Genomic DNA, 54,695 nt, shown 5'->3' with positions numbered 1-54,695 from the left:
ACCGAACGACGCGGTCTCCGACGTGAAACGGTCGCCCGTCAGCTGCATTCCATCGCCGGAATCGCCCGCGAACCGGATGATCACCCGGTCCCGGCGCCGGACGTTCTTGGCGGCTCCGGCGCTGTCCCCGGGATTCCCCTGGCTCGCCTGGTCGACCTCAGTGGTCACTGCTTAGCCCTCCTTGAGGCGGCTCGTGACAGCCATGGTACGCGGGCAAGGGGGGCCTACCTGCAGGTGATCACATGATGGACGGAGGCGTTCCGCTCCGTGTCGCGGGGGTTCCCCGCCGGTCGGAGCGGGTGCCGTACCGCTCAGGAATTCAGATAGCGCAGTACGGCGAGAACGCGCCGGTGATCCGTGTCACTCTGCGAGAGTCCGAGCTTCGAAAAGATGTTGCTCACATGCTTTTCCACCGCGCCATGGCTCACCACGAGCTGCCGGGCGATCGCCGAGTTCGTGCGCCCCTCGGCCATAAGACCTAGGACTTCCCTTTCCCTCGGTGTCAGACCGGTGATCGCGTCCTGTTTCCTGCTGCGGCCCAGGAGCTGCGCGACCACCTCGGGATCGAGCGCCGTGCCCCCCTGCGCCACGCGGTCCACGGCCTCGGTGAACTCCGCGACGTCCGCCACCCGGTCCTTCAGCAGGTACCCGACACCCCGGCTCGACCCGGCGATCAGCTCCGTCGCGTACTGCTCCTCGACGTACTGCGAGAGGACCAGGACCCCGAGACCGGGGAAGTCCCGCCGCAGCGCGACGGCCGCCCGCACCCCCTCGTCGGTGTGCGTCGGCGGCATCCGCACGTCCGCCACGACCACGTCCGGCGGCGTCCCGGCGGCGGCGAGCTCGCGGACCGCGGCGATCAGCGCCTCCCCGTCCCCCACACCGGCGGCCACCTCGTGCCCCCGGTCGTTCAGCAGACGCGTCAGGCCCGCCCGGAGCAGGACCGAGTCCTCCGCGATGACGACCCGCACGGTGCGCTCCCCCCGTTCGCTTCCCTCGATGTGCCGCCCGCCAGCATCTCATCCGCCGGCCGCCAGGACGCCGGTCCGCCGCTCACCCGGCGGACCGGTCGCGCCACGGCAGGGCGGCCGTCACCGTGGTGGGACCCCCGGCCGGCGACTCGACCGCCAGCATCCCGTCCACGGCCGCGAGACGCTCCGCGAGGCCCGCGAGCCCCGACCCGGCGGCCGGGTCGGCGCCGCCGCGCCCGTCGTCGATGACCTGGAGCATCAGCCGGTCGCCCGCCCGCCAGATCTCCACCGCAGCGCGCCGCGCCCCGCTGTGCTTGCTGACGTTCTGCAGCAGTTCGGAGACCGTGAAGTAGGCGATGCCCTCGATGGCCTCGGCCGGCCGCGCGCCCAGCTCGACCTCCACGCGCACCGGCACCGTGCAGCGCGCCGCGACCTGCGACAGGGACGGGCCGAGCCCCCGGTCGGTCAGGATCGCCGGGTGGATGCCCCGCGCGAGGTCCCGCAGCTCCTGGAGGGCGAGCTTCACCTCGCCGTGGGCCTCGTCCACCATGCGGGCGGCGGCCTCCGGGTCGGAGGTCAGCTTCTCCTTGGCGAGGCCGAGGTCCATGGCCAGCGCGACGAGCCGGGCCTGCGCCCCGTCGTGCAGGTCCCGCTCGATGCGCCGCAGGTCGGCGGCCGAGGTGTCGACGACGATCGCGCGGTCCGTCTCCAGCTGCCTGACCCGGGCGCCCTCGGCCGACGGGCCGAACAGCAGCGGCGCGAGGGCGCGTTCCACGGCGGCGACGCCCCGGATCACCTGCGCGCCGGCCAGCAGGACGAGCAGCCCGGCGACCACGGTCATCGCCAGCTCGAACGGGTCGTCCCAGACCCAGCCGCCGCCCTCGCCGTCGACATTGATGCCGGCGCCCGGCTCGCCGTTGGCCCGCAGGATCCAGAACGTGACCGGGTAGGTCAGGAGCCCGAGCCCCATCCCCCAGAACGCCACCGTCACCGTGAAGCTGAAGACCCCCCACGGCAGCCCGATCAGCGCGGACAGCACGGCCCGCCAGGACGCCGTGCTGCGGAGGACCGAGCCGAGCCACCGCAGCCCGCCCCGCCCGCCGGCGCGCGGCACCACCGGGTCCGGCTCGGCGATGTCGGCGCCGAGGAACACCCGTGCCCGCGCCCGTTCGAGATGGGAGAAGGTCCGCAGCAGGACCAGGACGCCGGCGAGCAGCGGCAGCCCGACGAACGTGATCACCAGCGCGCCGCTCACCGAAAGACCGACGACGGCGATGAGGAAACCGGCGATGCCCACGGGCAGGTTGAGCAGCAGGTGGGCGCCCTCCAGCAGCGCGCGCGGCCGGAACGGCGAGCCGAGCAGGGACACGATCCGGCCGCGCGCCGGGGCGCGTTCGCCGGCGTGCGGCGGAGCGGGGGGAGGGGCGGCGTTCATGGCGTGCATCCTTCGTGCGTCGGGACCTGGACCAAGCCTGTCCGACCCGGCAGCCCCGGACCATGGTGCACAGCGCAGAATCCGAGGTGGGGAAAACCCCACCATCCCGCACCCGTCCGCGCCCCGGCCGCCGTGGGTCACAACGGCGGCACGAGCGCCTAGACTCCCGTGCAGCCCCACCCCCACCGTCCCCAGCGGAGGCGCGCACGTGCCCGACTACTTCCACGGCTACACGGTCGTCGGTCTGGTCGCGGTGGCCGGTGTGCTGTTCGTCGCGGTCGCGTTCGGCGCCGGCGCGCTGCTGCGGCCGTCCGACCCGACACCCGAGAAGCTGCTGCCGTACGAGTGCGGCGTCGACCCGGTCGGCGAGGGCTGGGCGCACACCGAGATCAAGTACTACCTCTACGCGTTCCTGTACGTGATCTTCGCGGTGGACGCCGTGTTCCTCTTCCCGTGGGCGACGGTCTTCGCCGGCGACGGCTTCGGCGCGGCGACGCTCGTGGAGATGTTCGTCTTCCTCGGCTTCCTCGCCGTCGGGCTCCTCTACGCGTGGCGGAAAGGCGTACTGGAATGGACCTGACCCCCGTGCGCGCGCCCCGGCTCGGCCCGCTCGCGCGCCTCGCGCCCGAACCCCTGAAGATCATTCTCAACTGGGGCCGCCGCTACAGCCTGTGGGTCTTCAACTTCGGCCTCGCCTGCTGCGCCATCGAGTTCATCGCGGCGTCCATGGCGCGCCACGACTTCATCCGGCTCGGCGTCATCCCGTTCGCGCCCGGACCGCGGCAGGCCGACCTGATGATCGTCTCCGGCACCGTCACGGACAAGATGGCCCCGGCCGTGAAGCGCCTGTACGAGCAGATGCCCGAGCCCAAGTACGTCATCTCGTTCGGCGCCTGCGCGAACTGCGGCGGCCCCTACTGGGACAGCTACGCCGTCACCAAGGGCGTCGACCAGATCATCCCCGTCGACGTGTACGTGCCGGGCTGCCCGCCCCGCCCCGAGGCGCTGCTCCAGGGCATCCTGAAGCTCCAGGAACGCATCGCCGCCGAGTCCGTCGACGAGCGGATGGCCGCGCGCTTCGGCGCCGTGCCGGCGGCGTCCGCCGAGGCCCTGACGAGCCCGCTGGTGGCACCCCCCGGCCGCACCGGCACGGAGGGCGGCCGGTGACGGGGCACGGCGGGCTGCCCGGCGGGGCGGCCGAGTTGTTCGGTCCGGGCGCCGAGGCGTCCGAGGCGTACGGGGTCCTGACGGTGGACGTGCCTCCCGCCGCCTGGCCGGACGCGCTGCGGACCGCCCGTGACCGCCTCGGCTGCACGTTCTTCGACTGGCTGAGCGCCGTCGACGAACCGGACGGCTTCCGCGTGTGCGCCCACGTCGTTGCGCTGCCGGGGGAGGGGCGGCCGATGCTGCGGCTGCTGCTGCGCACGGCCGTCGCGCACGAGGACCCGTCGCTGCCGTCCGCCACGGACGTGTACGCGGGCGCGGCGTGGCACGAGCGCGAGACGCGGGAGATGTTCGGCATCGACTTCCCCGGCCACCCGGGGCCCGCGCCCCTCCTGCTGCCCGACGGCTTCGAGGGCCACCCGCTGCGGAAGGACTTCGTGCTGGCCGCGCGCGTCGCCAAGGCGTGGCCCGGTGCCAAGGAGCCGGGCGAGTCGGAGCACGGCGCGCCCCGGCGGCGCCAGGCGCTCCCGCCCGGTGTGCCCGACCCGAACGAGTGGGGTCCCCGCAAGGGGCAGCTCCCCGCCCGGAGCGGTGACGCCGCCGCCCGCCCCGCACGCCGTGCCCGTCCGGCCGCCGATGCCGCGCCGGAGGAGACGGCGGCGCGTCCGGCGCGGCGCATGCGGTCGGCCTCGGGGGGTTCGGCGAGTCAGCGCCCGGCGGGTGAGGGTGCGTCGGAGGAGACGGCGGCGCGTCCGGCGCGGCGCATGCGGTCGGCCTCGGGGGGTTCGGCCAGTCAGCGTCCGTCCGGCGACGACCCCGCGTCCGACCGGCCCGCCCGGCGCGGCCGGGCCGGCGACACCCCGTGGGCACAGCCGCGCGACGAGGACGGCGGCTCCCCCGACACGCCGGACGCTCCCGGGGACTCCGGCACCCCCGAGGACGGTGAGCGCTGATGGACGTCACCGATGTCCTGGTCCGGCTTGCCGCCGTCCTGGTCGCGTTCCTCGTCCTGCCGCTCCTCGTCGGCCAGGCCGAGCACAAGGTCATGGCCCACATGCAGGGCCGCCTCGGCCCGATGCACGCGGGCGGCTTCCACGGCTGGGCACAGCTCGTCGCCGACGGCGTGAAATTCGCCCAGAAGGAGGACACGGTGCCCGCCGGCGCGGACCGCCGGGTCTTCCAGCTCGCGCCGGCCGTCGCGCTCGTCCCGTACCTCGTCGTCCTCGTCGCCATCCCCATCGGCCCCGACGGGCTCGTCGGCCAGGCCGTGGACGCCGGGATCTTCTTCGTCCTCGCCGTCCTCGGCATCGGCGTCCTCGGCTCGCTCATGGCCGGCTGGGCGTCCGCCAACAAGTACGCGCTCCTCGGCGGCCTGCGCGCCGCCGCCCAGCTCATGGCGTACGAGCTGCCGCTGATCCTGACCGCCGCCTCCGTCGCCATGGCCGCCGGGACCCTCAGCCTCCCCGGCATCCTCGACGGCTTCTCCTGGTGGTGGGTGCCGTGGCAGCTCGTGGGCGGTGCCGTGTTCTTCACCGCCGGTCTCGCCGAACTGCAGCGTCCGCCGTTCGACGCGCCCGTCGCGCCCGAGGAGATCATCTTCGGCGCCTACACCGAGTACTCCGGCCTGCGGTTCGCGCTCTTCCTGCTCGCCGAGTACGCCGGCATCGTCGTCGTCTCCGCGCTGACGGCCGTCCTCTTCCTCGGCGGCTGGCACGGTCCGGCCGCCGACCGGCTCGGGCCGCTGTGGATGCTGCTGAAGACCGGCGCGCTCAGCTTCGCCGTCATCTGGGCGCGCGTCGCGTGGCCCCGGCTGCGGGCCGACCAGATCCAGAAGTTCGCGTGGACGGTGCTCGTCCCGCTCGCGCTGGCGCAGCTCGCGCTGACCGGCATCGTCAGGGTGGTGACCGCATGACTCCCGGTTCCGGCCTCGCCAAGGGGCTCGCCATCACGCTGCGCGCCATGACCCGGCGGGCCGTCACCCAGCAGTACCCGGAGACGCAGCCCGCGCTGCCGCCGCGCAGCCGGGGCGTCATCGCGCTGTTCGAGGAGAACTGCACGGTCTGCATGCTGTGCGCCCGCGAGTGCCCCGACTGGTGCATCTACATCGACTCCCACAAGGAGACGCTGCCGCCGGCCGCGCCCGGCGGGCGGGAGCGCAGCCGCAACGTCCTCGACCGGTTCGCCATCGACTTCGCGCTGTGCATGTACTGCGGGATCTGTGTCGAGGTCTGCCCGTTCGACGCCCTGTTCTGGTCGCCGGAGTTCGAGTACGCCGAGACGGACATCCGTGACCTGACCCACGAACGCGACCGGCTCCGCGCCTGGATGTGGACGGTCCCCGAACCGCCGCCGCTCGACCCGGCCGCCGAGGAGCCCAAGGAGCTGACCGCCGCCCGCCGTACGGCCGGGCGCGAGGAGCGCGACGGCGGCGCGGGGAGCGGCGCATGACCGGCCGCGACCTGCTGTCCCCCTCGGGCCAGGACATCGTCTTCCTGCTCGTCGGCGTCGTCGTCCTCGGGGCGGCCGTCGCCTGCGTCACGACCCGCAGGCTCGTCCGCGCCGCGCTGTGGCTCGTCGTCGCCCTCGGCGGGCTCGCCGTCGAGTACCTGCTGCTGACCGCCGAGTTCGTCGCGTGGGTGCAGGTCCTCCTGTACCTCGGTTCCGTCGTCGTCCTCCTGCTCTTCGGCCTGATGCTGACGAAGGCCCCCGTCGGCCCGTCGCCCGACGCCGACTCGGAGAACCGCCCGGCCGCCCTCGCCGTCGCCGGGGCGGCCGCCGCGCTGCTCGTGACGCTCGTCGTGGACGCGTTCCGTACCACATGGATCGACCTGGAGGAGCCGCACGGCACGAGCGAGCAGGTGGGGGAGAGCCTGTTCCGCTCGTGGGTGCTGCCGTTCGAGGCGCTGTCCGTCCTGCTGCTGGCCGCCCTCATCGGCGCCGTCGTCGTCTCCCGCGCCCGGAACAGCCGCCACGACCCGCCCGGCGGGGACGGCGACACCACCGGAGAGGAGCGCTGATGCACCTCGTCCACCCGGCCACCCTCGCCGTCCTCCTCTTCTGCGTCGGCCTGTACGGCGTCCTCGCGCGCCGCAACGCCGTCCTCGTCCTCATGTCCGTCGAGCTGATGCTCGCCGCCGTCAGCCTCAATCTGGTCGCGTTCGACGTGTGGCTCCGTGACACGGCGCACGCCGGCCAGGTCCTCACGCTCTTCCTGATCGCCCTGTCCGCCGCCGAGATCGGCATCGGCCTCGCCCTCGTGCTGCTCGTCCACCGCGCCCGCGGCACGACGGCGATCGACACGCTGCGTGCCCAGCGCGAGCCGCGCGGGCAGCGGCGGGAGACCGAGTGACCACCCCGTGAACACCACGACCGCCGCCGTCCTCGTACCGCTGCTGCCGTTCGCCGCCGCCGCGCTGATCCTCCTCACCGGCCGGCGCGCGCCCGGGTACGTGCGCCCCCTCGCGGTCCTGCCGACGCTCGCGTCCGCCGCGCTCGCCGTCCTCGTCGCGGTACGGCAGGGCGGCGACGCCCCCGTGACGGCCGCCACCCGGCTCGCCGACACCGGCGGGCCGCCCGTGCAGCTCGCGCTCCACCTCGACGGCTTCGCGGTCCTCGTCGCCGTCCTCGTCGCGGTCGTCGCGACCTGCGTCCAGCTCTACTCGACCGGCTACCTGGCCGGCGACCCGCGCTACGCCTCGTACGCGGCGCTCGTCTCGCTGTTCACGGCCGCCATGCTGCTGGTCGTCTACGCGGACGACCTGATCGTCCTGCTGGTCGGCTGGGAAGTGATGGGCATCTGCTCGTACTTCCTGATCGGCCACTTCTGGGAGGCGCCGGCCGCGCGCGCCGCGTCCCTGAAGGCGTTCCTCGTCACCAAGCTGGGCGACGTCCCGTTCCTCGTCGGCGTGATCGCGCTCGCCGCCGACACCGGCACGTTCCGCATCAGCGCCATCGTGACCCGGCTGACGTCCCCGCCGGCCGAGCAGCACCTCGCCCACCCCACCGTCATCGCGCTGCTGCTGCTCGCCGGGGTCGCGGGCAAGTCCGCGCAGTTCCCGCTGCACGCGTGGCTGCCCGACGCCATGGCCGGACCGACGCCCGTCTCCGCGCTGATCCACGCCGCCACCATGGTCGCCGCGGGCGCGTACTTCGTCGCCCGCCTGCTGCCCGTCTTCACCGCCTCCGCCGCCGCGCTCACCGTGCTGGCCGTCCTCGCCGCGCTGACCATGCTCGGGTCCGCGCTCGCCGCCCTCGCCCAGGACGACCTGAAGCGTGTCCTCGCCTGGTCCACCGTCGGCCAGCTCGGCTACATGACCGGCGCCCTCGCCGTCGCCGACCGCGACGCCGCCGTCTTCCACCTCCTGACGCACGGCGCGTTCAAGGCCCTCCTCTTCCTCGCCGCCGGCGCCGTCATCCACGCCGCCGGCACCGGCTCCCTGCGCGCGCTCGGCCGCCTCAGCGGGCTGCGGCAGCGCGTCCCCGACGCGTACTGGACCATGACGATCGGGCTGCTCGCGCTCGCCGCCGTGCCGCCGTTCTCCGGCTTCTTCTCCAAGGAGGCCGTCCTGACCGCCGCCGAGCACGCCGCCCTCGGCGACACCGAGGGCGTCCCGTCCGCCGCGGGCTGGCTGATCCTCGTCGGCGGACTGCTGACGGCCGTCGTCACCGCCGCGTACGCCGCCCGCCTGTGGCTGCTCACCTTCCACAGCCCCGCCGGCGACACCCCGTCCGAATCCCTGCCCACCGCCGCAGGCACCCGCCCCGTGATGAGCATCGTCCTGTGGGTCCTCGCTGTGCCCTCCCTGCTGCTCGGCCTCGCCTACGGATGGCTGGACGACTGGTGGCACGCCGACGGCCTCGCCCCCCACGCCGCCACTTCCGCGCTCGCCGTCGCCGCCACGCTGGCCGGTGTCCTCGCCGCCGCGGCCGCCCGCGGCCGTACGGGGCGCGACCCGGCCACCGTCCTGCTCGGCCCGCTGCGCCCGCACGCCGCCGCCGGATTCCACGCCGACGCCCTCTACACCGCCGTCGCCGTACGGCCCGCCCTCGCCGCCGCCCGCCTCGTCCGCTTCCTCGACCGGGCCGTCATCGAGACCTACGTACGCGGCGGCGCCGCCACGCCGGGCCGCCTCGGCGCCCTGACCCGCCGCGCCCAGACCGGCAACGTGCAGACCTACCTCAGCGTCATCGGCGCCGGCGCGCTGCTGCTCGGGGTCGCCGCCGTCCTCGTCGCCGCCGGGAAGTGAGGACCGCCCCGTGATCGAGCTGAACGACACCGTGACGCGCGTCCTGCTGCTCGCCGCCGTGGCCCTGCCGCTGCTCGGCGCTGCCGCCGCCCTCCTGCCCGCGCCGCCCGGACTGCGTGGCCCCGGCGGACCCGAACGCGACGTGCTGCGCCACGGCGTCACCGTCTCCGGCGCCGTCCTGCTGCTCACCCTCGTCCTGGCCGCCGCGTTCGACCACGACCGGCCCGGCACCGTCCAGGCCGAGACCGACGTGTCCTGGATCCCGGCCCTCGGCGTCCGCCTGCACCTCGGCGTGGACGGCGTCTCACTCCCCCTGCTCGTCCTCACCGCGCTGCTCACCTTCCTGTGCGCCCTGCACGGGTACGTCCGCCCGCCCGCCGGCGGGGACCCCCGCGCGTTCGTCGCGTTCGTCCTGCTGCTGGAGGGCGGCACGCTCGCGACGTTCGCCGTCCTCGACCTGCTGCTGTTCTTCCTCGCCTTCGAGACGGTCCTCGTGCCGATGTACTTCCTCATCGCCCGCTGGGGCGGCGAGGGGCGCGCGCGGGCCGCGTGGCGGTTCGTCCTCTACACGGTGCTCGGGTCGGTCGTGATGCTGCTCGGGCTGCTGCTGATCGGCCTGCGCGCCGGGACGTTCGACATGACGGCCCTCGCCGACGCCCACGGCGACGGCCTGTCCCGCACGACGCAGGTACTGGCCGTCCTCGCCATCGGCATCGGCCTCGCCGTGAAGACCCCGATGTGGCCGCTGCACAGCTGGCTCCCCGACGCCCACACCGCCGCCCCCACCGTGGGGTCGGTGCTGCTGGCGGGCGTGCTGCTGAAGATGGGCACCTACGGGCTCGTCCGGATCGCGCTGCCCATCGCGCCCGAGGGCATGCGGACGTTCGCGCCGTACCTCGGGGCGTTCGCCGTCGCCGGCATCGTCTACGCCTCCCTCGCCTGCCTCGCCCTCGTGCGGGAGGGCTCGGGCGGCGACCTCAAGCGGCTCGTCGCCTACTCGTCGGTCGGCCACATGGGCTTCGTCCTCCTCGGCATCGCCAGCCTCACCCCGGCCGGCGTGAACGGCGCGCTCTTCGCCAACATCGCGCACGGCCTCATCACCGGCCTGCTGTTCTTCCTCGTCGGCGGACTGAAGGACCGGACCGGCACCACCGACCTCGACCGGCTCGCCGGCACGGCCGGGGCCGCGCTGTACGGGCGGGCGCCGCGCTTCGGGGGACTGCTCGCGTTCGCGGCGGTCGCGTCGCTCGGCCTGCCAGGACTCGCCGGGTTCTGGGGCGAACTGCTCGCCATGGTCGGCGCCTACGAGCCGGCCGCCGGGCTCAGCCGCCCCGCGTTCATCACCTACACGGTCATCGCTGCGTTCGGCACACTGCTCACCGCCGCCTACCTGCTCCAAGTGGTCCGCCGCGTCTGCATGGGCGACCTACCGCCCACGGACCCCGGCGGCCCACCGGGCGGCGGCTCCCTCGCCGGGCTGTCCGACCTGCGGCGCCACGAGATCGCCGCCTTCGCGCCCCTGGCCGCGCTGACCGTGCTCGCCGGGCTGTGGCCGGCCGTCCTCCTCGACCTCACCGACCCTGCCGTACGCCTGCTGCTCCCGGGGGCCGCCGGATGACCGCCGCGATCCAGAGCGTGGACTGGGCGGTCGTCGCGCCGCCCGTCATCGCCGCCGCCACCGCCCTCGCCGTCCTCGTGACGGACCTCTTCCTGCCCGCCGCGCGCAAGCGGCTCCTCGGGCCGCTCGCCGCCGCCGGGCTCCTCCTGGCCGCACTGGCCCTGCTGCCGCTGCGCCACGGGGACCGCGTCACCTTCTGCGCGGCGGACGGCGGCTGCTCGTACGCCGCCGACCGCTTCGCCGTCACCGTCCAGCTGATCGTCCTGGGCGGCGCGCTGCTGGCCGTGCTCCTGTCCCTGCCCGAGACCGACCCGCGACGGCACGCGGGGCGCGAGCTGCCCGGCGGCGAGTACTGGTTCCTGCTGCTGTCCTCCGTCACCGGCGCCCTGCTGCTGCCCGCCTCGCGTGACCTCGCCACCCTGGTCATCGCCCTTGAGGTCACCACGCTGCCCACCTACGCCCTGGTCGGCCTGCGCAGGAACGGCGACGCCGGGGAGGCCGCCCTCAAGTACTTCCTGTCCTCCGTGACCGCCACCGCGATCGGCCTGCTGGGCATCAGCTTCGTCTACGCCGGCACGGGCAGCCTGTCCTTCGCCGCCATCGCCGACGGACTCCCCGCCGCCGACCCCCGCCTCGCCACCCTCACCGAGGCGGGCGTCGCCCTCACCCTCGTCGGCTTCCTCTTCAAGACGGCGGCCGTCCCGTTCCACTTCTGGGTCCCCGAGACGTACCTCGGCGCGCCGCTGCCCGTCGCCGCGTACCTGTCGGTCGTCGCCAAGACGGCAGGGCTCGCCGGCCTGTCCGTCCTCACCACGCGCGCGTTCCCCGCAGAGGGCGACCTGTGGGGGCCGCTGCTCGCCGTCCTCGCCGGCCTCACCATGACGGCCGGCAACGCGGCGGCCGTCCGCACCGACCCGGCCGCGCCCGGCGGCGCCGTACGGCTGCTGGCCTGGTCCTCGGTCGCCCAGGCCGGCTACCTGCTCGTCCCCCTCGCGGCGGCGGCCCACGGCGACCCCGACGCGGCCACCGGCACCCTCATCGCCTACGCCCTCATGTACGCCGCCGTGAACCTCGGCGCCTTCGCCGTCGCCGCGTACATCGGCCGCTCCCGGCCCGCCCAGCGGCTCGCCGACTACCGCGGCCTGTGGACGCGCCGCCCGCTCGCCGCGCTGGCGCTCGCGTTCTTCCTGCTGTGCCTGGCGGGCCTGCCGCCCGGCGTCGCGGGGCTCTTCGCCAAGGTCGCCGTGCTCCGCTCGGCCGTCGACGGCGGCCTCGGCGTCCTCGCGGTCGTCACCGCCGTCAACGTGGCGGCCGGCCTGTACTACTACCTGCGGTGGACGGCGTACCTCTTCCGCCCCGAGCCCGACGGCGCGCCGGACACCGGCCGGCCCGGCGCCGCCCTCACCACGGCCGCCGGGCTCGCCGCGGCCGCCGCCCTGGCGTTCTCGGGCGCCCCGCAGCTCATCCTCGGATTCACCGCCGCGTCGTTCCTCTAGCGCGCGCAGGGGTACCCGGACGGGTGACGGCGTCCTCCGCGGGAACGGAACCCGCGGGCATGGCGTTGTTCAGTTCGGCAGACACCACCCCACGCAGCGCACCTGGAGGGCACCCCGTGCACCGCCGGCACAACGGACTGAGAACGGCCGCCCTGCTCGGCGGCATGTCCGCGCTGATCCTGCTCGTCGGCAGTTTCTTCGGCCGCGGCGGTCTGGTGGTCGCCCTCGTGCTCGCCCTCGGCACGAACGCCTACGCCTACTGGAACAGCGACCGCATCGCCCTGCGCGCCATGCGCGCCCGGCCGGTCGGGGAGTTCCAGGCCCCCGGTCTCCACCGCATCGTCCGCGAGCTGGCCGGCCAGGCCCGCCAGCCCATGCCGCGCCTCTACATCTCGCCCACCGAGGCGCCCAACGCCTTCGCCACCGGCCGCAACCCGCGCAACGCCGCCGTCTGCTGCACCGAGGGCATCCTCCGCCTCCTCGACGAGCGCGAACTGCGCGGCGTCATCGGCCACGAGCTCAGCCACGTCTACAACCGCGACATCCTCATATCCTCCGTCGCGGGCGCCATGGCCTCCGTGATCATGTTCCTGGTCAACTTCGCGTGGCTCATTCCCGTGGGCCGCGACGACGACGAGGGCGGCCCCGGCATCGTCGGGATGCTGCTGATCATGATCCTCGGACCGGTGGCCGCGTCCCTGATCCAGCTCGCCGTCAGCCGCTCGCGCGAGTTCGAGGCCGACGCGTCCGGCGCCCGGCTCACCGGCGACCCCCTCGCACTCGCCGGCGCCCTGCGCAAACTGGAGGCCGGCACCCAGCACCGCCCGCTGCGCCCCGAACCGCAGCTCGAGACGGCCAGCCACCTCATGATCGCCAACCCGTTCCGCCACGGCGAGGGCCTCGCCCGCATGTTCGCCACGCACCCGCCGATGGCCGAGCGCATCGATCGTCTCGAACGCATGGCGGACGGCCGCCGCTGACGTCATCCTGGGGGAGTGCGCACTCTCCTGAACGTCATCTGGCTGGTCCTGTCGGGCCTGTGGATAGCCCTCGGCTACGCGGTGGCCGGACTGATCTGCTGCGTCCTCATCATCACGATCCCCTTCGGGATCGCCTGCTTCCGCATCGCCGGATACGCGCTGTGGCCCTTCGGCTACCGCGTCACCGAGCGCCACGACGCCGGCGCCGCCTCCCTCGTGGGCAACATCGTCTGGCTGATCTTCGCCGGCATCTGGATCACCATCGGGCACATCATCGCCGGCGTCGGGTTCTGCGTGACCATCATCGGCATCCCGTTCGGCATCGCCCACTTCAAGATGGTGCCGATCTCCCTCATGCCGCTCGGCCGCCGCATCGTGCCCACGGACGACGCCCTCCCGCACTACCGGTGGTCATGAGTCCCCGGCGGTCGCCCTGCGGGCGATGATGCGGTGCCGCAGCCAGCGGACGCCCTCGTGCAGCCCCGTGAGCGCCAGCGCGAGCCCCAGGCCGAGCGCCACGCCCCGCAGCGGATTGTCCTCGAACGCCCGGCCGCCCACGTAGCCGATCCCCGCCGAGTACGCGGCCCAGCTCACCGCGGCCAGCGCGTCGTACCGCGAGAACAGCCGCAGCGGATACCCCGTTGCGCCGGTCGTGAGCGTCGCCGCCGTACGGCCGCCCGGGATGTACCGCGCGATCACCAGCATCAGCCCGCCGCGCCGCTCCAGCATCTTCCCCACCCGGTCGTAGGCCCGCTGGGTGCGGCTGCCCGGCTTCAGCCGGGCGTAGATCCGCGCGCCCGACGTGCGGCCTATGAAGTAGGAGATGTGATCCCCCGCGAACGCGCCGAGCGCCGCCACGAGGATGATCAGCGCCAGGTTCGGGTTCCCGTCCGCTGCCGCGAAGACGCCCAGCATGACCACCAGGGTCTCGCTGGGAACCACGGGGAAGAAGCCGTCGAGCTTCGCGACGACGAAGAGCGCCAGATACACCCAGGGGGTGGCGACGAACTCCTCGATCGCGTTCAGGATCGCGTTGTCCACCCGTTCAGCCTAGGCAATGCCCGTGCCCGTTCGGACCCGGCGTTCGGCCACGGTTCTGTCCGACTTCCGTATCGGTCGCTCACGGCCGTACCCGACTTTGGTCATAACCGCGCATCCGGTCACAGCCAGCCGTTGCGCCGGAACCCTCGGTGGATCAACAGGCACGCCACGAGGATCACGCCGACGACGAGCGGATAGCCGAACCGCCAGTGCAGCTCCGGCATGGTGTCGAAATTCATGCCGTACACGCCGCACACCATCGTCGGCACGGCCAGGATCGCCGCCCACGCCGTGATCTTGCGCATGTCCTCGTTCTGCGCGACGGTGACCTGCGCCAGATTGGCCTGCAGGATCGAGTCGATCAGCCCGTCGTAGCCGTTGATCTCGCTCGTCACCCGCGACAGATGGTCGGCGACGTCGCGGAAATAGCTGCGGATGTCCGCGTCGATCGTCGGCAGCGTCGCCTCCGAGAGCTGCTGCAACGGCCGGTCGAGCGGCGCCACGGCCCGCCGCAGTTCGAGCAGTTCGCGCTTTAGCTGGTAGATCTGCCCGGGATCACCGCTGCCGCGCCGCCGCACCGCGGCGAACACCGCCGTCTCGATCTCGTCGATGTCGTCCCGCACGGCGGCGGCCACGTCCAGGTACTGGTCCACGACCTGGTCGGCGATGGCGTGCAGCACGGCCGCCGGCCCCTTGGCGAGCTGCTCCGGGTCCCCCTCGAGGCGCTCCCGCAGCGGTCCGAGCGACCCGTGCCCCCCGTGCCGCACCGTGACCACGAAGTCGGCGCCGGTGAACACCATGATCTCGCCCGTGTCCACGACCTCGCTGCTCGCCGTGAGCTGCGCGTGCTCGACGTACCGCACGGTCTTCAGCACGGTGAACAGCGTGTCCCCGTACCGCTCCAGCTTCGGCCGCTGGTGCGCGTGCACGGCGTCCTCGACGGCCAGCGGATGCAGCTCGAACAGGCGGGCGATGTCGGCGAACTCGTCGGCGTCCGGCTCGTGCAGCCCGATCCACACGAACCGGTCGCGGCGGCCCCGTACGAGCTCGATCGCCTCCCGGTTCGCGATCCGCCCCGGCCGCCGCCGGCCCTCCTCGTACACGGCGCAGTTCACGACGGCCGTGCCGAGCGGGGAGCGCGCCGGATGGCTCAGGTCGACCTTCTCCTGCCCCTGCTGCCCGGACTCCCGCCCGAGCCCGACGGCCCGGCGGAGATGGCGGATCATCGACACGGGAACACCCTTCGGTGTGCTCAGCGGTAATTGACGAACTGTACGGCGAAGTCGAAGTCCTTCTCACGCACCAGCCGCTGCACTTCCTGCAGGGCGTCGCGGCTCTTGGAACTGACACGCAGCTCGTCGCCCTGCACCTGGGCCTTCACGCCCTTCGGCCCCTCGTCGCGGATCAGCTTGGCGACCTTCTTGGCGTCGTCCGTCGAGATCCCCTCCTTGATCCCGCACGCCAGCCGGTACTCCTTCCCCGACGCCTGCGGCTCGCCGGCGTCCAGGGCCTTGAGGGAGATCCCACGCTTCACGAGCTTGGTCTGAAAGATGTCCAGAACGGCCCGGGCACGCTCCTCGGCGTTGGCCCGGATCTCGATCTTCTCCCCGGACCAGGCGATCGACGCGTCCACACCGCGGAAGTCGTACCGCTGGGAGATCTCCTTCGCGGCCTGGTTGAGGGCATTGTCGACCTCCTGCCGGTCGACCTTCGAGACGATGTCGAAACTGGAGTCGGCCATGTGCTGTGGCTCCTCGGAACTGTCGGCGGCCAGGGTCGCCGGACAGCCTAGCCACCCCGTTCGACGGACTCCCCGCACACAACCGAGTGGCGGAGCACCCGGGTGCATCGGGTAAGGTTGGCGACGTTGCGAGGCGGTGTGCCCGAGCGGCCAAAGGGAGCAGACTGTAAATCTGCCGGCTCAGCCTTCCCAGGTTCGAATCCTGGCGCCGCCACTCCAACGATGTGGCCTCTGACCTGCGGAGACGCGGTCGGGGGCCACGTTTTTTCTCTTGCGCCCCATCCGGCGGAATGTCTGCCCTGTCCCGGTTTGTCTCGCCTGATTCCGCGTGCTGACCAGCGCGTGTGGGGCATGTGTGGGGCAGCGTGGGGCGTTCTTCGCGGGTCTCAGGTCACCGGTCCGGCGAGGCGTGCCGCGATCTTGGCGTTCTCGGCGTCGTCGGTGTCCTTGATGAACCGTGTGTACACCCGCAGCAGCACGGTGACGCTGTGGCCGGCGCGCTTGGCGGCGGTCTGCGGGGCCACACCGGCGCTGAGCCACGTCGATACGCAGGCATGGCGGAGGTCGTAGGGCCGCTTCGCCAGATCCGACTCGTACTCCTGCGGCGTCAGCACCGCTTCGCGTGCCCGTGCCCAGACCTCGCCGTAGCTGCTTTCGTGCAGCAGGCCGTTCCGCAGCGTCCGGAAGATCCGTCCGTCCGGGGCGGTGCCGTACGCCTCGATGTGCCAGCGGAGCAGGGCCACGAGCTGGGGAGGGATGGGCACGGTGCGTACGGCCTTGCGGGAACGCTTCTTGAGCCCCCGCTGGTCGTGCGTCTCGCCGCTGTCCGTCCAACCGCGCCCGGACCGCGGCCTCGTCTTCTGGAGCCTGATGCAGCCGAAGCCCCGGCGTGGGAGATGGCACTGGCTCGGTCGCAGTTCGAGCAGTTCGGCGGGACGGGCGGCTGCGTAGTAGATGCAGCCGAAGAACGCCACCAGTCTCCGGCCTCGCTTGCCCTGGTTGCCGACTGCTCGCAGCAGGGAGCGTGCCAGTTCGGGGTTGGGGACGCTCGCCGGGTCGATCTCCTCGTCCACGGGCTCGGGCAGCGACCAGCTGATCCGGGGGATCAGGTTCTCGCTGATCAGCCCGGCGTCCATGGCGAAGACGACCGCGTTGTGGAAGATGGCTCGCTTCCGGGTGATGGACGAGGCCGCGGTGTCGGGCCGGGCCTCGGGCACATCGAAGACCCGCAACGGAATCGTCGAGGCGATGCGCGCCCCTGCGCGTGGCCCGCAGCCCGGCCATCAAGGTTCGGACGCAGACCGACAACTGTCATGGACCGGCGCCCACAGCGATTACTCGCGCCTGTGCACCGCTGGACGCTCTCCATCGAGCCGACAGGCGGCACCACGCCCGTGCTGAGCCGCTCCGAGTAGCGGCGTTCGACTCGGCCAAGGCGCGTCCCTCAGCGAGCTGCCCGGTCACCCGTTCAAAGACACGTTCGGCGACGGTGAGTGGGTCCGGCTCGGCCCGCACTTCCCCATTCGAGTTCGTCCAGTACCGCGCGCAGCGCGGTGATCTGTTCCAGCGGCGCAGGATCCAGTGCATGGACAGGATCGTTGGAGGCTGCCGAACCGCAGCGAGCAAGAACCGGACACTTCAGCTGCCTGCTTCTGTTGCCGACCGCTTACTCAAGAACTCCTGCGCCGCCTCGACGGCTTCCCTGTTCAGCTCCTCCACGGAGACTCCCCAGCCCTCTCCCCACTCGGCCAGGTTGAAAGCGCACGAGACGAGGGACTGCAGTTCTTCGGGGTAGCCAAGGTCATAGGCGATGTCTGCCCAGATGATGTGGGTGCCAGCGGCGGGATCCATGGTGCCGTCGGCAATCTGACCAGCGATCCAGTAGGCCATCGCCCACTTCGCGTCGCGCGGGTCAGCGGGCGGCTGGAAGAGCAGTCCCAGCTCCTCGAGTACTTGGTCGAAAAGCTCTGGCGCTTCGGGCTCCTCGCTCCGGAGGAGGCCGGCCAGCATGGCGAGGGAGGGACTCTCAACCCCAGCAATGAGCGCGTCGAGCCCTGTCCGGATGAGCCGGTCGGACCCGATGTGCCTACCAAAAGCCCGCTCTCGCGCGATGTGGCGGAGCTGCTTGAGGGCCTCATCGTGGGTCATCAGAGTCATCGTGGAACTGCACTCCGTCGTAGTGGGCCATGCTGAGGTGGCGATGCTGGATGCTGGGTGGTGAGGGCGGTCAGGAGCCGGCTCAGGAGGTCTTCGGAGAACGAGGTGCCGCGATGGTCGATGTCGTCGCCGGGGGTCAGGCTCGACAGGTAGTCCGTCGCTGACGATGGCGGATGGGCCGACCGCCGGCGGCCTGCCGTTGCCGTCGCCGTGAGTCCACAGCAGGCGCGGCGATCCGCTCGTGTCGTCCGGTCGTCCGGTCGTGTGTCCAGTGGCCATTGGCGGCAGTTCGCAGCTGTCGGCGTCGGCGCGCCAGCCCTTGCGCTCGTAGGGTCGTCGTGCATCCACTTCCCCATGCAGGTCCCCTCCGCTCGACGTGAGTGGGAGCATGACGGTCCACCTACTGGTGAAGAGGCAGTGTCCCGACCCTGCGCTATTCGGCGTGCGTGGTCGATGCTAAGGCCGCTGGACTTCGGCATGGCTGTAGCCTGTCTGACAAACTGAAGTGCGTTGAGCAGCACCGTCCGTGCAAACTCCACGCATGGGTGCTGACATCGTCGTATCGCTTCAGGAGAAGGCTCTGCAGCATGTGGCTGTTTCCTGCGGAGGAGAGCCGCTCGCTGGAGACCTCCGGGTGACGATGCACTTTCATCCCGATCGTCCCGCAGGACATCGTCTGACTCTGGCCCAGATGGTGGAAGACGGTGTTTACCGATCGCAGTTCGTGACAGGTACGAGCAACGGTGGTCTCACTGCTCATCCTGGTGGAGACCGGTGGCGTTGGGAGAGTCGTATCTTTGGCGGTGCGTACGACGAAGCCCCGGCTGACCAGCGCCCCGTATACGGAGCGCTGAACTACCGCCAAGACCCGGTCGGTGGTGCACCGCGGTTCGGCTCTTCGTACTTCAGACTCAACATCGAGACCCTGAGACGCACCACGTTCTGCTACCCCGACAGTTCCACCGAGCCCTCCGACTTCGGCACAGCAGACCGTTGCTCACTCATCGAGTTGGCCGAGGCGGGCAAGTTGGATGCCCTGGACTGTCACATTGAGGCGCAGATTCACGGACGGGTCGGGTTCGACTGTGACGTCGAGGCACTGGTGTTGGACCCGAGCTATCGCGGGACAGAGGTTGAAGTAGCAGCTCATCGCCTCCCGTGCCCAATCGAATGGCACCCAGGTTTTCGGCTCAGCGTGGCTGAACTGCGACGTCATTCAAGCTACCGGGGGCAGGAATACGTTGACCTGGGTGTCGAGATCGCCGTTGACGGCCTGCTCAACCCCAAGGTCATCGGGGATGCGGCCCGCACTGGCCGGTACGGCCTTCAGGACCTCAAGAAGGTCTGGCACTGCCTGGCGCGCTTCGGAGTACGCACACCGCCTGCTGGGTAGCAGCGCCCCTCTGGACTGGCCGACCAGGCTCGTTGCTGCGGGATTACCTGATGCATGGGGCTGTCGGTGGCGGGCAGCCACCAGGGCCAGTCTTCCGGGCGCACGAGTTCCTGCGGAATGTCGAAAACGCGGGCGAGAACGCGTTGCAGTTCCTCGCCCGGATACCGTCCGCCGCGCCGCTCGGGGTGTTCGAAGTCGGCGATGCGCTGGCGGGTGATTCCGGACCGCAGCCCTTGCCGTACGAGTTCACGGCGGACGAGGCCGGCCAGGTCCTCGAGGGACAGGCCGTGGCGGTGTCGCAGGTAGGCGAGCGGGTGTCCTGCCGGGTGCTGTGTCGTCTGCACGGGCCGATTCCACCAGTCGCGCGACGGGTCGGTGGCCCGTTCGCCCGGATCCCGGCACATTGGCGAGTGGGGTACGGCCGGGGTACAGCCGGTTCCTTGTCCGCCTGCCGCGGCCGCTGGTTCAGTGGCTGGGCGAGGCCGCGCCGGCGGCCGTTCCGCCGGATCCGGCCGGACGGTAGTCGCGTGGCTACACTGCGCGCGTCAGTGTCCGCCTGGCCGTCGGACCGGGCCGTCCCACGCCTCGTCACGCCCTCTCCCGAGGGCTCCCCGGCCATGCAGTGAGTGAGCCTTCCGGAAGGAATCGAGCCTGTGAGCAACATGACCGAGGCCGCCACCGACGCGGACCGTCTGCGCGGGGAGATGGTCGATCAGCTCGTGGAGCGCGGGGACATCACCTCACCCGCGGACTGCGGCAGATCCTGGCCTACCACGCGCTCTTCACCTGGAACCGATCCGGCCTTCCTGCCCGCACTCAGACGATCCTCGCCCACGCGGCACACGAAGCCGTCGTGAAGACCGAGGGATAGCTTTCGCTGACCCCGTAGCCACCGAGGCGTCCGTTCCCGAACAGGACTACTCGATCGTCGCCACCCAGGTCGGTGCGTCCAGGAAGAGGTCCTCGCTGGTACGCCAGACCTCGATCACCAGGTCACGTCCGTTGGCGGCTGTGTCGATGCTGTAGGAGTCTCGCCACTCCTTGGTCTCTCCGGGGGCGAGGCGTCCTTCGAGGTGCTCCTGGTCCTCGATGTACACTGAGTCGACGGTCCCACCGTTGGTCGCGCCCTCGACCGACAGGTGGAAGTCGCCGAGGTCGATCGGTTGCTCGCTGTGGTTGGTGATCGTGATCTCCACCCAGAAGGGTGTGTGTCCCTCGGTGAGTGTGGAGAATTCGCCGAGGCTGTCGTCCGGAATCTCCGAGACTCCGGTGACCGTGGTCGTGGCGCCGTCGCTCCAGTCGTGACTCTTGCCCACGGGGAGATCCGTGGGGACGGTGTCGGCGGGGTCGTCGGCTTCCTGGTCGTCGGCCGCGTCTTCGTCGCAACTGTCGTCGCGCCACGCGCCGTCCTCCCAGATCCAGCGTGCGCCGTCCTGGTCGCCGGACTCGTCGATGGCTTCGATCCCGGTGGTGCCGCGGACGCGGGCGGTCGTCCCGTCGAACTCGATGATGTCGAGGTCTTCGAGGGAGACGTCACCGTAGAAGGCGTCGATGAGTTCGAGTGCCTGGGCGGTCTCCTCGGGGGTGGTCCGCTCGCGGCAGTTGGCGGACTGGCTGGCGAGCAGGGCATCGACGTCGCCGTCATTGATCGCGGCGAGGTTGTCCTCGACGGCTTGGCGGAGTTGCTCCCGGGAGCCGCCGGCGGCGGATGGACGGTTGCCATCGTCGCCGTCCGAACTGCATGCGGCGGCGGCCAGGGTAAGTGCGGCTGTCGTGAACGCGGCCACGATGCCGTGCCGCGCGCGGGTGAGTCTCATGACCAGGAGCTTGCCGTAAGTGACATGGGCATACCGGCAGAGTGATCGTTCCGTGACGGTACAACCAGAGGGGGGACGGAACACCCCCGCTCGGCGGAGATGAGAGCGCGCACCGTGGCGGAACACCCCCGCTCGCGCGGGGAGCACTAGCGGGTGCCGCGCTCGTTGTACTCCTCCCCCGGAACACCCCCGCTCGCGCGGGGAGCACAGCAGTCTCGGCAACCCGAAGTTTCGCGTCACCGGAACACCCCCGCTCGCGCGGGGAGGACCACCTCACGGACTCGCTCCTCGACTGGGACCCCGGAACACCCCCGCTCGCGCGGGGAGGACGCGCCGAGGCCGGCGAGGTAGAGGTAGCCGGGCGGAACACCCCCGCTCGCGCGGGGAGGACAGGCCGTTTTTAGACCGTAGTCCCGGCCGTTTCGGAACACCCCCGCTCGCGCGGGGAGCACTGTACGTCGATGGTGAGCTGCGCTGCCCGCACGGAACACCCCCGCTCGCGCGGGGAGCACGTCCATCCCGTTGGCCTGCCACACTCGCCACAGGGAACACCCCCGCTCGCGCGGGGAGCACGAAGGCGGCGGACGCCCTCGCCGACGCGGCCAGGGAACACCCCCGCTCGCGCGGGGAGCACGCCACCAATGCCGACCGCCTGTACGGTCGGGTCGGAACACCCCCGCTCGCGCGGGGAGCACGCCACGCCTGAGCTGATCGGTTCGGTGGTTCTCGGAACACCCCCGCTCGCGCGGGGAGCACGTGGACGGCTACCGGAAGCTGGCGGACGGCTACGGAACACCCCCGCTCGCGCGGGGAGCACCTTGTCAGCGCTGAGAGGTACTGTCGGCCCCACGGAACACCCCCGCTCGCGCGGGGAGCACCGCACCGTCGTCGCCGACCTCGACCACCGCCTCGGAACACCCCCGCTCGCGCGGGGAGCACTGCGATTGCGGCGGACACCGTCGAGGCGGTGACCGGAACACCCCCGCTCGCGCGGGGAGCACATCAGCACGGCGAGACCGCGGCGGAGGCGCTCCGGAACACCCCCGCTCGCGCGGGGAGCACCCTTTTTGACCTGCGGTGTTAGAGCGGCTTTGCCGTTTCTTGACTGGTGGCGTCTGTGGTCATGCGTTCATGGTCTCAGAGGTGCTGGTTCGGGGTTGGGTGGCGTGCGTAGGCGCTGAGTTCTGCTGCTGCTTTTCTGGTTGCCGTGATCACTGTGTCGGTGATGTGCGGCATGACGGTTGCCGGTTTGAGCAGCAGTGCCGAGCCCATGATCAGGTCGCCCCACATGATGGGGGCCGCGCAGCTGTTCCAGCCCGGTGAGCATTCCTCGAAGCCGGTGGCGTAGCCCTGTTCGCGGATCTGTTCCAGTGAGCGCAGCAGTGCGTCGTTGTCCTGGTAGGCGCCGGGGCCTGCTTCGGTGGGGACTGGTTCGGCCAGGACTCGTTGTTGGATGGCTCTCGGCAGGTGCGCGAGGATGGTTCGGCCGCTGGCTCCGGTGCGCAGTGAGCGGGTCACTGTGAGGACTTCGCGTGGTGTCATGCCGAGTTCGCCGAGGTCGGAGTCGCCGACGGCCATGTCGATGCACTGGCGTTGCGCGCCGCCGAAGGGTGCGAGGACGTAGAGCATGGCGAGGCCGCCGTCCGTCGTTTCGCGCAGTCGGTCCAGGACCGCGCGCGTTGTGGTGCCGGGTGCGTTTGCCAGTGCGTGGATGCCCATGGAGGCCGTGCGTGTACCGAGGCGGTACCGGCCGCGGCCGACGCGTTCGAAGACGCCGAGGTGTACGCCCGTCTGCAGGATGCGGTAGACGGCCGAGTCGTCCAGGCCGGACGCGCGGGCCAGCGCGCCGGGGCCGTGGATGTCGCCGCCGAGGTCCGCGAACGCCCGCTGCACGCGGAAGACGCGCTCCGCGTGCCCGGTGCCGCCCAGGCGGATCGCGGCGCCCTCCGTCCAGACGTCGTCCGTCATGTCGTCGGGTCGAGGGACAGCTTGCCGACGTGCTCGCGCGTCGCCAGCGTGGCGTGGGCCGTTGACGCGTCGCCCAGGGGGAGGACGCCGCCGTGCACGGGTTTGACGGCGCCCTTGCGGACGGCTTCGAAGAGCGCCGTCATGCTGGTGGGCAGGGCCTCACGGTCGCGGTAGAGGTTGGGCAGCCAGAAGCCGGAGACGGTGATGGACTTCTCCAAAAGCGCCCGGATGGGCAGGTCCGCCGGGCGACCGGAGGCGAAGCCGTACAGGGCGAGCCGCCCGTGCGGCGCGAGGGCGTCGAGGACGCGGGACAGCACGGGTTCGCCGGTCATCTCCAGTGCGACCTGGACGGGGCCGCCCGCCGCGTCGAGGATGCGGGCCGTCAGGTCGTCGGCCGTCGAGTCGATCGCGGCGTCCGCGCCGAGGTCGCGGGCGAGCCGGCGTTTGCGTTCGGTGCTGGCCAGAGCGATCACCGTGGCCCCGGCCTCCCGGGCGAGCTGGACGGCGAGGGAGCCGAGCCCGCCGCCTGCCGCCGGGACGACGACGGTCTCGCCCGCCGCGACGCGGGCCGTCGTGAACAGCAGGTGCCAGGCCGACTGCCCCTGGAGCGCGAGCGCCACGGCCTGGTCGTCGGTGATGTCGTCCGGCACGGCCCACGCGACCCGTCGGTGCAGCAGGGCCTGCTCCGCGTAGCCGCCGCCCTGTGTCAGCCCGACGAAGCGCCGCCCGTCCTCCGTGGTGCCGACGACCTCGTTGCCCGGGACGTACGGCAGCGTGACGGGGGAGAGGTACGTGTTGCCGCGGACGTGGACGTCGGCGAAGTTCACGCCGGCACGTGTCACCCGCAGCAGATGGTGCGCGGCGCGGGGCCGCGGTTCGGGGATTTCCCGCAGACGGAGCACCTCGGGACCGCCGAACTCCTCCATGCTGATGGCGCGCACTTCGCTCCTTCGGGATTCCGACTTCGCCCCCGGGGAGATTAGTGCACACCTCTGCCATCACGGAAATCGAGTTGCGCAGATACTTTCTCGCCTGCCGAGAAAAAGCCGCAGAAGCGTTTTTCCTTCTCGTCCCGCGAGAGGCGGGCGAGACGCAAACGACCTGGTGCGGCGCAGCGTTGACATACGCCGAGTGGTTGCGTAAGAAGTGCCCGAGCGGGTGGGTGTCACGTGAGGATGGGCAATGATTGATCGATCCGACGCGCTTTCCGGATTCTTTCTTCGGGCGCTGCGATGACTTCTGACGCGGCGTGTCGAGTGCGGTTCCGTCTGCCGGGCGGAACGGAGATCACGTTCGACCTGAAGGACGGGCACGAGACGGGCGTCCCCGGGCTCCTCCGTGACCGGACGACGCTGGCCGCTGCCCAGCTGCTGATGCCGCACCTGTCGCCGGTGCTCATCGTGGCGGCGCTCGGCCTCGACCCCCGCCTGCTGGACGAGGCCGGTACCGACGCGGCGTGACGTCCGCGGGGCGGGGCTACCCGGCGGGGCCTCGTTCGACGTCCTGCAGGTGTCCGATCAACGTCAGCACCGCCTGCCGGCTGCCGGGGGAGAGCCGGGCCGACTCCCGCGCGATGTCGCCGATCCGCTCCTCCGCCAACGCGTCGAGGAGAGCCGGCGTGCGCAGCACCCGGAGCGCCGATGCGGTCCGCTCGGCGGGGAGCGCGGCGGCCGTCTCGGTGAGTGCGCGGACGTGTTCGTCCCGGAGCGCGTCGAGTAGGGCGCTGCTGTCCAGGACGGCCCGCACGGTGTCCCTCCGGTCCGCGTCGAGGGCGTTCATGCGCAGCGCGACCTCCCGCGTCTCGTCGTCGGCGACGGCCTCCAGCCGGCGCAGCCTGTCGAGGAGGTTGTCGACGACGGGCGGTCCGGCCGGGACGTCCGCCCCGTCGACGGCGATCTCCCGCACGCCGCCTCGCTTGAGCGCGTGCAGCAGTTCCAGTTCCGATTCGGATAATGGCGCGTTGGACAATTTCTTGGACAGGCTCTGTGAGCGCTTCCAATGCCTGGATTCGCGTCGGTATATCAGAAGCCTTCGACCGCTCAAGCGCTCCCGCCACCCTGTCAGCCAGCTCCCATGTCTCTCCCTCGCTCGGGTTCACCCAAAGGCAAGCCATCGACGTGCTGGGTAACACCCTCAGGTGACCCGACAACGGCCCCTGGAGATCGGCCCATCGCCGGCCAGCCCCTGACACTGCCATCGGAATTGCCGACAACCGTCGCGGAAGCCCCCTCAAAGCACACCCTGACGAGGCTTCTGTTTTGCTCCTGCCACCCACTACTCACCAGCCACAGCATGGATGCAATGATCGAGCGGGGTTGGTGCGCGGTTGATGACCATGATTCATCCAGTCTTGCTTACCGTGAATCGACAGCATATGCGATGTCGCGTACGAGCGCGTTTGCTAGCGACACTGCCTGCTCTTTGAAGAATCCAATCCTGGTGAAGAATTCCTGCTCGGATGGAACTGTTGCGACGGTGGCGGTTAGCGCGGAGAAGAGGATATGCACCTCCTCAATCGAAAGGCCAATATCGCGGCCGGTCAGCTTCTCCTTTACTCGCCCCAAACTCGCTCGATCAACCCCGGCGCGAACCACAGAAGCGATATCCCCATCCTCGCGATCCCTCAAGAACGACAGCACCTCTCGAATCAAGTCGCGTTGCGGCTTTCCGAGGCCCAGTAAACAGAGATCACCTTCTAGCGTGACACGCAGGGTTGTTCTCATGGCATCACGCACCTCCCGCTATCCATGAAGGTGTCATAGTCATATCTGCAGCCGTGAATCATGTAGGGATTCTCCCAGAAGAGGATGCCGGTGTGCCACAGGTCATGCGGGCGTCGCGCGGGTGGCCCTGCGGAGCATGCAGATCCGCGATCAACGATGGCCGTTGAGTTGGGACGTCGGTGCCTGCTGGCCGTTGACCGCGGTGACGTGCAGTGAGGCCCTACTGGGTCAGGGTAGTTATGGAGGCCAGCAGGTCTCCGGCGTTTCGTAGGCTGGGCAGGACGAGGTTGGCGCCAGCTCGTCTGAGATCTGTGGCGGAGCTCTTGCCGCTTGCTATGCCGATCACCAGTGCGCCGCCTTCCAGCCCAGTGCGGACGTCTTCGAGCGAGTCGCCGACGATGACGGTGTTGGACTGGGTGAACTCGATGCCGTGCTTCTTCTCTGCGCGGTCCTGGGCGATGCCGACGAGGGCGGGACGGTGCTGGTCGTCGGAAGCGAAAGCCCCGATGTCAAGGTCGAGGTAGGGGGTCAGTGCGAAGGCGCGGAGTTTGATCTCGGCGTTCGGTTTCAGATTCCCCGTGACCACGGCCGGGAGAAGGGAAGGTGCCGTGTACACGGCTTGGAGCGATTCCATCGCGCCCGGCAGGAGTGTGCCGCTGTGCTTCATCTCTTCGACGTGTGTGGCTAGGCGTTGGGGCAGGCGTTGCACCATCCGGGACAGCAGTCGGGGGACGTCCCGCTCGGCCACGCCGTTGTCCAGGAGGAGCGTGCGAATAGCGAGCGGCATCGTCACTCCGGTGCCCCGTTCGGGGAGCTTCTCCGCGGGCCGGCCGACGACCTGGTGGAACGTCTCGCGGTAGACCTGTCGGTCCGTGTCGCCGACGTACAGGAGTGTGCGGTCGATGTCCCAAAGGACGAGTACGGCGTCGGACATGGTCAGGGCTCCGTCCGTAGCAGGCAGGCGTCCCGTTCGGTGACGTCCGCGGCGTGGGTGGTGTGGCCGTCCGCGGCGAGTTCGTCGGTGCACGCCTGCACGTGTTCGTTCAACCGGGCAGACTGGAGCCGTGCGGCTCGCGACAGGGCTTCGTGCGCCGTGGTGCAGGCTGCTTCGACGTCCCGCATGCGGAGGTGTGCGGTGGCTGCGCGGGTGAGGAACTGGGCTCGGGTCCGCAACTCGGCGGTGTTGATTGCTGCCTCGGCAGCGGCGAGGCTCTCCATGTCGTCCCCGATCAACAGCCCCAATGTCAAGAATCCGACCGCGCAGCTGTTCCGGTCGACATCGGCGGGAGCGGCTGCTGGTGCAGCCGCCGCGGCCCCCGGTCCGGGGCGGCCGTGGCCGCCGGTGCGGGAGACGCCGTCAGGAGCGCAGCTGGCAGCAGGAGCAGGGCTGCTGCACGCTTCACCGCCGGTCCCCTTCCCTGATGGCGATCCAGCCGGCGTCGATGAACCCCTGGGACCCGATGTCGCCGCCGACCTCGGGGGCGTCCGAGGCGATCTCGGGGGACACCGGGGTGTTCTTCCAGTCGCCGTCTTCCCAGACCACGTCGCCGGTGGCGGAGATCAGCTCTGTGTGGCGTTCCTCGCCCTCCCCGGCGGAGTAGGTGAGGCGGACGAGCGTGCTGACCCGCACGTGGTCGGCGGACAGTTCTTCCCACTGGACGCCGATGACCCATGAGTTCACTGTCGCCCCGGGCGGGATCGGCCCGGTCTCGGGGATGCCGACGTGGCTGCGCATGACCTGCGCCCCCTGGTCCGCCAGGGCCAGCAGCTCGTCCTTGTCGTCCTCGGTCGCGTAGACGCGGATGTTGCGGCGGATCTCCTCCGGGTCCCACGAAGAGGCGTAGCGGCTGCTGGAGACCAGCACGGCGATGGCGCCCTCGGGCGTGTGCGGAAACCCGGTCGGCAGGCCCTCCGTCTCGCCGCTGCCCACCGGCAACTGCACATACTGCTCCGGGGCGGTGTACCCGTCGGAGGGCGGCAGGGTTTCGACGGAACCGTCATCGTCGTCACCGTCCGGGCCGGCTGAGGAGGACGAGGCAGCGGGTGCTGCTCCGCTACCGCCGTCCTCGCCGGAGCCGCCGCCGAACAACAGAGCACCCAGCAGGCCGCTGGCGAGGAGGACGACCAGTCCGGCGAGAACGAGAATCGTCATGCGCATGCGGCGGTTGGCCGCGCGTTGGAGTTCGAGGATCATTGCCCCGCCCCTGTCAGGTGACGATCAGCGACACGACGCCGCTGGCGAGGCTGACCGCGGACAAACTGGCGATCCTGCGCATGGGGCTGTGGGCACCCTCCGCCGCGAGGCGGCTCCTTTTGCGCCGGCCGACCATCATCACGCCACGTGCGATCAGACCGGGCATCCTACGCAGGACCGGGAACCGCTTTACCCAGCCGATCCAGTCCGATTCCAGCCCTCTGAGCCCTACCGGTGTCTCGGCAGGGCAGTCCGACCCGCAGTCCTTGCCCAACAACACTGCTGATGTCGGCATCCCCGTGCAGACCAGGCCGAGCCGGGCCGTTCTCCCGGAAACGGTGGCCGTTTCAACCGTGAATTCCACCCCGGCGCCCCCTGAGGTTGTGTACATGCCGTCGGCCAGTGAGCGGTGTGACGCTACCATGCCGTTGTGTCACACCGGTATGCGTGATTACTGACCGTTACGGGCGTCGGGGTGCCTGACGGTGGGGGGATGTGTGGAGAACCGCGGCGACAGCAGACCTATGGCGGGAAGCACGCTGGGCGCGGCGCGCCGGGAGGGATGTCTCTCACGCGGACCAGGACAGGTCCTGGTCCGCCACGTGTCCTTTACTTGGAACCGATCCGGTCCGCCCCCCCCCGTATCCAGACGATCCTCGTTCACGCGGCACGGGTGGCTGTTCGCTCATGGTGCCTGAAGGCGCTGTGTGCGTGAACTGATCAGGCGCCGCCGGAAAGGGGCGGCGCCAGGGTTCAGCGGTGGTGTCGGCGTAGTCGGGCGGCGGTCAGGGCGAGCCGTGCTGCTCCGATGACGGGTGGCACGAGGGCGGTCTCGGCCGCGATCAGTGAGCCGGTGAGGGTGATCGTGCCCAGCAGGAGCCATACGAGGGGCAGTATCAGCGCCGGCGCGAAGATGAGTGTTGTCGCCAGCCGTTTCTCGCTCCGGGGCCATGGTGTGGAGCGCCACAGGCGGAACGTCGCGGCGGCCGCGCTCGCGAGGGCGAGCGGTATGCCCGCCACCGGGAGGTAGTAGAGAGGGACAGGCAGTACGGCGAGGGCGAGCGTCAGGTTCGTGCGCGACCTGCTCTCCGGCTGGTTGGTGGGCTCGTCCTCCAACGCGGCCTGTATGAGGTCCTGCGGGCTGCCGAGCTGTGGGTCCGCGAGGGTGTGACAGATGCGTCAGCAGTGGCGCTCGCCGGGGCTGTCGGCCGCAGCGTGGCGCTGCTCGAGCCGTCTGGGAGCACTCGCACCCGTGGGGGGAGCACGCGTCGAAGCAGTGTTTCGCGACCTCTGCTGCGGGACGTCGGGGCCGCGGAATAAGGGTGTAGGGCTGGGGGCGTGTTGCGGCTGTGGCGACTGCGCAGAAACAGCGATGTCCGGTTTCCGCCAGCATGGGCATTCCGTGTTGCTCATGCTGACGGCATGACGAAGTCAATCACCACGGAGTCGGTGACAGTTCTCACCGGCATGTATGCGGCTGAGGCGGAGTATCTGAATGAGGGAGGCTCCAGCGATGCCTTCTTCGAGCGGCTCGCCCCCTTCTTCGCGCCGGATGTCGAGCTGCGTCAGGCGGATGCGTTGCCCTATGGAGGTATCTGGCGCGGGCACAAGGGGATCACGCAGTTCTTCCTCAGGATGGGAGAGGTGTGGGAGTCGTTCGACATGCGGGAGCAGGAGTTTCTCGCCACCGGTGAGACTGCGGTCGTGCTCACGCAGGTTCGTGCTCGCGCGCGGGCGACCGGGCGTGAGCTCAGTTTCCCGCTTCTGCAAGCGATCACGGTGAAGGGCGGGCGGATCACCGAGGTCCGTCCGTTCTACTGGGACACGCAAGCTATCGCCGACGCCTGCGCGATGTAGAGACACGTCAACTCAAGCCACCGCAGGCAGCGACGCAACGGGAGCGGGCGAGGGCGCCGTCGGCGCGGTTGAAGGGCCGGGGCCGACAGGAGGTGGATGAGAAGCAGTTCAGGAGCGCGACCGCATTCTTTTTGATTTCCTTGCCAGCTTCGAGGAAGTCTTCCAGCATGCGGAGTGGATCATTGGTGGGAATGCGTGATGTACCGTCTTCCGGGACGATCGCGGGGAGAGGTGGATGACCAACGATCTCAGGTTCAGCTGGGAGCTGAGTGGCAGTGGGTCGGCAACATACTGCATCAAGGATCAGCACTCGGAGCGGAAGGACATAGTCAGCTATTGCACGGATGCTCTTGCTGACGTGCTTCATGGTGTGGCGGGTCTCTATGGCCCCGTGGCCGTTCAGCGCTTCTCCTCCGATCTCGAACCGGCTGAGGTGAGGTGGGTTCTGCGGCGTAGGGGAACGAAGGTTGATGTGGCGATCCACTATTTCCCGGACATGTTCGCGAGCTTCGATGTTCCCGACCGGGAGGGTGTGCTCCTCTGGGGCTCGACACAGCAGCGGGGCGCTTTCGCTCATGCCGTCATGCAAGCCGCTCAGTCAGTGCTGCAGGTCCATGGCGAGGACGGTTATCGCACGAAGTGGGTTCGGTTTGCGTTTCCCGTCGCCGCTCTGCAGGACCTCCGCCGGCTGCATCTTCAGCAGGACCCGTGTGAACGGCCGCATGATGTCGCCGGTTCGTAGGCCGTTGGGCCGTGGTGGGTGATCGGTGTCGGCCCACCACGTTCCGTTGGCCGTCGGTGTTCGCGGTCGTCCCGCTCAGACCTCCGCGCTGTCACCGAGCAGGGCCGTGTAGGCGGCCTCGGCCGCGCGGCCGGGTGTGGTGCCGGGCGGGGTGTGGTGGAAGAACGACGCGGTGGAGCCGGTGTGGACCACGCGGCCCGCGTCGAGGACGGTGACGTGGTCGGCCTCCTCCGCGAGGTCGGCGACGTCGTGGGTGGACAGGAGAACGGTCACCTCGCCGCGCAGCGTGGCGAGGATGTCCCGGAAGACGCGGCGCTGGCGCGGGTCCATGCCGGCCGTCGGCTCGTCGAGCAGCAGGACGCGGGCGTCGTGGACGAGGGCCGACGCGACGCCGACGCGCCGGAGCTGGCCGCCGGAGAGGCGGGATGTCTTCTCCGTCGCCTTGTCGGCGAGTTCGACGCGCCGGAGCGCGTCCCGTGCCCGCTGCCACGCGTCGCTCCGCGACATGCCCTTGAGCCAGCCGACGTACGCGACGTACTCGCGGGCCGTGAGAGACGGCAGCGGCGTGATGGTCTGCGGCATCCACGCCACGGCCCGACGGTAGGACGTCGAGGCGAACTCCAGGCCACCGCAGCTGATACGCCCCGAGCGCGGGGCGAGGACGGAAGCGGCGAGCTTCAGGAGGGTGGACTTCCCCGCGCCGTTGGGGCCGAGGAGGATCGTCAGTCCGTCCGGGACGGTGTAGGTCAGCTCCTCGATGACGGGCCGGCGGCGGCGCCGGTAGCCGTAGGTGCAGGCGGAGAGTTCGAGATTCGCGTTCACGGGCGTGGTCATGGTGTGTTCCTCGGGGCGCGCAACTGGATGGCCGCCGCTGCCAGGAGAAGGAGGACGGTGCCGAGCGCGGCGTGCGGCGCGCCCGCCCGTTCGGGGACGATGGTCCAGGGATACGGGTCCCGCGGCCCCCGGAAACCGACGAGCGCGACGGCGATCAGCCAGGTGGCCGGCGCCAGGACGGCGCCCTGGCCCGCGAACGGCTGCAGTACGAGCACCAGTGCGGCGAGGAAGACGGTGTTCCGCCCGGCCGCCATGACCGTCGTGGAGTCCAGTACGAGGCCGGTCAGCAGGCACATGGTGACGGCGACCGCCAGGGCCGCGCCCGTCAGCGCGGCGTCCATGGCACGTACGGGTCGCGTGCCGGAGATCTCGGCGGCGGGCAGCCGCGAGTCGAGACACAGGGCGAGCGTCGCGACGAACGGGAGCGGCGCGAACGACATGAGCGTGTGCTCAGCGCTGCCGGACGCGGTGATCGACGGAAGCGGCGTCTCCCGGCTCTGGAGCACCAGCGACAGGACGAACAGCGACAACAGCCCGAGCGGCAGCAGGACATGGGCTCGCCGGGCCTTGCACCACCAGATCATGCGGCGGCCCCGCAGGCATCGTCGAGCGCCTGCCCGTACCAGCTCAGCTGCTCGTTCTCCGGCAGCGCCAGAACGGGTTCGATCGTCTCGTGCAGGGCTTGCCGCTGGGGTTCCCCGAAGGAGAGGTCGTCGTGGCGCAGGTCTGCCTCGTACGCCGCCGTCACGCCCGTCCGTTCCGCGAGCCACATCGTCGCCGTCCTGGCGGCGTGCGGGTCGGGCCGTGTGCAGGGGAAGTCCACTGCCTCGAGGACGACCCGATAGCGGACGGTGCCCTGCCGTTCCCCGCTGGTCAGACCGAGGCGCCAGGTCCCCACCGTGGACGGGGCCTTGTGGCGTCCGTCCGTGAGGGAATCCGTCACGGTGCCCGGGCGTGTGTCGGTGATACCCAGTGCGACGAGGTCGTCCACGGCCGTCGTGACTTCCGCCCGCACAGCCTCGATGTCGCCGACCGTGGCTTCCGGCATGCAGACACGGGGGGCCGTGCCCGCGCACCGCATAGGGGCTTGCGCGGTGTTCAAGGGCGGCGCGGTGCCCCAGTCGTTCACCATGGTGTAGGCGATGCCGCTTCCGGAAACGGCCACGGCAATGGCCAGCGATACCCGTGGCAGCACATGGCGAAGCGGCAGCCACAGCAGGGCGAGCCCAATCGCGAGCGCGAGGGTGGGCAGTATTTCGGCGACGATCGATGACAGCGTTGCCGTTTCCCCGTACTCCAGCGCGACGCTGTATTCGCCCAGCATATGGCGCCGCCAGGGTACGGACGTCGCATGGGATGTCGCGACGATCAGCCAGACGACGACGGCCAGTACGGGTGCGGCGATGACGGCCGGCACCCGCGTCCCGACCGCGAACCCGATCACGGCATGCGCCACGCACAGCAGCAGACCGAGGACGAGCGGACGGAGACTCACCGGAGTGGGAAGAACCCCGTCCTGGACCAGCGCCGCACAGACCGGCGCCAGCAGCATCAGCCATGTCAGGAGGACGACCGGGAACAACGCCTGCGCGGCGATCGTGTATCGGGACCGGACGGGCGCGAGATCCCACACCGCCCCCCGCCGCAGTCGGCCGCTCTCCCAGGCCCCCAGGGCACTGGCCACGCCATAGGCGAACGCGTACGCCGACCTGAGCGGTTCGGAGACGAGGGTGGGTGCCCAGCCGTAGTCCTGGATGAAGGTGAGTCCCGATCCCGACTTCACGTAGTAGAGGATCGTGATCCCGAGAGCCGCTGGCGCAACCCACAGAGCGCTGCTCGACCGCAGCGCGGTGCGTATGTTCACAGGTTCCTCGATGGTCGCGGCGCGGAGTTCACGTCCCGCGCCGCCTTTTCCATGGGGCGGCGACTGCTGCGGGGCGGAGTCGGCGCTGACCGTATTGCCGGAAAGCGAGCGGTCATTGCGCTGTATGACCTGGGTGCGTGGACTGCTCCACTCGTCCGAAAGTGCCGGGTCTGTTACTGCGCGCAAGGTGAACGATTGGTGATCGTAATTGAAGGCCGACGGATCCGCCACGGGTTGCGGATTCCCCCGGGGGAATAAGCCGGAAAGCCGGAAAAGTAGGGGGTTATGGAAATGGCTGGGAAAGCTTCGACTTCCTGGTGCGGCTCGATCCGCTTTTCACCCTGCGCTTCGACGCGGAAAGCGCGCTGCCGGTCGATGTCGTCGCGGTGGGAGACGACGGACGGCTCGTCCTCGCCACCCCCCAGGCTGAGGCGGCGGCGTGGAGGGGGTCGGTGGAACCGTCGATGTTGAGGGGAATCGGCAATCTGAGCCAAGGGTGACGGTCACCCGTTTGGCCGGTCAGGCTCCCTCCGCGCCGTCAGACTCCTGAGGAGAAACGCTCCTGTGGGGCGTGCGGATCGGCGATGCGGGGTGGGTGTGACGGAGCGCGGCGTCCAGCGTGCACGCGCGGCCACGGAAGACCGGCCGGCGCGTGCGGTGCCGCGGCACGTGGCCTGCGTGATGGACGGCAACGGCCGCTGGGCACAGCGGCGTTCCCTTCCCCGGACAGCGGGCCACCGGGCCGCGGAGGCCACCGTCATCGACATCATCGAGGCGGCCCGCGCGGCCGGCGTCGAGTGGCTCAGCCTCTACGCCTTCTCCACCGAGAACTGGAACCGTTCCGGCACCGAGGTCGACTACCTGATGCGCCTGGCCAGCCGGGTCGTGCGCAAGCACGCGCCACTGCTGCTCGCCCGCGGCATCCGCTGCCGTTTCCTCGGAGCCGCGGATCCCCGCATCCCCCGCGAACTGGCGCGGGACCTCGACGATCTGACGACGCTGACCGCCGGCAACCGGGGAATGACGCTGACCGTCGCCTTCGACCACGGCGGACGCCGGGACATCGTCGAGGCCGCCAGGTCGCTGATCCGCGCCGGGACACCCGCCGACGAGGTGACCGAACGGCTCTTCGCCGACCACCTGCCCTTCCCCGACACCCCCGACGTGGATCTCGTCATCCGCACCTCCGGCGAGCAGCGCATCTCCAACTTCATGCTCTGGCAGGTCGCCTACGCCGAGTGGGTCTTCCCCGAGGCGCTCTGGCCGGACTTCCGCGCCCCCGACTTCCTCGCCTGCCTGCACACCTACCGGCGCCGTGACCGCCGCTTCGGCGGCGTGCCGGCCCGGACGAACGGAGACCCGTCATGACCACCGGAACCACGGGCCCGGCCGACGATGCGCCCCTGTTCGGGGCGGAATCGCAGTTCAGTGCCTTCTTCGACGACCCGCGCTGGGCGCTGGCCATGATCCGCGCCACCGTGCTGGAGGCCGCCCACCCGCAGATCGGCGCTGCCCTCGTCGACAACTCCACCTTCGTCGCCCACCCCTGGCGCCGGCTGCGCAACACCTTCCTCAGCATGCGGCGCATGTTCGACGCCGACCCGGCGGTACGCGAGCGGGAGGCCGCCCGGCTCAACAGGCTGCACGCCCGCATGAGCGGCTCCGACTCCCGTGGCCGCGCCTACGACGCCATGGACCGCGCGGCCCGCGCCTGGGTGATCGCCACCCTCTTCGAGAGCGCCGTCACCATGTGCCGGCTGAGCGGCCAGCCGCTCGACCGGGTCACCATGGAGCGCATGTACGCCGAGTACCGCGCGTTCCTCGCCGCGCTCGACGGCGACGCCGGGGAACTCCCGGCGGACCTGCACGACTTCTGGCCGTACTTCGACGGGGTCGTCGAGAACGTGCTGGAGAACACCGAGGCGGCCCGCGTCATCCTCTACCGGCTCTTCGACCACCTGCCGGCCCCGGCGCTGCTCGCCGGCGCGCCGACACTGTGGGCCGCCGGCCGGGCCGTCGTCAGCCCGCTCATCGGCGCGATCACCGTCGCCTCGCTCCCCGAGCCCTACCGGCGCAGGGCAGGACTGCCCGAGATGCCGGGCGCCCCGACCGCCATGCAGGGCGCGTATCTCGCCGCCGGGCTCACCCGTTTCCTGCCCGCGGGCTGGATCAACGCCGGGACCATCATCGAGACCCTCTCCCTCTCGCCCGGGAGCGACGACCCCCGCGCCCGGACGGTGACCGCGCTGCACGCCCGCATGAAGCAGGCGTCGGCCCTGCTCCGCCTCCTCACGCCGCTGCGTGGTGACACCGGCGACGGCACCGCCCCGGCCGCCCCGGGGGAGGGCCGTCGCATGGCGGAGGAGTTCTTCCGCCAGGTGCTGGACCAGACCGGCGACGGCCACCTCGACTGGCCCGACCTCGCCGCCATGGCACGCGAACTGGCCACCCGCCTCGACCTGGACGAACCGGAGGAGACCCGGCTCTACGACGCCTTCGCCGCCTGGTGGCGCGAACTCCAGGCCGCCCTCGACACGGACGGCGACGGCCGTGTCAGCGCCGGGGAGTACGCCGCCGCCGTCCCCTCCCTCGCCGGCCCCGCGCTCATCCGCGTCGCCGAGGTCCTCTTCGACGCCACCGACAAGGACGGCAACGGGGCCATCGACGCGGACGAGTACCGGGCACTCTTCCGCACCGCCTTCCACCGCGACCTCACCATCACCGACGGCACCTACGGCCGCAGTGCCTTCGTGGGCGACTTCCTCTCCTTCATGTCGGGCCGCCGCACGAACACGCCGTACGACCCCCTCCTCGCCGACGCCTGACGACTTCGTGCACGGTCGCCCTCCGGCCGTGTGTCGTTCACGGATCTCGGCGCGTGGGAGTCGAGCGTTGCCGTCGTAGGTCGGGGCCGCTAGGTTGCGGCGTCGAAGCAGGGGTTTCGGTTCAGTGCGGCAGTCGGTGCCATGAGCCTGTCGAGGCCGACCCCGTTCAGCATGCGACGGAGGGCGCCGTGCTCCATCTGCTCCGACTCCGCTACACCGGGACCGAGGACGATGCCGCCCCGCACGTCGCCGGTCATGTCGCCTACCTCGAGCGTCACCACGCCGCCGGGACCTTCCTCGTCTCCGGCCAGGCCGTCCCCACCTCGGAGGGCGGGGCGATCATCGCGCACGGTGTCGACCGCGACGCGATCGAGCGGATCGTCGCCGATGACCCGTTCGTCACGAGTGGCGTCGCGCGGTACACCGTCACCACCGTCGCCCCCGGCCGGATCCACCCGGTGATCACCGACGCCCTGGCACGGATCACCGTGGAGTGATCCGGCTCACACTCCGTCACACGGCCCGATCGAGCGGTGTCCTGTGCACGAACCGCTCGGAACGAGGGAGACATCATGACGGAGAACACCCATGTGGTCGTGATCGGCGGCGGGTACGCCGGCGTCATGGCGGCGAATCGGCTGACGCGGCGCGACGACGTGACCGTGACCCTGATCAACCCGCGCCCGGCCTTCGTCCATCGCGTCCGTCTGCACCAACTGGTCGGCGGCACCGCCGGCGCGGTCGTGGACTACCGGGAGGTCCTGGCCGAGCGCGTCCGGCTCGTGGTCGACGCGGTGACGCGGATCGACGCGCCCGGCCGTGGCGTGACGATGGCATCGGGCGGCACGGTGGCCTACGACTACCTGGTCTACGCGGTGGGCAGCGGGAGCGCCGACCCGCGCGTGCCGGGAGCGGGCGAGTTCGCCCACCCCATCGCCACCCTGGAGGAGGTGGAGCGGCTGCGGCCGGTCCTCGACGCGGAGCCCATGACGGCCGCGGTGACGGTGGTGGGGGCCGGCCCCTCCGGCATCGAGACCGCCGCCGAACTGGCCGAGCAGGGCCGCCGCGTCACGCTGGTCTGCGGCGGCGTGCTCGGCCCGTACCTCCACGCCCGGGGCCGGCGCGCGGTGACCGGACGGCTCGCGGAACTCGGGGTGACCGTGCTGGACGGCGAAGGCACCACGGTGACGTCGGTGACCCGCGAAGCCGTGCGGCTCGCCGACGGCCGCGAGCTGCCGAGCCGGGTGACCGTCTGGACCGCGGGCTTCGCCGTGCCGGACCTGGCCGCGCGCAGCGGGCTGAGCACCGACGCCCTGGGCCGGCTGCTCACGGACGAGACGCTGACGAGCGTGGACGACGGACGCATCGTCGCCGCCGGGGACTCGGCGGCGCCGTCGGGCCTGGCGCTGCGGATGAGCTGCCAGACCGCGATGCCGCTGGGCGCGCGCGCCGCCGACACGGTGCTGAGCCTGATCGCGGGTGAGCGGCCCGGGACGCTCAACCAGTCGTTCGGGGCGCAGTGCATCAGCCTGGGCCGGCACACCGGCGTCTTCCAGTTCGCCAACCGGTCCGACGTCGCGGTGTGGTTCCACATCGCCGGCCGCCTCGGCGCGCGGATGAAGGAGGCCGTGTGCAAGGGCATCGTGGAGCACCTGTCCGAGGAGGCCCACAAGCCCGGCGGGTACAACCTGCACCGCGTGAAGGGCGGAGCCCGGCGCCGGAAGGCCCTCGCGGCCGGACGCGGGGAGGCCCCGGCCACCGTCCGACGGGCCGCCTGACCGGGGACTCGCGGTCGTTCCATGAGAAGGACTCCGTTGTGCAAGCACGTTCGAACGACAAGGCTGGAGCCATGAGCGACCGCGCCGCCGACCCGGCGACCGAGGACTTCGTCGCCCACCGCAACCTCCTCTTCACCGTCGCCTACGAAGTGCTCGGATCGGCGGCCGACGCGGAGGACGTCCTCCAGGAGACCTGGCTGCGGTGGGTCGGGGTCGACCTGGAGCAGGTGCTCGACCGGCGCGCCTACCTCGTCCGGATCACGACCCGGCAGTCCCTCAACCGGCTGCGCACCATGCAGCGCCGCAAGGAGGCGTACGTCGGCCCCTGGCTGCCCGAGCCGATGCTCACCGCGCCGGACGTCGCCGAGGACGTCGAGCTGGCCGAGAGCGTGTCGATGGCGATGCTGCTCGTCCTGGAGACGCTGTCCCCGACGGAGCGCGCCGTGTTCGTGCTGCGCGAGGTCTTCGACGTCGGCTACGACGAGATCGCCGCCGCCGTGGACAAGAGCCCCGCGGCCGTCCGCCAGATCGCGCACCGTGCCCGCCGGCACGTCGACGCCCGCCGCCCCCGCCAGGCGGTCTCGCCGAGCGCGACCCGGGCCGTGCTCGTGTCGTTCCAGCGCGCGTATCGGACGGGCGACCTGCAAGGACTCCTCGACGTGCTCGCCCCCGATGTCGTCTTCATGGGGGACGGCGGCGGCATCAGGCAGGCCGCGGTGCGGCCGGTCGTCGGCTCCGGGAAGGTGGGCCGCTTCATCGTCGGCGGCACCGGCAAGGTCGGGAGCAGGCTCACCAGCGAACTCACGTCGATCAACGGCAGCCCGGCGCTCCTCGTGCACCTGGACGGCGAGATCGACGGCGTCATCGCGTTCCGGGTCGAGGACGGCCGCATCACGGGCATCTACTACGTCCGCAACCCGGAGAAACTGTCCCGTGTCGGAGCCGAGTTCCCGCTCACCCTGCGGTGAAGCCGGGGCGGCCGGCGAGCCGTTCGGGGTCCGGTTCAGAACGGCCCGTAGTGCGCAGGCACCAGGAACGGTGAGCAGGTGGTGCGGGTGCACCAGGGCAGGACGGTCGCAGAGGGCGATGTCCGCCGGGGCGCCGCGGAGGAGTGTGGGAAGCGCGCGGAAATCCCGCGTTTCCCCTCTTGTCCAGTGGTGTCTGGAGTGATCAGCAGGTGACGAAGCTCATGACCGGGACGGACGGCCGGCCGTCCCACGACCGGCGGCGTCGAGTCGCGAGGACGTCCGTGTCCCCGCCGCGCATGGGGTGGCCGGCGATCGTCGCCCTCGGGGTCCTGGCGCTCGCCCTCGGCGCCCTGCAGTCGGTGGTGGAGCCCGCGCTCCCGCTGCTGCAGGACGAGTTGGGCGTCAGTCCCGGCGAAGGTGCGCTGATCGGCAACGTGTTGCTCGTCACCGGTGCGGTCGTCGCCCCGGTCGCGGGCAAACTCGGCGACCGGCACGGCGGGAAGCGGGTGCTGGTCCGGCTGATGGCGGTGGTGTCGGCGGGTGGCCTGACGGCCGGTCTCGCGCCGAACCTTCCGGTGCTGCTGCTCGGCCAGGTCCTGCAGGGCGTCATGGTGGGCGCGCTGCCTCTCTCTTTCATCCTGGTGCGCAAGCACCTCGCGGCGGGGGAGTCCCAGGCGGCGATCGGGCTGGTCGTCGCGCTGTTCACGGGCGGCGGCATGGTGGGCGTGCTGTTCGCCGGGCCGGTCGCGGAGGGTCTGTCCTGGCAGTGGATGTTCGCGCTGCCGACCGTCGTGATCATCGCGGCGACGGCGGCCGTGGCCCGGCTCGTTCCGCACGATCCGCCGGTACGCCGGGACGGCGGGATCGACTGGCGCGGCACGGTGCTGCTGAGCGGCACCCTGCTCGCGTTCATGCTCGGGCTCGTCACGGTGACGGGCGACGGCGGTGCGCCGCCCCTCGCGGTCGGCGCCCTCGCGGTGCTCGTCGTCGCGCTCGCGGCCGGGTGGGTCGCCGTCGAACGCCGGGCGGCCTCGCCGATGGTCGACCTGCGGATGCTGGCGAGGCCCGTGATGTGGACCGCGTGCCTGCTCACCTTCCTCATCACCGCCGGCTCCGGGATGGTGCTCTTCCTCCTCCCCCAGTTGTTCGCGGTGCCGGGCGACGGGTACGGCTTCGGCGCCGGCACCACCGACATCGGCCTGTTCCTGCTGCCCGGTGCCGTCGCCGGGGCGGTGAGCGACTCGGTCGGCGGCATCGCGGCGCGGCGTCTCGGTCCGCGTGCCGTGGTCGCGGCGGGCGCCGTCGGCACGGCCGTCACGTTGCTCGCCCTGGCGTCGCTGCACACCGCGGAGTGGCAACTCGTCCTCGCGAAGGTGCTGACCGCCCTCGCCGCGGGCGTCGCCACCACGGCGCTGCTCGCCGGCACGGCCACCGCCGTCGAGGCCGGGGACACCGGCATCGCGACGAGCCTGCTCGTGGTGACCCGCGTGATCGGCGTCGCGCTGGGCGCCCAGATCGCCGGCGCGATCCTCGACGCCGGGGCCGGCCCGCCGCCCGAATCGGCTTTCGTCACGGGGTTCGTGGTCGCCGGGCTCGTCGCCGCGCTGCCCCTGCTCGTCGTCCGCTGCGTGGGGAAGGGGGTCCGGGCGTGAGGCGCGAGGTGCTGATCTCGGGGGCCGGCATCTCCGGTCCGGCGCTGGCGTATTGGCTGCACCGGTCCGGATGCGCGGTCACGGTGGTGGAGACGGCGGACGCGCCGCGCCACGGCGGTTACCCGATCGACGTCCGCGGCAGTGCGGTCGAGGTCGTCCGGCGGATGGGGATACTGCCGCGGTTGCAGGACGCGCACATCGACTCGCGGCGCTGCACCTTCCTCGACGCGGACGGCGGTGAGGTGGCCTCGCTCGCCCCGAGCGCCGTCGCGGGCGGCGTGGAGGGACGCGACCTGGAGGTGCGCCGGGGAGATCTGGCCGGGATCCTCCACACGCTGGTCCGCGACGACGTGGAGTTCCTGTTCGGCGATTCCATCGGCACGCTCGCCCAGTCCGCGCGGGGAGTCGACGTCACGTTCCGCAGCGGGCGGCGGCGCACGTTCGACCTGGTGATCGGCGCCGACGGCATGCACTCGCACACCCGGGAGTTGCTGTTCGGCCCGGAGGAGCCGTTCCACCGCCATCTCGGGTACCGCTTCGGCGTCTTCACCATGCCGAACACCCTCGGGCTGTCCCGCGAGGTCACGATGTGGAACGCCCCGGGGAGAGCCGCGGCCCTCTACGCCGTCGGGGAGAGCGACACGCTCCACGCCTTCCTGGCCTTCCACCGACCGGAACCGCCGGGCCGTGCCCCGGAGGACCCCGACGGCCGGCGGGACCTGCTCGCCGCGGCCTTCGCGGGCGCGGGATGGGAGGTCCCCGCGATGGTCGACGCCATGCGCTCCGCGGACGACCTGTTCCTCGACACGGCCGGCCAGATCCGCATGCCCCGCTGGTCCGGCGGCCGTGTCGCGCTCGTCGGCGACGCCGCGTACGCGCCCTCGTTCCTCACCGGGCAGGGAACGAGCCTCGCGCTGGCCGGTGCCTACGTGCTCGCCGACGCCCTGGCCCGGAACCGGGACCACACGGCGGCGTTCGCCTCGTACGAACGCGGCCTCCGCGCGTTCGTCACCATGAACCAGGCACTGGTCGCCGACGGCGGGGCCACGCTCTTCCCCACGACGGCGCGGGCTCTGGAGCGACGCGACGCGCGGCTGCGGCAGCTCGTCACCGTGCCGGCCCCGGTGGCACGACCGGCCCACTCGGCCCTCGTGCTGCCCGGGCCGTACTGAGCGCGGGAACGGCGGCCGGCCGTCACCGCCGGTGAGCGGCCGCGGTCCTGGGCAGGGCGAGCATCGCGGCGGCGGCCAGGACGTACGTCATGACCTGCCAGGGCATCACCTGGGCGAGGGCCTGGCCGAACTCCTGCGGCCCGGCCGCCGGGGCGAGTGCGTTGAAAAAGACGGTGCCGAAAACGGCGACCCCGGCGGCACCGCCGATCTGGTTCACCGTCGACAGGACCCCGCCGGCGGCTCCGGCGTGGCGGCCGGGCACACCGGCCAGGACGACGTTGACCAGGATCGGCGCGCCCAGTCCCAGGCCGAGGCCGCCGAGGAACATGACGCCGGACAGGGGCCAGTGGCCCGGAGCCGTGGCGCTGTCGCGGACCAGCCACCACAGCAACCCCTGGGAGGCGGCCAGGGTCAGGGCGCCGGTGATGACGAGGGCGCGGCCGGCGCGCGCGGCGAGGGCGACACCGGCGCCGGAGGTGATCATCGATCCGATCGCATACGGCAGGATCACCAGGCCGGTCTCCCACGCGGAGCGGCCGGTGCCGGCCTGCAGGTAGATCGACAGGACCAGGAAGAACGAGCCGAGGCCGCCGAAGAACAGCACCGACGCGACCAGCCCCGCGGTGAACGGCCGGATCCTCAGCAGCGTCGGCTCCAGCACGGGCCGGCCGCCCCGCCGGGCCAGGGCACGCTGGTGGGCGAGGAACACCGCGAGGAGCAGCAGCCCGGCCGCGAGGACGGCCCACCCGTACGCGGGCCAGCCCCAGTCGCGGCCCTGGACCAGCGGAAGCAGCACCAGGAGCACCGCGACCGCGACCAGCACGGCCCCGGCCACGTCCGGGCGGGCGCGGACCGGCGCGACCGACTCGGGAAGCACGCGGGCACCCAGCGCGAGGGCGAGGACGGCGACGGGGATGTTGATCCAGAAGATCGCGCGCCACCCCAGGCCCCACAGGTCCGCCTCGACGAGCGCTCCGCCCACCAGCGGCCCGGCGACCGACGCGAGCCCCTGGACGGCCCCGTACGCCCCGAAGGCCCCGGCCATCGCAGTCGGTTCGAACGACGACCGGATGATCCCGAAGACCTGCGGGACCATGAACCCGCCGGCCAGGCCCTGGACCGCCCGGACCGCGATCAGGACCCACGCCGAGGGGGCCAGGGCGCAGGCGGCGGACGCGACGGCGAAGCAGGCGAGGGACACGAGGAAGACCCTGCGGCGTCCGTGGTCGTCGCCGAGTCGCCCGCCCGTGATCAGTCCCGACCCGAGCGCGAGGGTGTAGGCCGCGAGCATCCACTGCAGCTCCGCCTCGGAGGCGTCGAGGTCGGCGGCGATGTCGGGGGCGGCGACGGTGACGATCGTGACGTCGAGCAGGTCCATGAACGAGGCGAACAGTATGACGAGCAGCGCGAGGGACGCCCGGTGGCCGGCAACCGGCGCCGTCTGCGCGGAAGTAGGGGAGGGATGAGCCATGTCCGCACCGTGTCACCGGTGGCGGCCACCGAGTGACCGCCATCGGTGACACACTGCCTGCCGTGGCTGACACGTCCGCGCGGATCCTGCGTCTGCTGTCCCTGCTCGAAGCGCGCGTCGAATGGTCCGGGGCCGAACTCGCCGGACGACTCGGCGTATCGTCGCGGACGCTGCGCCGTGACATCGGCACCCTGCGCGAACTCGGCTACCCCGTCGACGCGGTCAAGGGTCCCGGCGGCGGGTACCGGCTCGGGGCGGGCGGGAAGCTGCCGCCCCTGGTCCTCGACGACGACCAGGCCGTCGCCGTCGCCCTCGCGCTGCAGACCGCGCCCATGGCCGTCACCGGTATCGACGACGCCGTCACCCGCGCGCTGACCACTCTCCGCCGGATCATGCCCGCCCGCCTGCGGGCCACCAGTGAGGCGCTCGACGTCACGAGCCTGCGCAACTACTGGGATTTCTCCGCCCCACCGATCGACGTGGCAACCCTGCGGACCGTCGGGTCGGCCATCCGCAACCGCCATGTCCTGCGCTTCGACTACGCGACACCCGGCCGCCATGTCCCTGAGCCGGGCGAGCCGGGATTCCGGCCTCCCGTGGAGGCCGAGCCGCACCACCTCGTCGTCTGGGCCGGGCGCTGGTACCTCATCGCGCGCGACCGTGCCCACCGCACGTGGCGCACCTACCGGGTCGACCGCATCCGGCCGCGCACCCCTGCCGGGGCCGCCTTCACGCCCCGGCCGCTCACTCACGACGACGTCACCCGCCTCGTCGTCCGGAACCCCGATCGGGGGGACACCCCAGGGCAGTGGCAGTGCGTCGGTACGGCCACCCTCGCGCTGCCCGCCGACGTCGTCGCCCGCTGGGCACCCGGGGGGTCCGTCGTGGAGGCCGTCGACCCCGGCCGGTGCCGGCTGACCATCGGCGGCTGGTCCTGGGCCGGCATCGCGGGCCTGCTCCTCACCTTCGACACCGCGCTCGACGACATCGGCCCGCCGGCACTGGTCGACGCCTTCCGGCACATCCGGCACCGGCTGCGGGCCGTCGGATGACGGCCTATGACGGGCGGTCCGCGCCGCCGTCGGGTGCGGCGTGGGCCAGGCCCGTCCGGTAGGCGATGACGACGAGTTGCGCCCGGTCGCGCGCGTCCAGCTTCGTCATGGCGCGCTGCACGTGGGCGCGGACGGTGAAGGGGCTGAGAACCATCCGTTCGGCGATCTCCTGGTTGGACAGCCCGGTCGCGACGAGGGCCACCATCTCCCGTTCGCGCGGGGTGAGTGCGGCGAGCTGTTCGGGCCGGTGCGGCGGCGCCTCGCCCGGGGTGGCCAGGAAGCGGGCGACCAGGGAGCGGGTGGCCGCGGGGGACAGGAGGGTGTCACCGGCGGCGATCGTCCGTACGGCGTCCGCCAGTTCACCGGCCCCGATGCCCTTTCCGATGAAGCCGCCGGCCCCCGCGCGCAGCGCCCGGGCGACGTGCTCGTCGGTCTCGTAGGTGGTGAGGATCAGGACGCGGGTGGCCCGCAGCTCCGGGTCCGCGCAGATCCGCGCTGTGGCGCTGAGCCCGTCCACGCCGGGCATGCGGATGTCCATGACCACCACGTCCGGGCGCAGTTCACGGGCGAGCACCACCGCCTCCTCGCCGTCGGCGGCCTCGCCGACGACGGTGATGCCGTCGGCGCTGTCGAGCAGCAGGCGGAAGGCGCCGCGCAGCAGCGCCTGGTCGTCCGCGAGGAGGACCCGGAGCGTCATGGCGCCTCCCTGGGAGGCGGGAGGGGCAGTTGTGCGGAGACGCGGAACCCCTCCGGGTGGCCGCCGGCGGTGAGGTGGCCCCCGACGGCGGCGGCGCGTTCGCGCATCCCGATCAGGCCGTGACCGGGCGGGCGGCCCGGCGCGGTGCGGGAGCCCCGCCCGTCGTCGGTGACGGTGACGGTCACGTGGTCGCCGCTCCAGGCGAGGCGGACCCGGGCGGTGCCGGTCCCGGCGTGCTTGGTCACGTTGGTCAGGGCCTCCTGGACGATGCGGTAGGCGGTGAGGTCCACGCCCGGCGGCAGTGGTCTTTCCACGCCCTCCCGGTGCACCGACACGTCGAGTCCCGCGCTGCGGAAGGACGCGAGGAGGGCGGGGAGCCGGGACAGTCCGGGCGCCGGTCCCGCGGGGGTCTCCTCGTCCCCGGACTGGCGCAGCAGGCCGACCGTGGCCCGCAGTTCGTCGAGAGCGTCGGCGGTGGTCCCGACGAGCTGGCCGAGGCTCTCGCGGGTCTGCTCCGGGCGGGTGTCGAAGAAGTGGGCGGCGACGGTGGCCTGCGCGTTGGCCAGGGTGATCTGGTGGGCCACGAGGTCGTGCAGCTCGCGGGCGATGCGCACCCGTTCCTCGGACACTCTGCGGCGCGCCTCGCTGTCCCGCGTCTCCTCCGCTCGGCGGGCGCGCTCCTCGACGGCGGCCAGGTAGGCGCGCCGGTTCCGTACGGAGTGGCCGAGCACGCCGGCGACCAGCGGGGTCGCCGCCACCACTCCCGTCCTGCCGGCGTCCTTCCACGAGAAGTCGCCGGACAGGGGGACGGCGGCGGCCAGCGCCGCCGAGGCCAGCAACACCGCGCCGACCGCGCGGCGTTCGGTGGGCGCGGTGAGCGTGTACGAGTAGGCGGTGATCACGGCGGGGGCCACGATGAGCGGAGTGAGGAGGAGGCCCAGGGGCGGGGCCAGCACGCCGATCGCGGTCGTGGCCGCCAGGGTGGCGAGGGGCGCCCGGTGCCGCGTGGTCAACAGGGCGCAGGACACCAGGGCGATGACGTAGGCGGCGGGCCGGGGCGGCGACAGCGTGTCGTCGGCCTGAATCACGCCGCCGAGCAGACAGAACACGAACGCCGCCGCGGCGAGCGCCGCTTCACGCCACCACCGGCGGGGATCGCCGTTCGGCAGCACGGGATCCAGGATACGAGGGCGGCGGCCGGTCACTCCTGTCGGACGGCCGCCTCGATGTGGGCGAGGTGGGCGGCGAGGATGTCCTCGAACGCGGCGCCGCGGTCCGCCCCGAGCGGACGGACCTCACGGGCGAAGTGGGCGAGTGCGGGGAAGCGTTCGGGGTCGGCGCCGAGCACGGCGACGCGGAACAGCTCCATGCCCTGCTCGTACTCCCCGGCGGTGAGTGTGCTGATCCCGGCCTCGGCGGCGACCAGCGCGGCGATGAGGACCACCAACCGGTGGTAGCGGTCCGGGATCTCCTCGTCGGGCAGTCCCGACGCGCGCAGGGCCTGCAGCGCCTCCTCCATGACCATCCGGGAGCCGGTGCCGCTCGACGCGTGGCGTCCCCAGACCGCGGCGAGCTGGGGCTGCTGTCCGAAGGCGTCCCTGACGCGCAGGGCCAGGGACGTGATGCGCTGCTTCCAGTCCCCCTCGGGGCGGTGGCCGTCCATCGCGGCCAGGAGGATCCGGTCGGCGACCGCGCGCAGCAGTTCCGTCTTGTTGCGGAAGTGCCGGTAGAGGCTCGAGGAATCGGTGCCGAGGACCGCGGCCAGCTTGCGCACGCTGAACGAGTCCGCGTCGCCCGCGCGCAGCAGCTCCGCCGCCGCGTCGAGGATCTCCTCCGTCGACCACCGTCTTCTGCCCGTCATCCCGTTCCCTTCGCCACCTCGCAGACTACCTGTGCACTTGTCGTTGCACGCACTGCGTGCATAATGAGTGCTCGAATGTGCCGGGCGGTGAGCCCACCTCGGGGAGCACGGAAGGACCCATGACATGACCGAGCCACTGGATCCCGTGGCGCTGGACGCCGCGATCGAGAATGTCCACCGTGCCGGAATGCCGGGCCTGTTCGCCGAGGTCCGGGACGGCGAGCGGGTGTGGCGCGGCGCCGCGGGGGTCGCCGATACCGCGACCGGCCGGCCCGTCGCCGCCGGCATGCGGCACCGGGTGGGGAGCGTCACCAAGACGTTCACCGCCGCGGCGGTCCTGCGGCAGGTCGAGAACGGGCGGATCGGTCTCGACGCGCCGATCGGCCGGTACCTGCCGGACCTGGTCCCCGGGGAACGCGGCGGCGCGATCACCGTCCGGATGCTGCTCAACCACACGAGCGGTCTCGCGGAATACCTCCCGTACGCCTACCCGTCCCTCAAGGCGTTCCCCGCCCTCGCCGACACCTCGCCCCGGAGCCTGGAGGACCACAGGTTCACACGCTTCGACCCCGTCGAACTGATCGCCATGGGAGTCACCGCACCCGCCGTCGGCACCCCCGGCGGCACACCGGGGCTGTACTCCAACACCAACTACCTGCTCCTCGCGCAACTCCTGGAACGGGTGACCGGCACCACGGCCGAGCAGCGCATCACCCACGACGTCATCCACCGCGCCGGGCTGCGGGAGACCTCGTTCCCCACCGCGCCGCGGATCGACGGACCGCACTCCCGGCTGTACGAGTCGTGGTTCGGCATGATCGACCCACCGCGCGACCACAGCGTCTTCGACATGTCCTGGGTGGGACCGTCCGCCTCCCTCATATCGACCACCGCTGACCTCAACCGCTTCTACGGCAAGCTGCTGGCCGGCGAGATCGTCGCCCCGCCGACGCTGGCGCAGATGCAGCGCACCGTCCCGGTCGTCTCCCAGGAGGGGAAGGTCATCGACTACGGCCTCGGCCTGCACCCGACGGCCGACCCCGGCCGGCCCGTCTTCTGGGGGCACGGCGGCACGGTATGGGGCGGCGGGACCCTGGCCATGACGCGCGCCGACGGCGGACGGCAGATGGCCATCGCCGTGAACATGCAGCGGTGGAACGGGCTCGGCCCCACCGGCAGACCGCAGCCCCACCCCATCGACGACGCCCTCGCCGCCCTGTACCGCACGGCGATGCACGGCTGACCGGCCGCCGGACGGGTTGACGTGGGCCGTGCCGTTCCTAGGTTGGCAGGGTGGGGAATCAAACACTGCTCGTCTGTGGGATGGCCGCCGGGCCTCTGTTCACCGCCGTGTATCTGTGGGAAGGGGCCAGGCGTGCCGACTACCGGCCCCTGCGGCATCCGGTCAGTTCACTCGCGCTCGGTCGCGCCGGCTGGGTGCAGACCGTCAACTTCCTCCTCGCGGGTTCGCTGACGCTGCTCCTCGCCGTGGGGCTGTGGCGCGACGGGTACACCCGCTGGGGTGCCCTGTTGATCGGCGCATGGGGCGTCGGGCTGTTGGGCGCGGGTGCCTTCCGGACCGATCCGGTGAGCGGCTATCCGCCCGGCACCCCTGACCGGCTGCCGAAGTACACCCGGGTCGGGGCGTTGCACGACGCGTTCTCCCTCGGGGGATTCCTCGCCCTCACCCTGGCCTGCTTCGTGCTCGCAGCGTCCGGCTCCGCGCCGTGGGCGGTCTGGTCCGTCGCCAGTGGTGTGGTGTTCGCAGCGATGACGGCGCTGGCGGGAGCCGCGTTCGACCAGGACCAGCGATGGGCCGACCTCGGCGGACTGATCCAGCGCGGCGCGCTGACCGTCGGCTGGGCCTGGCAGTCACTGCTCGCCGCACGCGTCCTGTGGGCATGACGGTCGGCCGGTGGGCAACCGCCGCGGCTCACGGGCACGAAGGGTGCCATGAGTCGACGACGGTCGCCCGCCGGCGCGTCGTCAGGACCAGGTGACGCAGGAGTTGAGGTAGGTGCTGCCCTCGTACCGCGCGACCTGGACGGCGACGTTCTCGAAGGTGCCGTTGACGCCCTCTTCGAGGGTTCCGTACGCGCTGGTGCCTGACCCGCCGGTGGCCTTGATCCAGTCGGAGTAGACGTTGGTCCCGTTGCTGAGGCCGATCACCATGCGCACGCGGGCGTGGTGCCCGTCGGCGGAGGTGTCGGTGACGGCGCTTTCCGCGGTGACGTAGTAGTCCGGGTAGCCGGCGTTGCCGTTGTACTCGACGTCGACCACGATGCTGCCCGATGCGCCCGTGGTGCTGCAGTAGCGGTAGTAGTCGGCCGCGTGCGCCGGCGATGCCGCGAGCGCGACGAACAGGCCGCTCGCCGCGGCAGCGGTGAGTGTGCGTTTCCGCATGTGATGTCCCCCCGTGGAACGGATACTGCGGGCAGCGTAGTGCGGGGGCACGGGTGTTCGGGCGGTTTCCCGGAAACTGCGCGCGTTCTCGGACGCACCCGTACTCGTCCGGCCGGACACATCCGCAGCGCGCGGCCGCGCGCCGCTTGATCAACTACTTGGCTGATCCTCGTGGTTGTCAGTGTGCGGAGCGACATGTGAGGCTCGCTGGAATCGGGTCGAATACAGGAGGCCATTGTCATGCGTTCCTGGGTTCTCAAGGCGCCGGTTCCGGCGGCGCTCGCCTGCGTGCTGATCGGTGCCACGACGGCGCAGGCCGACAGTGATTACTACCTGAACAGCACCGGCGTGTACGGCGTCGCCAGCTACTACACGGAAAACGGCGCCAAGAAGATGAACGGGTACGTCCACGACACGGCCGCGGACGGCCATTGCGCGATGTTGTGGATGGACTACACGACCAATCCGCACAACCATCATGACGCCCAGGCCTACATCGCCTGCGGAACGGCAACCAGGCATGGGGGGTGGCCCGCAGCAGCACGGACTCCTCCATCAACGGGATCAGGGCCGCGGTGTGCATCACCGGCGTCCGCGGGTGTTACGACCAGAACGGCACGTACACCACGTGGCCCTACGGTTCGTGGGAGGCCGAGACCTGCTGGTGGTACCGGGTCGACACGGGCGCCAACGGGAAATGCGGCGAGGGCGACCCCCTCGGCTGAACGTGCTCCCGTGCTCCTCCCGGACGATGAACGGCCGGGAGGAGCACGCGGTCAGGAACAGTGGAAAGGAAGCCGTTCGTCCCGCCTGGCCCGGTGATTCTCCAATGAGCGATCGTCTGCTGTGGAGGTCCCTCGTTCTCTGGAGCGATGCGCAATTCCCCCGTGCCGTCTCCCCGTTCCAGGTCCCGCGTTCCGGCGGCGCCTTCCGGGTTGCTCCGGGTAGTGCTTTCACGTCTTCCGCCGGGAATCGCGCCGGGGCCTACTCCGGTTTCCGTATTTTCGGTGAGCGGTCGTCCGGCGCGGCGTCGCCCGTGCGCGACGGGACCGATGCCCGGGATGCGGCGCGGCCGTGGATCAGGGGGAGGAAGATCTCGTCGATGATCTCGACGAGGTTGGCGTCCGGTACGGACGGTGCGCCCCGCGCCGTGTATTCGTCGCGCAGCAGTGCGGTGGGTGTGGATGCGACGCGCGGGTGCAGTGCCTCGGGGGTGGCCTCGCCGCGGTCCACCGCCCTGCCCAGCACCGTCAGCCATGCCGCCCGGTGCGGGTCGTCGCCGGCCGCCGGGTCGCGCAACTGGGTGACCAGTTCCTGTGTGCCGCCGGCCGCCGCGATGAGGCCGCGCAGGATCTCCCCGTAGGGCGACGACCAGGTCCGGTTCGCGCGCCGCAGGAGTTCGAGGGCGTCCTCGCGCAGCGAGCCGGTGTCCGGCACCGTGGTCCGGTCGGCGGTCAGGCGGCGGTACGCGGCGACGCCGAGCGCGACGCGGTTGGGCCAGCGGCGGTAGATCGCGTTCTTGTTCGTGCCCGCCCGCCTGGCCACCGCCTCCATGGTCAGCCCCGGGACGCCGGACTCCCGCAGCGTCTCGGCCGCCGCCCGCAGGATCGCGTCCTCCAGCACGGTGCCGCGCCGCCGGGGAGCCCCGGCCCCCCGCCCCGTGTCCGTGGACTCCGGCACTGCCTGCTCCCTCTCGTCGCGCGCTCGGCCTCCTACGGTACGCGGCGTACCCGCGGACGAGCCATAGGGTACGGTGCGTACCCTAAAGGTCCGTCCGTGGAGAGGGGCGTCATGCGCGTCTTCGGCATCAACTTCGACACCGGTTTCACCAGCGCGGGGACCACCACCCGCGAACCCTTCGACCCGGCCGTCGTCGGCCGCGAGATGCGGGTCATCCGCGACGAACTGCGCTGCGACGCGGTCCGGATCACCGGCGGCGACCGCGACCGGCTGGAGACGGCCGCCCGGCTCGCGGCCGAGGCCGGACTCGAGGTCTGGTACTGCCCGTTCACCAACGGGCTCAGCCAGGACGGACTCCTCGACTTCCTCGTCGACAGCGCCGGGCGTGCGGAGAAGCTGCGGCGCGCGGGCGCGGAGGTCGTCTTCCTCACCGGATCGGAGATATCGCTCTTCACCTCGGGCTTCCTGCCCGGCGACACGTTCACCGAACGGGCCGCCCTGCTGTCCGACCCCCAGCGGTTCCGTGCCGCCCTGCCCGCCCTCCCCGCCGCGGTGAACGCCTTTCTCGGCAGGGCGGTGGCCGCCGTGCGGGCGGAGTTCTCCGGCCGGATCGGGTACGCGTCGCTGCCGTTCGAGGGCGTCGACTGGACACCGTTCGACATCGTCGCCACCGACGCCGGTTACCGCGACGACCAGAACGCGGACCGGCTCGCGGGCGGGCTGCGGGCGCTGACGGCGCACGGCAGACCGGCGGCCGTCACCGAGTTCGGCTGCGGTTCCTTCCACGGCGCCGCGGCCCTCGCCAGCCGCGGCGACGCGGTCGTCGACTGGGACGGGGACGCCCGCCCGGTGCGGTTCAACCGAACGGTCGACCGCGACGAGCGGGAGCAGGCCGCGTACCTGCGTGACCTCCTCGACGTCTTCGACGGAGCGGGGATCGACGCGGCCTTCGTCTACACCTTCGCCCGCTACGACCTGCCGCACGACGCGGACAGCGCCGAGCGCGACTTCGACAGGGCGTCCTTCGGCATCGTCAGGGTGAACGCCGCAGGCGGCACGGGCACCGCGCGCCCCGGCCTGCCCTGGGAACCCAAGGCCGCCTTCCACGCGCTCGCCGAGTACGGGCGCGGCCGGGCCGGGTGACGCGGGCGGGTCCGGCCGCGAAAAAAAAGTCCGCCGGTGATGTCGAGAACCGGCGGGTGGCTCCGTCCCCGCTGTGAACGCGACCACAATGGGTCGCATCCACGCGGAGGAGAACCACGATGGCCAAGTACCTGCTGCTGAAGCACTACCGCGGCGCTCCCGACCCGGTCAACAACGTGCCGATGGACCGGTGGACACCGGAGGAGATCTCGGCGCACATGCGGTACATGAACGACTTCGCGGCGCGGCTCGAGGAGTCCGGCGAGTTCGTCGACGGCCAGGCGCTCGCCCCCGAGGGGATGTGGGTCCGCCACGACGGCGAGGGGCGCCCGCCGGTCACCGACGGCCCGTTCGCCGAGACCAAGGACCTCATCGCCGGCTGGATGGTGATCGACGTCGACAGCCGCGAGCGCGCCGTCGAGCTGGCCGGGGAGCTGTCGGCCGCCCCCGGCGCGGGCGGGAAGCCGATCCACGAGTGGCTGGAGGTCCGCCCGTTCCTGGCCGCATCGTCCGCCGCCACGGAGTGCCATTGATGGACGAGGCCCTGCTGCGGAGCCTCACGCCGCAGGTCCTCGCCGTCCTCGTCCGCCGCGGAGCCGACTTCGCGGCGGCCGAGGACGCCGTGCAGGACGCGCTGGTCGAGGCACTCCGCGTCTGGCCGGCCGACCGGCCGCGTGATCCGAAGGGCTGGCTGGTCACCGTCGCATGGCGCAAGTTCCTCGACGCGACCCGGGCGGACGCCGCCCGCCGCCGGCGCGAGGACATCGCCGACGAGGAACCGCCGCCCGGGCCGGCGCCCGCCGTGGACGACACGCTCCGGCTCCATTTCCTGTGTGCCCACCCGTCGCTGACCCCGTCGTCCGCGATCGCGCTCACCCTGCGCGCCGTCGGCGGCCTCACCACCCGCCAGATCGCCCGGGCCTACCTGGTGCCCGAGGCGACCATGGCGCAGCGCATCAGCCGGGCCAAGCGCACCGTGGCCGGCGCGCGGTTCGACCGGCCGGGCGACGTCACCACCGTGCTGCGCGTCCTCTATCTGATCTTCAACGAGGGCTACTCGGGCGACATCGACCTCGCCGCCGAGGCCGTCCGGCTCACCCGGCAGCTCGCGGCGCGGGCGGACCACCCCGAGGTGGCGGGGCTGCTCGCCCTCATGCTGCTCCACCACGCCCGGCGCGCTTCCAGGAGCGCGCCCGACGGCAGTCTGGTGCCGCTCGCCGAGCAGGACCGCGGCCGGTGGGACACCGCGGCGATCGCCGAGGGCGTCGCGATCCTGCAGGCGGCCCTCGCCCGCGACCGGCTGGGCGAGTACCAGGCCCAGGCCGCCGTCGCGGCCCTGCACGCCGACGCGCCCACCGCCGCCGAGACCGACTGGGTGCAGATCGTCGAGTGGTACGACGAACTGGTGCGCCTGACCGACAGCCCGGTCGTCCGGCTCAACCGGGCGGTGGCCGTCGGCGAGGCGGACGGGCCGCGCGCCGGCCTCGCCGCGCTCGCGGCGCTGGACGCGTCACTGCCCCGCCACACGGCGGTGGCCGCCCACCTCCACGAGCGTGACGGTGACCTGGTGACGGCGGCGCGGCTGTACGCGGAGGCCGCGGGCAAGGCGTCCGACCTCGCCGAGCGCGACCACCTGATACGCCGGGCGGCCCGGCTCAACACCCGGTTGCGCCGCTGACGCGGGGCTGCCGATGAGTACGGGCGGCGGCGCTGGTCTGCTCTGCATGACTCGTATCGTCGCCGACATCTCGGTCTCCCTCGACGGCTTCGTCACCGGACCCGACCCCGGTCCCGCAGACGGTCTCGGCACCGGTGGCGAGGCCCTGCACCACTGGGCGTTCTCCGACGACCCCCGCGACCGGCGGGTGCTGCGCGAGGCCACCGCCCGGTCGGGCGCCGTCGTCCTCGGCCGCCGGCTCTTCGACGTGGTGGACGGGCCGAACGGCTGGAGCGACGCCACCGGCTACGGCGCGGGCGAGGTCGGCAGGCCCGCGTTCATCGTGCTGACCGGCGCGCCGCCGCGCGCGGTGCGGCTCAACGACCTCGACTGGACGTTCGTCACGACGGGACTGCGCGACGCCGTCGCGATCGCGCGCCGGCGCGCCGAGGCCGCGTCGTCGGACAGCGGCACCGACCTGGACGTCGTCCTGATGGGCGGCGGCGCCACGGTCGGCTCGGCGCTGGACGCGGGCCTGGTCGACAGCCTCACGCTGCACCTCGCGCCCGTGGTGCTGGGCGCCGGGACGCCGCTGCTCACCGGCAGGGCACCGCGCACACTGGTCCAGCGGGACGTCGTCCCGACCTCGACGGCGACGCACCTGACGTACGACGTCGTGCGGGCCTGACGGGCGCCGGCTGTCAGGGCTCCTCGGGGGTGTCGGCCGTGTGCCGGGTGTGGTGGGCCAGCAGTTTGGTCAGCAGCCCGGTCAGCCGGCGGCGTTCGTCGGGGGACAGCGGTGCCAGCAGTTCGTCCTGGCTCGCGGCGAGCCGCTGGTCGAGGCGCCGCAGGTGACGCTTGCCCGCGGGGGTGAGCGTGATGATGTTGCGCCGCCGGTCGGCGGGGTCGGGGGCGCGCTCGACCAGGCCGCGTTCCGCCAGTTCGTTGAGGGTCGCGACCATGTCGCTGAGGTGGATGCCGCTGCGGCGGCCGAGGTCGGCCTGGCTGGCGGGGCCGGAGTCCTCAAGGGCCGCCAGGGTGCGGAAGTGGTAGCCGCGGGACTGGACGGACGCGAACCCGTCGGCCACCACGCGG

At 71.6% G+C, this 54,695-nt stretch carries 62 protein-coding genes, 1 tRNA gene and 1 CRISPR repeat array (2 of these 64 running past the window's edge); of the genes, 33 read left to right on the top strand and 30 right to left on the bottom strand.

What is annotated here, in order from left to right; all coding sequences use genetic code 11:
* The 3 genes from EMA09_RS12530 to EMA09_RS12520 all read right to left on the bottom strand — a co-directional run.
* Positions 1-168, bottom strand: the beginning of a protein-coding gene (locus EMA09_RS12530) for a 2-oxoacid:acceptor oxidoreductase subunit alpha (RefSeq protein ID WP_129841140.1). Its footprint begins 1,764 nt before the window's first position; the window shows 168 of its 1,932 coding nt (coding positions 1-168); its start codon is at positions 166-168; its stop codon lies off the left edge, out of view.
* 143 nt (positions 169-311) lie between these two features.
* Entirely contained in the window at positions 312-971 is a 660-nt protein-coding gene (locus EMA09_RS12525; RefSeq protein ID WP_129841139.1) for a response regulator transcription factor, read from the bottom strand.
* Between the two features lie 82 nt (positions 972-1,053).
* Positions 1,054-2,406: a sensor domain-containing protein gene (locus EMA09_RS12520; protein ID WP_240796365.1), complete on the bottom strand. Its 1,353-nt coding sequence runs from the start codon at positions 2,404-2,406 to the stop codon at positions 1,054-1,056.
* 208 nt (positions 2,407-2,614) lie between these two features.
* Here EMA09_RS12520 and EMA09_RS12515 point away from each other — a divergent pair, with 208 nt between their 5' ends.
* From EMA09_RS12515 to EMA09_RS12460, 12 genes are all read left to right on the top strand, one after another.
* The gene (locus EMA09_RS12515; protein WP_129841137.1) at positions 2,615-2,986 is read left to right on the top strand and encodes an NADH-quinone oxidoreductase subunit A; all 372 of its coding nucleotides are present in this window, start codon (positions 2,615-2,617) and stop codon (positions 2,984-2,986) included.
* On the top strand, positions 2,977-3,573 hold the full coding sequence (locus tag EMA09_RS12510) for an NADH-quinone oxidoreductase subunit B (RefSeq protein WP_129841136.1): 597 nt from the start codon (positions 2,977-2,979) through the stop codon (positions 3,571-3,573). The genes EMA09_RS12515 and EMA09_RS12510 overlap by 10 nt, the downstream gene beginning before the upstream one ends.
* Complete coding sequence (locus EMA09_RS12505; protein WP_129841135.1) at positions 3,570-4,523, top strand: NADH-quinone oxidoreductase subunit C; 954 nt, start codon at positions 3,570-3,572, stop codon at positions 4,521-4,523. The genes EMA09_RS12510 and EMA09_RS12505 overlap by 4 nt, the downstream gene beginning before the upstream one ends.
* Complete coding sequence (locus tag EMA09_RS12500; RefSeq protein WP_129841134.1) at positions 4,520-5,482, top strand: complex I subunit 1 family protein; 963 nt, start codon at positions 4,520-4,522, stop codon at positions 5,480-5,482. Before EMA09_RS12505 ends, EMA09_RS12500 begins: the two co-directional genes overlap by 4 nt.
* Positions 5,479-6,018: an NADH-quinone oxidoreductase subunit I gene (locus EMA09_RS12495; RefSeq protein WP_129841133.1), complete on the top strand. Its 540-nt coding sequence runs from the start codon at positions 5,479-5,481 to the stop codon at positions 6,016-6,018. Before EMA09_RS12500 ends, EMA09_RS12495 begins: the two co-directional genes overlap by 4 nt.
* Positions 6,015-6,587, top strand: a complete 573-nt coding sequence (locus EMA09_RS12490) for an NADH-quinone oxidoreductase subunit J (protein WP_129841132.1) — start codon at positions 6,015-6,017, stop codon at positions 6,585-6,587. Before EMA09_RS12495 ends, EMA09_RS12490 begins: the two co-directional genes overlap by 4 nt.
* Positions 6,587-6,919, top strand: coding sequence for an NADH-quinone oxidoreductase subunit NuoK (nuoK, locus tag EMA09_RS12485; protein WP_129841131.1), 333 nt, complete (start codon positions 6,587-6,589; stop codon positions 6,917-6,919). Before EMA09_RS12490 ends, nuoK begins: the two co-directional genes overlap by 1 nt.
* Before the next feature lie 7 nt (positions 6,920-6,926).
* Positions 6,927-8,816, top strand: coding sequence for an NADH-quinone oxidoreductase subunit L (locus EMA09_RS12480; RefSeq protein WP_129841130.1), 1,890 nt, complete (start codon positions 6,927-6,929; stop codon positions 8,814-8,816).
* Positions 8,817-8,826: 10 nt separating this feature from the next.
* Positions 8,827-10,434: an NADH-quinone oxidoreductase subunit M gene (locus tag EMA09_RS12475; RefSeq protein WP_129841129.1), complete on the top strand. Its 1,608-nt coding sequence runs from the start codon at positions 8,827-8,829 to the stop codon at positions 10,432-10,434.
* Positions 10,431-11,930 carry an NADH-quinone oxidoreductase subunit N gene (locus EMA09_RS12470; protein ID WP_129841128.1) on the top strand — a complete coding sequence of 500 codons (1,500 nt, stop codon included), beginning with the start codon at positions 10,431-10,433 and terminating at the stop codon, positions 11,928-11,930. The genes EMA09_RS12475 and EMA09_RS12470 overlap by 4 nt, the downstream gene beginning before the upstream one ends.
* 116 nt (positions 11,931-12,046) lie before the next feature.
* Positions 12,047-12,910 (top strand): zinc metalloprotease HtpX, encoded by an 864-nt coding sequence (htpX, locus tag EMA09_RS12465; protein WP_129841127.1) that lies wholly within the window; start codon positions 12,047-12,049, stop codon positions 12,908-12,910.
* Positions 12,911-12,925: 15 nt separating this feature from the next.
* Positions 12,926-13,327: a YccF domain-containing protein gene (locus tag EMA09_RS12460; protein WP_129841126.1), complete on the top strand. Its 402-nt coding sequence runs from the start codon at positions 12,926-12,928 to the stop codon at positions 13,325-13,327.
* On the opposite strand, the gene EMA09_RS12455 is transcribed toward EMA09_RS12460, so the two are convergent.
* The 3 genes from EMA09_RS12455 to EMA09_RS12445 all read right to left on the bottom strand — a co-directional run bounded on the left by EMA09_RS12455 (position 13,322) and on the right by EMA09_RS12445 (position 15,692).
* Complete coding sequence (locus tag EMA09_RS12455; RefSeq protein WP_129841125.1) at positions 13,322-13,951, bottom strand: DedA family protein; 630 nt, start codon at positions 13,949-13,951, stop codon at positions 13,322-13,324. The two genes, EMA09_RS12460 and EMA09_RS12455, sit on opposite strands and share 6 nt — an antisense overlap.
* 119 nt (positions 13,952-14,070) lie before the next feature.
* Positions 14,071-15,177 carry a magnesium/cobalt transporter CorA gene (gene corA / locus EMA09_RS12450; protein WP_129841124.1) on the bottom strand — a complete coding sequence of 369 codons (1,107 nt, stop codon included), beginning with the start codon at positions 15,175-15,177 and terminating at the stop codon, positions 14,071-14,073.
* Positions 15,178-15,203: 26 nt separating this feature from the next.
* Positions 15,204-15,692, bottom strand: a complete 489-nt coding sequence (locus tag EMA09_RS12445; RefSeq protein ID WP_129841123.1) for a YajQ family cyclic di-GMP-binding protein — start codon at positions 15,690-15,692, stop codon at positions 15,204-15,206.
* A 132-nt stretch (positions 15,693-15,824) separates the two neighbouring features.
* Here EMA09_RS12445 and EMA09_RS12440 point away from each other — a divergent pair.
* A tRNA-Tyr gene (locus tag EMA09_RS12440) sits at positions 15,825-15,906 on the top strand.
* Positions 15,907-16,078: 172 nt separating this feature from the next.
* On the opposite strand, the gene EMA09_RS12435 is transcribed toward EMA09_RS12440, so the two are convergent.
* Both EMA09_RS12435 and EMA09_RS12430 read right to left on the bottom strand, forming a co-directional pair.
* A complete protein-coding gene (locus tag EMA09_RS12435) occupies positions 16,079-16,924 on the bottom strand; it encodes a tyrosine-type recombinase/integrase (RefSeq protein ID WP_240796364.1) in 846 nt (281 codons plus the stop codon).
* A gap of 406 nt (positions 16,925-17,330) precedes the next feature.
* A complete protein-coding gene (locus tag EMA09_RS12430) occupies positions 17,331-17,840 on the bottom strand; it encodes a hypothetical protein (RefSeq protein ID WP_129841122.1) in 510 nt (169 codons plus the stop codon).
* A 550-nt stretch (positions 17,841-18,390) separates the two neighbouring features.
* On the opposite strand from EMA09_RS12430, the gene EMA09_RS12420 reads away from it, so the two are divergent.
* On the top strand, positions 18,391-19,242 hold the full coding sequence (locus tag EMA09_RS12420; protein ID WP_168220717.1) for a DUF3626 domain-containing protein: 852 nt from the start codon (positions 18,391-18,393) through the stop codon (positions 19,240-19,242).
* Here the strand turns inward: EMA09_RS12420 and EMA09_RS12415 are convergent.
* The 4 genes from EMA09_RS12415 to EMA09_RS12395 all read right to left on the bottom strand — a co-directional run bounded on the left by EMA09_RS12415 (position 19,176) and on the right by EMA09_RS12395 (position 23,968).
* Positions 19,176-19,586, bottom strand: a complete 411-nt coding sequence (locus EMA09_RS12415) for a helix-turn-helix transcriptional regulator (RefSeq protein WP_129841120.1) — start codon at positions 19,584-19,586, stop codon at positions 19,176-19,178. The genes EMA09_RS12420 and EMA09_RS12415 overlap by 67 nt on opposite strands.
* A gap of 573 nt (positions 19,587-20,159) precedes the next feature.
* Positions 20,160-21,059, bottom strand: coding sequence for a nuclear transport factor 2 family protein (locus EMA09_RS12405; RefSeq protein WP_129841119.1), 900 nt, complete (start codon positions 21,057-21,059; stop codon positions 20,160-20,162).
* A gap of 118 nt (positions 21,060-21,177) precedes the next feature.
* A CRISPR array of direct repeats spans positions 21,178-22,121; the repeat unit is 29 nt; unit sequence CGGAACACCCCCGCTCGCGCGGGGAGCAC.
* A 75-nt stretch (positions 22,122-22,196) separates the two neighbouring features.
* Positions 22,197-23,027, bottom strand: coding sequence for an IclR family transcriptional regulator C-terminal domain-containing protein (locus EMA09_RS12400; RefSeq protein WP_129841118.1), 831 nt, complete (start codon positions 23,025-23,027; stop codon positions 22,197-22,199).
* Positions 23,024-23,968 (bottom strand): zinc-binding dehydrogenase, encoded by a 945-nt coding sequence (locus EMA09_RS12395; RefSeq protein ID WP_129841117.1) that lies wholly within the window; start codon positions 23,966-23,968, stop codon positions 23,024-23,026. The genes EMA09_RS12400 and EMA09_RS12395 overlap by 4 nt, the downstream gene beginning before the upstream one ends.
* Positions 23,969-24,283: 315 nt before the next feature.
* On the opposite strand from EMA09_RS12395, the gene EMA09_RS12390 reads away from it, so the two are divergent.
* A complete protein-coding gene (locus tag EMA09_RS12390) occupies positions 24,284-24,487 on the top strand; it encodes a hypothetical protein (RefSeq protein WP_129841116.1) in 204 nt (67 codons plus the stop codon).
* A gap of 16 nt (positions 24,488-24,503) precedes the next feature.
* On the opposite strand, the gene EMA09_RS12385 is transcribed toward EMA09_RS12390, so the two are convergent.
* From EMA09_RS12385 to EMA09_RS12355, 7 genes are all read right to left on the bottom strand, one after another.
* The gene (locus tag EMA09_RS12385; RefSeq protein WP_129841115.1) at positions 24,504-24,995 is read right to left on the bottom strand and encodes a hypothetical protein; all 492 of its coding nucleotides are present in this window, start codon (positions 24,993-24,995) and stop codon (positions 24,504-24,506) included.
* Between the two features lie 386 nt (positions 24,996-25,381).
* Positions 25,382-25,750, bottom strand: a complete 369-nt coding sequence (locus tag EMA09_RS12380; RefSeq protein WP_129841114.1) for a hypothetical protein — start codon at positions 25,748-25,750, stop codon at positions 25,382-25,384.
* 220 nt (positions 25,751-25,970) lie between these two features.
* On the bottom strand, positions 25,971-26,684 hold the full coding sequence (locus tag EMA09_RS12375) for a haloacid dehalogenase-like hydrolase (protein ID WP_129841113.1): 714 nt from the start codon (positions 26,682-26,684) through the stop codon (positions 25,971-25,973).
* 2 nt (positions 26,685-26,686) lie between these two features.
* Positions 26,687-26,983 (bottom strand): hypothetical protein, encoded by a 297-nt coding sequence (locus tag EMA09_RS12370; RefSeq protein WP_129841112.1) that lies wholly within the window; start codon positions 26,981-26,983, stop codon positions 26,687-26,689.
* 166 nt (positions 26,984-27,149) lie between these two features.
* Entirely contained in the window at positions 27,150-27,944 is a 795-nt protein-coding gene (locus tag EMA09_RS12365) for a hypothetical protein (protein WP_129841111.1), read from the bottom strand.
* Positions 27,945-27,957: 13 nt separating this feature from the next.
* Entirely contained in the window at positions 27,958-28,308 is a 351-nt protein-coding gene (locus EMA09_RS12360) for a hypothetical protein (protein ID WP_129841110.1), read from the bottom strand.
* Between the two features lie 389 nt (positions 28,309-28,697).
* Positions 28,698-29,060 carry a hypothetical protein gene (locus EMA09_RS12355; RefSeq protein WP_129841109.1) on the bottom strand — a complete coding sequence of 121 codons (363 nt, stop codon included), beginning with the start codon at positions 29,058-29,060 and terminating at the stop codon, positions 28,698-28,700.
* Positions 29,061-29,366: 306 nt separating this feature from the next.
* Between EMA09_RS12355 and EMA09_RS12350 the strand changes: the two genes are divergently transcribed.
* Positions 29,367-29,801: a nuclear transport factor 2 family protein gene (locus tag EMA09_RS12350; protein ID WP_129841108.1), complete on the top strand. Its 435-nt coding sequence runs from the start codon at positions 29,367-29,369 to the stop codon at positions 29,799-29,801.
* 7 nt (positions 29,802-29,808) lie between these two features.
* On the opposite strand, the gene EMA09_RS28350 is transcribed toward EMA09_RS12350, so the two are convergent.
* Positions 29,809-29,970 (bottom strand): hypothetical protein, encoded by a 162-nt coding sequence (locus EMA09_RS28350; RefSeq protein ID WP_168220716.1) that lies wholly within the window; start codon positions 29,968-29,970, stop codon positions 29,809-29,811.
* 66 nt (positions 29,971-30,036) lie between these two features.
* On the opposite strand from EMA09_RS28350, the gene EMA09_RS12345 reads away from it, so the two are divergent.
* Positions 30,037-30,543 (top strand): hypothetical protein, encoded by a 507-nt coding sequence (locus EMA09_RS12345; protein ID WP_129841107.1) that lies wholly within the window; start codon positions 30,037-30,039, stop codon positions 30,541-30,543.
* A 75-nt stretch (positions 30,544-30,618) separates the two neighbouring features.
* On the opposite strand, the gene EMA09_RS12340 is transcribed toward EMA09_RS12345, so the two are convergent.
* The 3 genes from EMA09_RS12340 to EMA09_RS12330 are packed head-to-tail and all read right to left on the bottom strand — an operon-like array spanning position 30,619 to position 33,472.
* Positions 30,619-31,377: an ATP-binding cassette domain-containing protein gene (locus EMA09_RS12340; protein ID WP_129841106.1), complete on the bottom strand. Its 759-nt coding sequence runs from the start codon at positions 31,375-31,377 to the stop codon at positions 30,619-30,621.
* Positions 31,374-31,961, bottom strand: a complete 588-nt coding sequence (locus tag EMA09_RS12335; RefSeq protein ID WP_129841105.1) for a hypothetical protein — start codon at positions 31,959-31,961, stop codon at positions 31,374-31,376. Before EMA09_RS12335 ends, EMA09_RS12340 begins: the two co-directional genes overlap by 4 nt.
* Positions 31,958-33,472 carry a hypothetical protein gene (locus tag EMA09_RS12330; RefSeq protein WP_129841104.1) on the bottom strand — a complete coding sequence of 505 codons (1,515 nt, stop codon included), beginning with the start codon at positions 33,470-33,472 and terminating at the stop codon, positions 31,958-31,960. The genes EMA09_RS12335 and EMA09_RS12330 overlap by 4 nt, the downstream gene beginning before the upstream one ends.
* 86 nt (positions 33,473-33,558) lie before the next feature.
* Between EMA09_RS12330 and EMA09_RS12325 the strand changes: the two genes are divergently transcribed.
* From EMA09_RS12325 to EMA09_RS12290, 8 genes are all read left to right on the top strand, one after another.
* The gene (locus tag EMA09_RS12325; protein WP_129841103.1) at positions 33,559-33,741 is read left to right on the top strand and encodes a hypothetical protein; all 183 of its coding nucleotides are present in this window, start codon (positions 33,559-33,561) and stop codon (positions 33,739-33,741) included.
* A 169-nt stretch (positions 33,742-33,910) separates the two neighbouring features.
* Positions 33,911-34,609, top strand: a complete 699-nt coding sequence (gene uppS / locus EMA09_RS12320; protein ID WP_276324180.1) for a polyprenyl diphosphate synthase — start codon at positions 33,911-33,913, stop codon at positions 34,607-34,609.
* Positions 34,606-36,066: an oxygenase MpaB family protein gene (locus tag EMA09_RS12315; protein ID WP_129841101.1), complete on the top strand. Its 1,461-nt coding sequence runs from the start codon at positions 34,606-34,608 to the stop codon at positions 36,064-36,066. The genes uppS and EMA09_RS12315 overlap by 4 nt, the downstream gene beginning before the upstream one ends.
* 188 nt (positions 36,067-36,254) lie before the next feature.
* A complete protein-coding gene (locus EMA09_RS12310; protein WP_129841100.1) occupies positions 36,255-36,563 on the top strand; it encodes a YciI family protein in 309 nt (102 codons plus the stop codon).
* Between the two features lie 75 nt (positions 36,564-36,638).
* A complete protein-coding gene (locus EMA09_RS12305) occupies positions 36,639-37,844 on the top strand; it encodes an FAD-dependent oxidoreductase (protein WP_129841099.1) in 1,206 nt (401 codons plus the stop codon).
* A gap of 71 nt (positions 37,845-37,915) precedes the next feature.
* Positions 37,916-38,812 carry an RNA polymerase sigma-70 factor gene (locus EMA09_RS12300; protein WP_129841098.1) on the top strand — a complete coding sequence of 299 codons (897 nt, stop codon included), beginning with the start codon at positions 37,916-37,918 and terminating at the stop codon, positions 38,810-38,812.
* A gap of 296 nt (positions 38,813-39,108) precedes the next feature.
* Positions 39,109-40,464 (top strand): MFS transporter, encoded by a 1,356-nt coding sequence (locus tag EMA09_RS12295; protein WP_240796658.1) that lies wholly within the window; start codon positions 39,109-39,111, stop codon positions 40,462-40,464.
* Entirely contained in the window at positions 40,461-41,636 is a 1,176-nt protein-coding gene (locus EMA09_RS12290) for an FAD-dependent monooxygenase (protein WP_240796363.1), read from the top strand. The genes EMA09_RS12295 and EMA09_RS12290 overlap by 4 nt, the downstream gene beginning before the upstream one ends.
* A 22-nt stretch (positions 41,637-41,658) precedes the next feature.
* Here the strand turns inward: EMA09_RS12290 and EMA09_RS12285 are convergent, their stop codons facing one another.
* Positions 41,659-43,107 carry an MFS transporter gene (locus tag EMA09_RS12285; protein ID WP_129841097.1) on the bottom strand — a complete coding sequence of 483 codons (1,449 nt, stop codon included), beginning with the start codon at positions 43,105-43,107 and terminating at the stop codon, positions 41,659-41,661.
* 62 nt (positions 43,108-43,169) lie between these two features.
* Between EMA09_RS12285 and EMA09_RS12280 the strand changes: the two genes are divergently transcribed.
* The gene (locus tag EMA09_RS12280) at positions 43,170-44,159 is read left to right on the top strand and encodes a WYL domain-containing protein (RefSeq protein ID WP_129841096.1); all 990 of its coding nucleotides are present in this window, start codon (positions 43,170-43,172) and stop codon (positions 44,157-44,159) included.
* A 4-nt stretch (positions 44,160-44,163) separates the two neighbouring features.
* On the opposite strand, the gene EMA09_RS12275 is transcribed toward EMA09_RS12280, so the two are convergent.
* Genes EMA09_RS12275 through EMA09_RS12265 form a run of 3 tightly spaced genes read right to left on the bottom strand, consistent with a single transcriptional unit; the run spans position 44,164 to position 46,717 of the window.
* A complete protein-coding gene (locus tag EMA09_RS12275; RefSeq protein WP_129841095.1) occupies positions 44,164-44,856 on the bottom strand; it encodes a response regulator transcription factor in 693 nt (230 codons plus the stop codon).
* Positions 44,853-46,028: a sensor histidine kinase gene (locus EMA09_RS12270; RefSeq protein ID WP_240796362.1), complete on the bottom strand. Its 1,176-nt coding sequence runs from the start codon at positions 46,026-46,028 to the stop codon at positions 44,853-44,855. The genes EMA09_RS12275 and EMA09_RS12270 overlap by 4 nt, the downstream gene beginning before the upstream one ends.
* A gap of 29 nt (positions 46,029-46,057) precedes the next feature.
* Positions 46,058-46,717 (bottom strand): TetR/AcrR family transcriptional regulator, encoded by a 660-nt coding sequence (locus tag EMA09_RS12265; RefSeq protein ID WP_129841094.1) that lies wholly within the window; start codon positions 46,715-46,717, stop codon positions 46,058-46,060.
* Positions 46,718-46,841: 124 nt separating this feature from the next.
* Between EMA09_RS12265 and EMA09_RS12260 the strand changes: the two genes are divergently transcribed.
* Together EMA09_RS12260 and EMA09_RS12255 are read left to right on the top strand one after the other, a co-directional pair.
* Positions 46,842-47,960 carry a serine hydrolase domain-containing protein gene (locus EMA09_RS12260; protein WP_129841093.1) on the top strand — a complete coding sequence of 373 codons (1,119 nt, stop codon included), beginning with the start codon at positions 46,842-46,844 and terminating at the stop codon, positions 47,958-47,960.
* 80 nt (positions 47,961-48,040) lie between these two features.
* A complete protein-coding gene (locus EMA09_RS12255; protein ID WP_129841092.1) occupies positions 48,041-48,622 on the top strand; it encodes a DUF998 domain-containing protein in 582 nt (193 codons plus the stop codon).
* An 81-nt stretch (positions 48,623-48,703) separates the two neighbouring features.
* Here the strand turns inward: EMA09_RS12255 and EMA09_RS12250 are convergent, their stop codons facing one another.
* Positions 48,704-49,120 (bottom strand): hypothetical protein, encoded by a 417-nt coding sequence (locus tag EMA09_RS12250; RefSeq protein WP_129841091.1) that lies wholly within the window; start codon positions 49,118-49,120, stop codon positions 48,704-48,706.
* Positions 49,121-49,647: 527 nt separating this feature from the next.
* Here EMA09_RS12250 and EMA09_RS12245 point away from each other — a divergent pair.
* Positions 49,648-49,845 carry a hypothetical protein gene (locus tag EMA09_RS12245; protein WP_129841090.1) on the top strand — a complete coding sequence of 66 codons (198 nt, stop codon included), beginning with the start codon at positions 49,648-49,650 and terminating at the stop codon, positions 49,843-49,845.
* Between the two features lie 259 nt (positions 49,846-50,104).
* On the opposite strand, the gene EMA09_RS12240 is transcribed toward EMA09_RS12245, so the two are convergent.
* A complete protein-coding gene (locus EMA09_RS12240; RefSeq protein ID WP_206305940.1) occupies positions 50,105-50,800 on the bottom strand; it encodes a TetR/AcrR family transcriptional regulator in 696 nt (231 codons plus the stop codon).
* Between the two features lie 111 nt (positions 50,801-50,911).
* On the opposite strand from EMA09_RS12240, the gene EMA09_RS12235 reads away from it, so the two are divergent.
* From EMA09_RS12235 to EMA09_RS12220, 4 genes are all read left to right on the top strand, one after another.
* Positions 50,912-51,943, top strand: a complete 1,032-nt coding sequence (locus tag EMA09_RS12235; protein WP_129843992.1) for a hypothetical protein — start codon at positions 50,912-50,914, stop codon at positions 51,941-51,943.
* 119 nt (positions 51,944-52,062) lie between these two features.
* The gene (locus tag EMA09_RS12230; RefSeq protein ID WP_129841089.1) at positions 52,063-52,476 is read left to right on the top strand and encodes a YciI family protein; all 414 of its coding nucleotides are present in this window, start codon (positions 52,063-52,065) and stop codon (positions 52,474-52,476) included.
* Positions 52,476-53,621: a DUF6596 domain-containing protein gene (locus tag EMA09_RS12225; protein ID WP_129841088.1), complete on the top strand. Its 1,146-nt coding sequence runs from the start codon at positions 52,476-52,478 to the stop codon at positions 53,619-53,621. The genes EMA09_RS12230 and EMA09_RS12225 overlap by 1 nt, the downstream gene beginning before the upstream one ends.
* A gap of 46 nt (positions 53,622-53,667) precedes the next feature.
* Positions 53,668-54,288: a dihydrofolate reductase family protein gene (locus EMA09_RS12220; protein WP_129841087.1), complete on the top strand. Its 621-nt coding sequence runs from the start codon at positions 53,668-53,670 to the stop codon at positions 54,286-54,288.
* A 13-nt stretch (positions 54,289-54,301) separates the two neighbouring features.
* Here the strand turns inward: EMA09_RS12220 and EMA09_RS12215 are convergent, their stop codons facing one another.
* On the bottom strand, positions 54,302-54,695 hold the 3' portion of the coding sequence (locus EMA09_RS12215; protein ID WP_129841086.1) for a MarR family transcriptional regulator. 86 nt of this gene lie beyond the right edge of the window; 394 of the gene's 480 nt are visible here — the last part of the coding sequence; its start codon lies beyond the right edge, outside the window — the gene reads right to left on this strand; the stop codon is at positions 54,302-54,304.

It is taken from the genome of Streptomyces sp. RFCAC02, from assembly GCF_004193175.1.
GTDB lineage: Bacteria > Actinomycetota > Actinomycetes > Streptomycetales > Streptomycetaceae > Streptomyces.
This window is presented reverse-complemented; position numbering and strand designations above follow the sequence as displayed.

Bases quoted from the DNA above. Each gene is read 5' to 3' on its own strand.
- EMA09_RS12520 (WP_240796365.1), bottom strand. From the start codon at position 2,406: ATGAACGCCGCCCCTCCCCCCGCTCCGCCGCACGCCGGCGAACGCGCC.
- EMA09_RS12510 (WP_129841136.1), top strand. From the start codon at position 2,977: ATGGACCTGACCCCCGTGCGCGCGCCCCGGCTCGGCCCGCTCGCGCGC.
- EMA09_RS12495 (WP_129841133.1), top strand. From the start codon at position 5,479: ATGACTCCCGGTTCCGGCCTCGCCAAGGGGCTCGCCATCACGCTGCGC.
- EMA09_RS12490 (WP_129841132.1), top strand. From the start codon at position 6,015: ATGACCGGCCGCGACCTGCTGTCCCCCTCGGGCCAGGACATCGTCTTC.
- nuoK (WP_129841131.1), top strand. From the start codon at position 6,587: ATGCACCTCGTCCACCCGGCCACCCTCGCCGTCCTCCTCTTCTGCGTC.
- EMA09_RS12470 (WP_129841128.1), top strand. From the start codon at position 10,431: ATGACCGCCGCGATCCAGAGCGTGGACTGGGCGGTCGTCGCGCCGCCC.
- corA (WP_129841124.1), bottom strand. From the start codon at position 15,177: ATGATCCGCCATCTCCGCCGGGCCGTCGGGCTCGGGCGGGAGTCCGGG.
- EMA09_RS12445 (WP_129841123.1), bottom strand. From the start codon at position 15,692: ATGGCCGACTCCAGTTTCGACATCGTCTCGAAGGTCGACCGGCAGGAG.
- EMA09_RS12430 (WP_129841122.1), bottom strand. From the start codon at position 17,840: ATGACCCACGATGAGGCCCTCAAGCAGCTCCGCCACATCGCGCGAGAG.
- EMA09_RS12420 (WP_168220717.1), top strand. From the start codon at position 18,391: ATGGGTGCTGACATCGTCGTATCGCTTCAGGAGAAGGCTCTGCAGCAT.
- EMA09_RS12405 (WP_129841119.1), bottom strand. From the start codon at position 21,059: ATGAGACTCACCCGCGCGCGGCACGGCATCGTGGCCGCGTTCACGACA.
- EMA09_RS12400 (WP_129841118.1), bottom strand. From the start codon at position 23,027: ATGACGGACGACGTCTGGACGGAGGGCGCCGCGATCCGCCTGGGCGGC.
- EMA09_RS12380 (WP_129841114.1), bottom strand. From the start codon at position 25,750: ATGAGAACAACCCTGCGTGTCACGCTAGAAGGTGATCTCTGTTTACTG.
- EMA09_RS12375 (WP_129841113.1), bottom strand. From the start codon at position 26,684: ATGTCCGACGCCGTACTCGTCCTTTGGGACATCGACCGCACACTCCTG.
- EMA09_RS12365 (WP_129841111.1), bottom strand. From the start codon at position 27,944: ATGATCCTCGAACTCCAACGCGCGGCCAACCGCCGCATGCGCATGACG.
- EMA09_RS12350 (WP_129841108.1), top strand. From the start codon at position 29,367: ATGACGAAGTCAATCACCACGGAGTCGGTGACAGTTCTCACCGGCATG.
- EMA09_RS28350 (WP_168220716.1), bottom strand. From the start codon at position 29,970: ATGCTGGAAGACTTCCTCGAAGCTGGCAAGGAAATCAAAAAGAATGCG.
- EMA09_RS12345 (WP_129841107.1), top strand. From the start codon at position 30,037: ATGACCAACGATCTCAGGTTCAGCTGGGAGCTGAGTGGCAGTGGGTCG.
- EMA09_RS12340 (WP_129841106.1), bottom strand. From the start codon at position 31,377: ATGACCACGCCCGTGAACGCGAATCTCGAACTCTCCGCCTGCACCTAC.
- EMA09_RS12335 (WP_129841105.1), bottom strand. From the start codon at position 31,961: ATGATCTGGTGGTGCAAGGCCCGGCGAGCCCATGTCCTGCTGCCGCTC.
- EMA09_RS12315 (WP_129841101.1), top strand. From the start codon at position 34,606: ATGACCACCGGAACCACGGGCCCGGCCGACGATGCGCCCCTGTTCGGG.
- EMA09_RS12305 (WP_129841099.1), top strand. From the start codon at position 36,639: ATGACGGAGAACACCCATGTGGTCGTGATCGGCGGCGGGTACGCCGGC.
- EMA09_RS12300 (WP_129841098.1), top strand. From the start codon at position 37,916: ATGAGCGACCGCGCCGCCGACCCGGCGACCGAGGACTTCGTCGCCCAC.
- EMA09_RS12295 (WP_240796658.1), top strand. From the start codon at position 39,109: ATGGGGTGGCCGGCGATCGTCGCCCTCGGGGTCCTGGCGCTCGCCCTC.
- EMA09_RS12285 (WP_129841097.1), bottom strand. From the start codon at position 43,107: ATGGCTCATCCCTCCCCTACTTCCGCGCAGACGGCGCCGGTTGCCGGC.
- EMA09_RS12275 (WP_129841095.1), bottom strand. From the start codon at position 44,856: ATGACGCTCCGGGTCCTCCTCGCGGACGACCAGGCGCTGCTGCGCGGC.
- EMA09_RS12265 (WP_129841094.1), bottom strand. From the start codon at position 46,717: ATGACGGGCAGAAGACGGTGGTCGACGGAGGAGATCCTCGACGCGGCG.
- EMA09_RS12260 (WP_129841093.1), top strand. From the start codon at position 46,842: ATGACCGAGCCACTGGATCCCGTGGCGCTGGACGCCGCGATCGAGAAT.
- EMA09_RS12255 (WP_129841092.1), top strand. From the start codon at position 48,041: ATGGCCGCCGGGCCTCTGTTCACCGCCGTGTATCTGTGGGAAGGGGCC.
- EMA09_RS12250 (WP_129841091.1), bottom strand. From the start codon at position 49,120: ATGCGGAAACGCACACTCACCGCTGCCGCGGCGAGCGGCCTGTTCGTC.
- EMA09_RS12235 (WP_129843992.1), top strand. From the start codon at position 50,912: ATGCGCGTCTTCGGCATCAACTTCGACACCGGTTTCACCAGCGCGGGG.
- EMA09_RS12230 (WP_129841089.1), top strand. From the start codon at position 52,063: ATGGCCAAGTACCTGCTGCTGAAGCACTACCGCGGCGCTCCCGACCCG.
- EMA09_RS12225 (WP_129841088.1), top strand. From the start codon at position 52,476: ATGGACGAGGCCCTGCTGCGGAGCCTCACGCCGCAGGTCCTCGCCGTC.
- EMA09_RS12220 (WP_129841087.1), top strand. From the start codon at position 53,668: ATGACTCGTATCGTCGCCGACATCTCGGTCTCCCTCGACGGCTTCGTC.